The organism is Microbacterium sp. JZ31 (genome assembly GCF_016805985.1).
In the GTDB taxonomy this organism is placed as follows: Bacteria; Actinomycetota; Actinomycetes; order Actinomycetales; family Microbacteriaceae; genus Microbacterium.
This window is the reverse complement of record NZ_CP017661.1, coordinates 506,058-560,615: the sequence shown is the minus strand read 5'-3', so window position 1 is coordinate 560,615 and position 54,558 is coordinate 506,058. Positions and strand designations below refer to the sequence as shown.

General features: G+C 72.0%; 57 protein-coding genes (2 of these 57 running past the window's edge). 29 read left to right on the top strand and 28 right to left on the bottom strand.

Features of this window, described 5'->3' with window-relative positions; all coding sequences use genetic code 11:
* The 3 genes in view from BJP60_RS02730 to BJP60_RS02720 are tightly spaced (at most 20 nt apart) and all read left to right on the top strand, a layout consistent with a single transcriptional unit that may run on beyond the window.
* A protein-coding gene (locus BJP60_RS02730; protein WP_203137395.1) for a cation diffusion facilitator family transporter crosses the window boundary here: on the top strand, positions 1-34 show its 3' portion. The gene continues 938 nt to the left of window position 1, outside the view; the window shows 34 of its 972 coding nt (coding positions 939-972); its start codon lies beyond the left edge, outside the window; its stop codon occupies positions 32-34.
* A gap of 20 nt (positions 35-54) precedes the next feature.
* A complete protein-coding gene (locus BJP60_RS02725) occupies positions 55-984 on the top strand; it encodes an LLM class F420-dependent oxidoreductase (RefSeq protein WP_203138894.1) in 930 nt (309 codons plus the stop codon).
* A gap of 4 nt (positions 985-988) precedes the next feature.
* A complete protein-coding gene (locus tag BJP60_RS02720) occupies positions 989-1,282 on the top strand; it encodes a DUF503 domain-containing protein (protein WP_203137394.1) in 294 nt (97 codons plus the stop codon).
* Between the two features lie 26 nt (positions 1,283-1,308).
* Here the strand turns inward: BJP60_RS02720 and BJP60_RS02715 are convergent, their stop codons facing one another.
* Genes BJP60_RS02715 through BJP60_RS02695 form a run of 5 tightly spaced genes read right to left on the bottom strand, consistent with a single transcriptional unit; the run spans position 1,309 to position 4,833 of the window.
* Complete coding sequence (locus BJP60_RS02715; RefSeq protein WP_203137393.1) at positions 1,309-2,265, bottom strand: epimerase; 957 nt, start codon at positions 2,263-2,265, stop codon at positions 1,309-1,311.
* A complete protein-coding gene (locus tag BJP60_RS02710) occupies positions 2,262-2,897 on the bottom strand; it encodes a DUF4166 domain-containing protein (RefSeq protein WP_203137392.1) in 636 nt (211 codons plus the stop codon). The genes BJP60_RS02715 and BJP60_RS02710 overlap by 4 nt, the downstream gene beginning before the upstream one ends.
* The gene (locus BJP60_RS02705; RefSeq protein WP_203137391.1) at positions 2,894-3,280 is read right to left on the bottom strand and encodes a DUF1304 domain-containing protein; all 387 of its coding nucleotides are present in this window, start codon (positions 3,278-3,280) and stop codon (positions 2,894-2,896) included. The genes BJP60_RS02710 and BJP60_RS02705 overlap by 4 nt, the downstream gene beginning before the upstream one ends.
* Before the next feature lie 20 nt (positions 3,281-3,300).
* The gene (tadA, locus tag BJP60_RS02700; RefSeq protein ID WP_442923392.1) at positions 3,301-3,762 is read right to left on the bottom strand and encodes a tRNA adenosine(34) deaminase TadA; all 462 of its coding nucleotides are present in this window, start codon (positions 3,760-3,762) and stop codon (positions 3,301-3,303) included.
* 30 nt (positions 3,763-3,792) lie between these two features.
* Entirely contained in the window at positions 3,793-4,833 is a 1,041-nt protein-coding gene (locus tag BJP60_RS02695; protein WP_203137389.1) for an NAD(P)-dependent alcohol dehydrogenase, read from the bottom strand.
* A 177-nt stretch (positions 4,834-5,010) separates the two neighbouring features.
* On the opposite strand from BJP60_RS02695, the gene upp reads away from it, so the two are divergent.
* Positions 5,011-5,643 carry a uracil phosphoribosyltransferase gene (upp, locus tag BJP60_RS02690; RefSeq protein ID WP_203137387.1) on the top strand — a complete coding sequence of 211 codons (633 nt, stop codon included), beginning with the start codon at positions 5,011-5,013 and terminating at the stop codon, positions 5,641-5,643.
* A gap of 30 nt (positions 5,644-5,673) precedes the next feature.
* Here the strand turns inward: upp and BJP60_RS02685 are convergent, their stop codons facing one another.
* Entirely contained in the window at positions 5,674-6,069 is a 396-nt protein-coding gene (locus tag BJP60_RS02685; protein WP_238439530.1) for a VOC family protein, read from the bottom strand.
* Between the two features lie 97 nt (positions 6,070-6,166).
* Between BJP60_RS02685 and BJP60_RS02680 the strand changes: the two genes are divergently transcribed.
* Complete coding sequence (locus BJP60_RS02680) at positions 6,167-7,144, top strand: helix-turn-helix transcriptional regulator (protein ID WP_203137385.1); 978 nt, start codon at positions 6,167-6,169, stop codon at positions 7,142-7,144.
* Here the strand turns inward: BJP60_RS02680 and BJP60_RS02675 are convergent.
* Entirely contained in the window at positions 7,114-10,668 is a 3,555-nt protein-coding gene (locus BJP60_RS02675; protein ID WP_203137383.1) for a TM0106 family RecB-like putative nuclease, read from the bottom strand. The two genes, BJP60_RS02680 and BJP60_RS02675, sit on opposite strands and share 31 nt — an antisense overlap.
* A 42-nt stretch (positions 10,669-10,710) precedes the next feature.
* Here BJP60_RS02675 and BJP60_RS02670 point away from each other — a divergent pair, with 42 nt between their 5' ends.
* The gene (locus BJP60_RS02670) at positions 10,711-13,035 is read left to right on the top strand and encodes a glycosyl hydrolase family 95 catalytic domain-containing protein (protein WP_203137382.1); all 2,325 of its coding nucleotides are present in this window, start codon (positions 10,711-10,713) and stop codon (positions 13,033-13,035) included.
* Positions 13,036-13,104: 69 nt separating this feature from the next.
* On the opposite strand, the gene BJP60_RS02665 is transcribed toward BJP60_RS02670, so the two are convergent.
* Positions 13,105-13,449, bottom strand: coding sequence for a hypothetical protein (locus BJP60_RS02665; protein WP_203137380.1), 345 nt, complete (start codon positions 13,447-13,449; stop codon positions 13,105-13,107).
* Positions 13,449-14,912, bottom strand: a complete 1,464-nt coding sequence (locus tag BJP60_RS02660) for a PspC domain-containing protein (RefSeq protein WP_203137378.1) — start codon at positions 14,910-14,912, stop codon at positions 13,449-13,451. Before BJP60_RS02660 ends, BJP60_RS02665 begins: the two co-directional genes overlap by 1 nt.
* Positions 14,913-15,016: 104 nt before the next feature.
* Here BJP60_RS02660 and BJP60_RS02655 point away from each other — a divergent pair, with 104 nt between their 5' ends.
* Both BJP60_RS02655 and BJP60_RS02650 read left to right on the top strand, forming a co-directional pair.
* The gene (locus BJP60_RS02655; protein WP_203137376.1) at positions 15,017-16,219 is read left to right on the top strand and encodes an ATP-binding protein; all 1,203 of its coding nucleotides are present in this window, start codon (positions 15,017-15,019) and stop codon (positions 16,217-16,219) included.
* Positions 16,212-16,886, top strand: a complete 675-nt coding sequence (locus tag BJP60_RS02650; RefSeq protein WP_203137375.1) for a LuxR C-terminal-related transcriptional regulator — start codon at positions 16,212-16,214, stop codon at positions 16,884-16,886. Before BJP60_RS02655 ends, BJP60_RS02650 begins: the two co-directional genes overlap by 8 nt.
* Here the strand turns inward: BJP60_RS02650 and BJP60_RS02645 are convergent.
* On the bottom strand, positions 16,866-17,627 hold the full coding sequence (locus BJP60_RS02645; protein WP_203137374.1) for a glycosyltransferase family A protein: 762 nt from the start codon (positions 17,625-17,627) through the stop codon (positions 16,866-16,868). The genes BJP60_RS02650 and BJP60_RS02645 overlap by 21 nt on opposite strands.
* A gap of 88 nt (positions 17,628-17,715) precedes the next feature.
* On the opposite strand from BJP60_RS02645, the gene BJP60_RS02640 reads away from it, so the two are divergent.
* Positions 17,716-19,773, top strand: a complete 2,058-nt coding sequence (locus BJP60_RS02640) for an NAD(+) synthase (protein WP_203137373.1) — start codon at positions 17,716-17,718, stop codon at positions 19,771-19,773.
* A gap of 115 nt (positions 19,774-19,888) precedes the next feature.
* Positions 19,889-21,352, top strand: coding sequence for a lipase maturation factor family protein (locus tag BJP60_RS02635; RefSeq protein ID WP_203137372.1), 1,464 nt, complete (start codon positions 19,889-19,891; stop codon positions 21,350-21,352).
* A gap of 13 nt (positions 21,353-21,365) precedes the next feature.
* On the opposite strand, the gene BJP60_RS02630 is transcribed toward BJP60_RS02635, so the two are convergent.
* Genes BJP60_RS02630 through BJP60_RS02610 form a run of 5 tightly spaced genes read right to left on the bottom strand, consistent with a single transcriptional unit; the run spans position 21,366 to position 26,583 of the window.
* Entirely contained in the window at positions 21,366-21,992 is a 627-nt protein-coding gene (locus BJP60_RS02630; RefSeq protein ID WP_203137371.1) for a nucleoside deaminase, read from the bottom strand.
* 5 nt (positions 21,993-21,997) lie between these two features.
* The gene (locus tag BJP60_RS02625; RefSeq protein WP_203137370.1) at positions 21,998-22,180 is read right to left on the bottom strand and encodes a hypothetical protein; all 183 of its coding nucleotides are present in this window, start codon (positions 22,178-22,180) and stop codon (positions 21,998-22,000) included.
* A gap of 43 nt (positions 22,181-22,223) precedes the next feature.
* Positions 22,224-22,448, bottom strand: a complete 225-nt coding sequence (locus BJP60_RS02620; protein ID WP_203137369.1) for a YkvA family protein — start codon at positions 22,446-22,448, stop codon at positions 22,224-22,226.
* Positions 22,445-25,432 (bottom strand): AAA family ATPase, encoded by a 2,988-nt coding sequence (locus BJP60_RS02615; protein WP_203137368.1) that lies wholly within the window; start codon positions 25,430-25,432, stop codon positions 22,445-22,447. The genes BJP60_RS02620 and BJP60_RS02615 overlap by 4 nt, the downstream gene beginning before the upstream one ends.
* A complete protein-coding gene (locus BJP60_RS02610; protein ID WP_203137367.1) occupies positions 25,429-26,583 on the bottom strand; it encodes an exonuclease SbcCD subunit D in 1,155 nt (384 codons plus the stop codon). Before BJP60_RS02610 ends, BJP60_RS02615 begins: the two co-directional genes overlap by 4 nt.
* A gap of 120 nt (positions 26,584-26,703) precedes the next feature.
* Between BJP60_RS02610 and BJP60_RS02605 the strand changes: the two genes are divergently transcribed.
* Positions 26,704-27,504, top strand: coding sequence for a nuclease-related domain-containing protein (locus tag BJP60_RS02605; protein WP_203137365.1), 801 nt, complete (start codon positions 26,704-26,706; stop codon positions 27,502-27,504).
* 101 nt (positions 27,505-27,605) lie between these two features.
* Positions 27,606-28,358 (top strand): alpha/beta fold hydrolase, encoded by a 753-nt coding sequence (locus tag BJP60_RS02600; RefSeq protein WP_203137363.1) that lies wholly within the window; start codon positions 27,606-27,608, stop codon positions 28,356-28,358.
* Here BJP60_RS02600 and BJP60_RS02595 read toward each other — a convergent pair whose 3' ends face one another.
* Entirely contained in the window at positions 28,359-28,790 is a 432-nt protein-coding gene (locus BJP60_RS02595; protein ID WP_203137362.1) for a pyrimidine dimer DNA glycosylase/endonuclease V, read from the bottom strand.
* Positions 28,791-28,877: 87 nt separating this feature from the next.
* Between BJP60_RS02595 and BJP60_RS02590 the strand changes: the two genes are divergently transcribed.
* Both BJP60_RS02590 and BJP60_RS02585 read left to right on the top strand, forming a co-directional pair.
* On the top strand, positions 28,878-29,408 hold the full coding sequence (locus BJP60_RS02590) for a hypothetical protein (RefSeq protein WP_203137360.1): 531 nt from the start codon (positions 28,878-28,880) through the stop codon (positions 29,406-29,408).
* On the top strand, positions 29,402-30,298 hold the full coding sequence (locus tag BJP60_RS02585) for a hypothetical protein (protein ID WP_203137358.1): 897 nt from the start codon (positions 29,402-29,404) through the stop codon (positions 30,296-30,298). The genes BJP60_RS02590 and BJP60_RS02585 overlap by 7 nt, the downstream gene beginning before the upstream one ends.
* Before the next feature lie 18 nt (positions 30,299-30,316).
* Here the strand turns inward: BJP60_RS02585 and BJP60_RS02580 are convergent, their stop codons facing one another.
* On the bottom strand, positions 30,317-31,285 hold the full coding sequence (locus BJP60_RS02580) for an SDR family oxidoreductase (RefSeq protein ID WP_203137356.1): 969 nt from the start codon (positions 31,283-31,285) through the stop codon (positions 30,317-30,319).
* Positions 31,286-31,290: 5 nt separating this feature from the next.
* Positions 31,291-31,632 (bottom strand): GNAT family N-acetyltransferase, encoded by a 342-nt coding sequence (locus BJP60_RS02575; RefSeq protein WP_203137354.1) that lies wholly within the window; start codon positions 31,630-31,632, stop codon positions 31,291-31,293.
* A gap of 103 nt (positions 31,633-31,735) precedes the next feature.
* Here BJP60_RS02575 and BJP60_RS02570 point away from each other — a divergent pair, with 103 nt between their 5' ends.
* Entirely contained in the window at positions 31,736-32,233 is a 498-nt protein-coding gene (locus BJP60_RS02570; RefSeq protein WP_203137352.1) for a hypothetical protein, read from the top strand.
* Between the two features lie 7 nt (positions 32,234-32,240).
* Here the strand turns inward: BJP60_RS02570 and BJP60_RS02565 are convergent, their stop codons facing one another.
* Positions 32,241-34,421, bottom strand: a complete 2,181-nt coding sequence (locus tag BJP60_RS02565) for an MMPL family transporter (RefSeq protein ID WP_203137350.1) — start codon at positions 34,419-34,421, stop codon at positions 32,241-32,243.
* A gap of 97 nt (positions 34,422-34,518) precedes the next feature.
* Between BJP60_RS02565 and BJP60_RS02560 the strand changes: the two genes are divergently transcribed.
* The 3 genes from BJP60_RS02560 to BJP60_RS02550 all read left to right on the top strand — a co-directional run bounded on the left by BJP60_RS02560 (position 34,519) and on the right by BJP60_RS02550 (position 37,212).
* The gene (locus BJP60_RS02560; RefSeq protein ID WP_203137348.1) at positions 34,519-35,031 is read left to right on the top strand and encodes a MarR family winged helix-turn-helix transcriptional regulator; all 513 of its coding nucleotides are present in this window, start codon (positions 34,519-34,521) and stop codon (positions 35,029-35,031) included.
* 374 nt (positions 35,032-35,405) lie between these two features.
* A complete protein-coding gene (locus BJP60_RS02555; RefSeq protein WP_203137346.1) occupies positions 35,406-36,155 on the top strand; it encodes a winged helix-turn-helix domain-containing protein in 750 nt (249 codons plus the stop codon).
* A gap of 76 nt (positions 36,156-36,231) precedes the next feature.
* Positions 36,232-37,212, top strand: coding sequence for a DNA-3-methyladenine glycosylase family protein (locus tag BJP60_RS02550; protein ID WP_238439529.1), 981 nt, complete (start codon positions 36,232-36,234; stop codon positions 37,210-37,212).
* A 53-nt stretch (positions 37,213-37,265) separates the two neighbouring features.
* Here the strand turns inward: BJP60_RS02550 and BJP60_RS02545 are convergent, their stop codons facing one another.
* Both BJP60_RS02545 and BJP60_RS02540 read right to left on the bottom strand, forming a co-directional pair.
* Positions 37,266-38,234, bottom strand: coding sequence for an NAD(P)-dependent alcohol dehydrogenase (locus BJP60_RS02545; RefSeq protein ID WP_203137344.1), 969 nt, complete (start codon positions 38,232-38,234; stop codon positions 37,266-37,268).
* Positions 38,231-38,740, bottom strand: a complete 510-nt coding sequence (locus BJP60_RS02540) for a nitroreductase family deazaflavin-dependent oxidoreductase (RefSeq protein ID WP_238439528.1) — start codon at positions 38,738-38,740, stop codon at positions 38,231-38,233. The genes BJP60_RS02545 and BJP60_RS02540 overlap by 4 nt, the downstream gene beginning before the upstream one ends.
* An 88-nt stretch (positions 38,741-38,828) precedes the next feature.
* Between BJP60_RS02540 and BJP60_RS02535 the strand changes: the two genes are divergently transcribed.
* Positions 38,829-39,524 carry a TetR/AcrR family transcriptional regulator gene (locus BJP60_RS02535; RefSeq protein ID WP_203137343.1) on the top strand — a complete coding sequence of 232 codons (696 nt, stop codon included), beginning with the start codon at positions 38,829-38,831 and terminating at the stop codon, positions 39,522-39,524.
* A gap of 9 nt (positions 39,525-39,533) precedes the next feature.
* Positions 39,534-39,722: a hypothetical protein gene (locus BJP60_RS02530; RefSeq protein WP_203137341.1), complete on the top strand. Its 189-nt coding sequence runs from the start codon at positions 39,534-39,536 to the stop codon at positions 39,720-39,722.
* Positions 39,723-39,792: 70 nt separating this feature from the next.
* Here the strand turns inward: BJP60_RS02530 and BJP60_RS02525 are convergent, their stop codons facing one another.
* From BJP60_RS02525 to BJP60_RS02510, 4 genes are read right to left on the bottom strand one after another with little or no spacing between them, the layout of a single operon-like run.
* A complete protein-coding gene (locus BJP60_RS02525; protein WP_203137340.1) occupies positions 39,793-40,551 on the bottom strand; it encodes an iron ABC transporter ATP-binding protein in 759 nt (252 codons plus the stop codon).
* Entirely contained in the window at positions 40,548-41,549 is a 1,002-nt protein-coding gene (locus BJP60_RS02520) for an iron chelate uptake ABC transporter family permease subunit (protein WP_238439527.1), read from the bottom strand. Before BJP60_RS02520 ends, BJP60_RS02525 begins: the two co-directional genes overlap by 4 nt.
* Positions 41,539-42,555, bottom strand: a complete 1,017-nt coding sequence (locus BJP60_RS02515) for an ABC transporter permease (protein WP_203137339.1) — start codon at positions 42,553-42,555, stop codon at positions 41,539-41,541. Before BJP60_RS02515 ends, BJP60_RS02520 begins: the two co-directional genes overlap by 11 nt.
* A 37-nt stretch (positions 42,556-42,592) precedes the next feature.
* Positions 42,593-43,624 carry a siderophore ABC transporter substrate-binding protein gene (locus BJP60_RS02510; protein WP_203137338.1) on the bottom strand — a complete coding sequence of 344 codons (1,032 nt, stop codon included), beginning with the start codon at positions 43,622-43,624 and terminating at the stop codon, positions 42,593-42,595.
* Between the two features lie 136 nt (positions 43,625-43,760).
* Between BJP60_RS02510 and BJP60_RS02505 the strand changes: the two genes are divergently transcribed.
* The 5 genes from BJP60_RS02505 to BJP60_RS02485 all read left to right on the top strand — a co-directional run bounded on the left by BJP60_RS02505 (position 43,761) and on the right by BJP60_RS02485 (position 47,886).
* The gene (locus tag BJP60_RS02505; protein ID WP_203137337.1) at positions 43,761-44,570 is read left to right on the top strand and encodes a siderophore-interacting protein; all 810 of its coding nucleotides are present in this window, start codon (positions 43,761-43,763) and stop codon (positions 44,568-44,570) included.
* Between the two features lie 53 nt (positions 44,571-44,623).
* Complete coding sequence (locus tag BJP60_RS02500; protein ID WP_203137336.1) at positions 44,624-44,902, top strand: hypothetical protein; 279 nt, start codon at positions 44,624-44,626, stop codon at positions 44,900-44,902.
* Between the two features lie 45 nt (positions 44,903-44,947).
* Positions 44,948-45,805, top strand: a complete 858-nt coding sequence (locus BJP60_RS02495; RefSeq protein ID WP_203137335.1) for an NAD-dependent epimerase/dehydratase family protein — start codon at positions 44,948-44,950, stop codon at positions 45,803-45,805.
* 14 nt (positions 45,806-45,819) lie between these two features.
* Positions 45,820-47,322 carry an amino acid permease gene (locus tag BJP60_RS02490; RefSeq protein ID WP_203137334.1) on the top strand — a complete coding sequence of 501 codons (1,503 nt, stop codon included), beginning with the start codon at positions 45,820-45,822 and terminating at the stop codon, positions 47,320-47,322.
* Positions 47,323-47,415: 93 nt separating this feature from the next.
* Positions 47,416-47,886: a VOC family protein gene (locus BJP60_RS02485; RefSeq protein ID WP_203137333.1), complete on the top strand. Its 471-nt coding sequence runs from the start codon at positions 47,416-47,418 to the stop codon at positions 47,884-47,886.
* Positions 47,887-47,889: 3 nt separating this feature from the next.
* Here BJP60_RS02485 and BJP60_RS02480 read toward each other — a convergent pair whose 3' ends face one another.
* Both BJP60_RS02480 and BJP60_RS02475 read right to left on the bottom strand, forming a co-directional pair.
* Complete coding sequence (locus tag BJP60_RS02480) at positions 47,890-48,738, bottom strand: aldo/keto reductase (RefSeq protein WP_203137331.1); 849 nt, start codon at positions 48,736-48,738, stop codon at positions 47,890-47,892.
* Positions 48,739-48,812: 74 nt separating this feature from the next.
* Entirely contained in the window at positions 48,813-49,268 is a 456-nt protein-coding gene (locus BJP60_RS02475; protein WP_203137329.1) for a MarR family winged helix-turn-helix transcriptional regulator, read from the bottom strand.
* 78 nt (positions 49,269-49,346) lie between these two features.
* On the opposite strand from BJP60_RS02475, the gene BJP60_RS02470 reads away from it, so the two are divergent.
* On the top strand, positions 49,347-51,572 hold the full coding sequence (locus BJP60_RS02470) for an LLM class flavin-dependent oxidoreductase (protein ID WP_203137327.1): 2,226 nt from the start codon (positions 49,347-49,349) through the stop codon (positions 51,570-51,572).
* Here the strand turns inward: BJP60_RS02470 and coaBC are convergent.
* Positions 51,569-52,792, bottom strand: a complete 1,224-nt coding sequence (gene coaBC / locus BJP60_RS02465) for a bifunctional phosphopantothenoylcysteine decarboxylase/phosphopantothenate--cysteine ligase CoaBC (protein ID WP_238439526.1) — start codon at positions 52,790-52,792, stop codon at positions 51,569-51,571. The two genes, BJP60_RS02470 and coaBC, sit on opposite strands and share 4 nt — an antisense overlap.
* Before the next feature lie 136 nt (positions 52,793-52,928).
* On the opposite strand from coaBC, the gene BJP60_RS02460 reads away from it, so the two are divergent.
* The 3 genes from BJP60_RS02460 to BJP60_RS02450 form a co-directional block, all read left to right on the top strand.
* Positions 52,929-53,129, top strand: a complete 201-nt coding sequence (locus tag BJP60_RS02460) for a hypothetical protein (protein WP_203137324.1) — start codon at positions 52,929-52,931, stop codon at positions 53,127-53,129.
* Between the two features lie 88 nt (positions 53,130-53,217).
* Positions 53,218-53,928, top strand: coding sequence for an NRDE family protein (locus BJP60_RS02455; protein ID WP_203137323.1), 711 nt, complete (start codon positions 53,218-53,220; stop codon positions 53,926-53,928).
* A gap of 62 nt (positions 53,929-53,990) precedes the next feature.
* Positions 53,991-54,558, top strand: partial view of a J-domain-containing protein gene (locus BJP60_RS02450; protein WP_203137322.1) — the 5' portion only. 14 nt of this gene lie beyond the right edge of the window; 568 of the gene's 582 nt are visible here — the first part of the coding sequence; it begins with the start codon at positions 53,991-53,993; its stop codon lies beyond the right edge, outside the window.

Here is a 54,558-nt window from a genome sequence, read left to right as displayed (position 1 = left end):
GACCGAGGCCGTCATCCTGAAGTCGTCGGACTGAGCGGCGACACGACGATGACGATGGAGTACTGCGTCTTCACCGAGCCCCAGCAGGGCGCGAGCTACGACACCCAGCGAATCTTCGCGCAGACCGCGGAACGCCTCGGCTTCCACGCCTACTTCCGCTCCGACCACTACCTCGCGATGGGCGAGGGCGACGGCCTGCCAGGACCGACGGATGCCTGGACGACGCTCGCCGGACTCGCGCGTGAGACCGAGCGGATTCGGCTCGGCACGCTCGTGTCGTCCGCCACGTTCCGTCATCCGGGGGTCCTGGCGATCCAGGTCGCGCAGGTCGACGAGATGTCGGGCGGTCGCGCCGAGCTCGGGCTCGGTACCGGCTGGTTCGAGGCCGAGCACCGCGCGTACGGCATCCCGTTCCCGGCGCGTCGCTTCGATCTCCTCGAGGAGCAGCTGCAGGTCGTCACGGGGCTGTGGGCGACGCCCGCCGGGTCGACGTTCTCGTTCCACGGCGCGCACTATGACCTGACCGACGCCCCCGCCCTGCCGAAGCCGACGCAGCCGCGCATCCCGCTGATCGTGGGCGGCGGCGGTCCGCGCCGGACGCCCGCCCTCGCGGCGGCGCACGCGACCGAGTTCAACATCGGCTTCCAGCCCGAGGCCGTCATCGCCGACAAGTTCGCCGGCGTGCTCGCGGCGGCAGAGCGGATCGGGCGCGACCCGGAGACGCTCAAGCTGTCGGTCGCGCTACCGACGCTCGCCGCGCCGAACGACGTCGAGCTGGCCGGGCGCGCGGCCGCGATCGGCCAGGACCTGTCGTCGTTCCGGGGTGAGACGAACATCGCCGGATCGGCGCCCGAGATCATCGAGAAGGTCACGCGCCTCGTCGAACTGGGAGCCGAGCGTGTGTACTTCCAGCTCATGGACATGACGGACCTCGACCAGCTCGCCTACCTCGGCGAGGAAGTGCTCCCCCACCTCCCCGCCTGACGCCATGTGGATCGGCTGGATCGAGTTCGACCTGCTGCTGGGCGACGTGCACTCCCTCAAGGAGAAGCGCTCGGTGATCCGGCCGATCCTCGCCGACCTCAGCCGGCGGACGGAGGCGGCCGCCGCGGAGGTCGGCGATCACGACCTGCACCGGCGCGCCCGCATCGGGGTGTCGGTCGTCGCCGCGGAGGCCGCACACGTGCGCGACGTGCTCGACCGGGCGGATCGCCTGCTCGCGGAGCGTCCGGAGATCACGCTGCTGTCGGCCCACCGCGGTCTCGCCTCGAGCGACGACTGACCGGGGCCCGGTGCCCCGACCCGGAGTCAGGGCCGCGCGATGTCGCGCAGGGCGCCGTCGAGCTCGGGCCAGCGGAAGTCGAACCCGGCGTCCGCGAGCCGCTCGGGCAGCACCCAGCGGCTCTTGAGGATGAGCTCGGTCTCGGTGCGGATGAGCATCGCGCCGATCTCGAGCATCCAGCGCGGCGTCGGGAGGCCGAACCGCACGCCCAGCACCCTGCGCACCGCCGCCATGAACGCGACGTTGTCGACAGGATGCGGCGAGGCGGCGTTGACGGGCCCCTCCAGCTCGGGATGCTCCTCGAGGAAGTCGATGATGCGGGCCACATCCTCGATGTGCACCCAGCTGAACCGCTGGCGTCCGCGGCGCGCACCCGGGAAGTGGGCCGTGCCGGCATCGCGGCGGGCGCGGCTCACGGGCCACCAGCCGTCGTGCTGCGCGCCGGCGAGGCCGAAGCGCGCCAGCGTGCGCAGCGTGCCGAAGACGCCGCCGTCGCCCAGCACGATCGCGCTGCGCAGGGCGACGCGGCGCGTGGCCGGCAGGTCCTCGGCGAACAGCGTCCGCTCCCACGCCTTGGCCACCTCGACCGAGAACCCGGTGCCGAGCTCGCCGCCGCTCTCGGTCATGGGTCGGTCCTCGGCGTGGCGGTAGATCGTGGCGGTCGACGAGTTCACCCACAGCGCCGGCGGGCGCTTCGCCGCCGCGATCGCCCGGCCGAGGGCCGCCGTCGTGTCCTCCCGCGAGCGGAAGATCTCCGCCCGGTTCTCGGGGGTGTAGCGGCAGTTGACGCTCTTCCCCGCAAGGCCGATCACGAGGGCCGCCCCGTCGACTGCCGCGGCGATCCCCTCCTCGTCCCCCCAGGTCAGATCCGCCCCCGAGCGCGAGATCGTGACGACCTCTCGCCCCGCCGCACGGTAGCGCCGCGCGAGGTAGGTGCCCATGAACCCCGAGGAACCCCCGAGCACGATACGACCGTCCGTCATCCGACCTCCTCGATCCGGTACCGGAAGACGCCCCGGTACTCGTAGACGCGCCCGATCACGGGCGCGTCGATGGTGACGCGGACGGACTGCCCGCCGCTCGCCTCGTCGAAGGCCTCGCGCAGGCGGACGACGGGCGCGACGGCGCGCGGCAGGCGGATCCGCACACGGCCGACCCGGATGCCCACCGCCCGGCTCGTGAGGAGCAGCGCGCCGCCCTGCACATCGAGGTCGAAGCTCGCCACGACCACCGCCGGGTCGCCGACCTCGTCCACGAGCCGACCGTGTGCGTTCAGCCCCACGCTGTCGCGCATGATCCACGCGCCGCGGGTGAAGCCGAAGCAGCGCTCCCCCGTCACCCTCGCCCGGACGAGACGGTTCGCGATCCGGAACGGGACCTGCGTCTCCCATCCGCCGTAGACGGCGCCCGACGGCTGCAGCAGTCGCAGGAGAGGGCGCGTCCAGCGCTGCGGCGAGCCCGCGCGTTCGAAGACGCCCTCGCCGCGGCCGACGTGTCCGTCCGGCAGGGAGGTGAAGTAGCGCCGCAGGGTCGGGTGGAGCTCGTCGATGCGCCCGCCAAGCGCCCGCTCGTACGGGGATGCGCCCTGGGCGTTCCTCGTGCCGGCGGGGCTCACCCCAGCACCAGCGCCAGCGCGGTGAAGAGCACGGCGAGCAGCGGGAACGTGCCCTGCATGGTGGCGGCGCGCCGCTTCGCGGGGTCCGTGGCGGCGAGGAAGAGGGCCGCGCCGAGCATCGAGCCCGTGCCGGCGAGCATCAGGGCGGTGCCCGCGGCGGGCACGGCGAACGTCAGCACGATGCCCACGAGCGTGACGATCGCGAGCATCAGGTTGTAGACGCCCTGGTTGGCCGCGAGCTGCTTCGTGACGCGCGCCTCCTGCTCGCTCGTGCCGAAGATCCGGCGCGTCGCGGGCGCCTCCCAGCGCACGCTCTCGAGCACGAAGATGTACACGTGCACGAGAGCCGCGAGGCCCGCGAACACCACCGCGGCGATCAGCATGCGCTCACGCTATCGCCGGGTCAGCGCCGGGCCTCGAAGAACGCGCGCAGCTGATCCTGCGCTTCCGTCGCGCGCACGCCGCCGACGACCTCGGCGCGGTACGGCAGGCGACGATCGCGCACGACGTCGTACAGGGATCCGGCCGCGCCGGCCTTCTCGTCCCACGCACCGAACACGACGCGCGAGATGTGCGCCTGCAGCAGCGCGCCGGCGCACATCACGCACGGCTCGAGGCTGACCACGAGCGTGCAGCCCGCGAGATTCCACGATCCGACGGCGCGCGCCGCCTGGCGCATCGCGAGGATCTCGGCGTGGGCGGAGGGATCGTGATCGGCCTCGCGGCGGTTGCGTCCCTCGCCGATCACGGCCCCTCGCGCATCGAGCACGAGCGCACCGACCGGGACCTCGCCCGCGGCGGCCGCCTCGGCGGCCAGCTCGAGGGCGCGGCCCACGGCCTCGGCATCGCGCGCATCCGGGTTCACGCGTCGAGCCTACGGCGCGGACGCGGCGACCTATGGAACGATCACGGCCCGTCCGCGCAGCGTGCCCTCGTGCAGGCGGTGGTACGCCTCGGGCGCCTCGTCGAGCGAGAACCGCTCGGTCTCCACGTTCACGAGACCGGCCCGCGCGAGCTGGAGCACCTCGATCAGCTCACCGCGCGATCCCCAGTACGGCGAGCGGATCGTCGCGTCGTAGGGGCGGGCGAGCATGCCGACCTGCGTCGTGCCGGCCCCGACGCCGACGATCACATAGTCGCTCTCCACCCCGAGCAGGGAGGTCGCGAGGTCGATCGTGGGCTGGATCGTGACGAAGTCGAACACGGCCGTGACCGTCGGCTTCCCCAGCGCGCGGGTGATCTCGTCCTTGGCGGACGCGTCGGAGAGGAACGCGTGGTGCGCACCCACCTCCTTCGCGAGATCGAGCTTCTCCTGGGCGACGTCCAGCGCGATGACCGTCGCGGGCGTGAGCGCGCGCAGCACCTGGATGGCGACGTGCCCGAGACCGCCCGTGCCGATCACGACCGCGCTGCTGCCCGGACCGAGCTTGCCCAGCGAGCCCTTGATGGCGTGGTACGGGGTGAGGCCGGCGTCCGTGAGCGCGACGTTGTCGACGGGGTCGAGCCCGTCGAGCTGGACGAGGTGTCGCGGGCTGTCGACGATCATGTACTCGGCCATCGATCCGTCGATGCCGAGGCCGGGCGGGCGGATGCCGAGCTCGGCGGCCCGCTCGCAGTAGTTCTCCTTGCCCTGCGCGCACGCGTAGCAGGTGCCGCAGCCCCACGGCCCGTAGACCGCGACGGCGTCGCCGACCGAGACGCCCTCGGCGCCGTCGCCCAGCTTGTCGACGATCCCGACGCCCTCGTGGCCGAGCGTCATCGGCAGCGGGTAGCTGGCGAGGTACTCGTCCTCGGGCAGTCCCATGACGAACGAGTCGGAGTGACAGGCTCCGGCCGCCGTGACCTTGAGGCGCACCTGGCCCGGACCCGGTTCCGGCGTGGGAACCTCGCGGATCTGCGGCGGCGCTCCGACCTCGACGTACTGCAGTGCCTTCATGATTCCCCTCACTCTCGTCTTGTGGACCTCTTCTTCCACCCTTTCACCGATCGAGAGGATCGGCACCGGGTCGCCGGCCGAACACCGCCCGTCCGCACCGCCGCTCCCGCGCAGCGGGAGGCCGGTATCCCGGGTCTCGTCACGATCGGCGCAGGAGGCGCCGGGTAGCCTGGAGACATGCGCCTGCACGTCGCCGACCACCCGCTCATCACGCACAAGATCACGGTGCTGCGCGACAAGAACACCTCGTCGCCCGTGTTCCGTCAGCTGACCGAGGAGCTCGTGACGCTGCTCGCGTACGAGGCGACGCGCAACGTGCGGGTGGAGCCCGTGCAGATCTCCACGCCCGTGACCGAGACCACCGGCGTGAAGATCAGCGACCCCCGGCCCCTCGTCGTGCCGATCCTGCGCGCCGGCCTCGGCATGCTGGAGGGGATGGTCAAGCTGCTGCCGACCGCGGAGGTCGGCTTCCTCGGCATGGCGCGCAACGAGGAGACGTTCGAGCCGGTGACCTACGCCGAGCGCCTCCCCGATGATCTCAGCGACCGCCAGTGCTTCGTGCTCGACCCGATGCTCGCGACGGGTGGCTCGCTCGGGGCCGCGATCGAGTTCCTCTTCAAGCGCGGTGCGCAGGACGTCACCGCCGTCTGCCTGCTGGGCTCGCCCGAGGGCGTGCAGGCGATCGAGAAGCAGGTCGACGGCCGCGACGTGACGCTCGTCCTCGGCGCGCTCGACGAGCGCCTCAACGAGAAGGGCTACATCGTGCCCGGCCTCGGCGACGCGGGCGACCGCCTGTACGGCACGGTGTGACTCACCGCTCGATCTGACCGCACACGCGCCTCAGGCGTGAGCGTCCCGCCAGTGGGGGCTCTGCATCAGGCCGATCAGGTTGCCGAACGGGTCGGCGAACGAAGCGGTCCAGAATCCGCCGCCGCGCTCCATGACGGGATCCACGGCGCGCGCCCCGAGCCCCGTCATCCAGTCGACGCCCGCACGGATGTCGTCCACGTGGAAGTACGCAAGCGCTCCCCCGGGCTCCGCCAGGCTCGGGCGGAACGCGCTGCTCAGCAGCGCGAACTCGTCCTCGTCGTCGCCGAAGCGCCATTCCGCGTACTGCGGCGGGCCCTCCTCGGGGCGCACGAAGTAGGGCGGCTCACCGAACACGCGGGTGTACCACTCGACCGCTCCGGTCATGTCGTCGGCGACGACGTTCAGGTTCGCAAGTCCGCGAAGCATGATCCTCTCCTCTTCCGGACGTGCCCTTCACGTCCTGCTTCGAGCCTCCCGCGTGAAGTGCTCTTCTTCTGAGCACTTTTTGTGAGATCGTCGCGGCATGCGGGCCGACCGACTTCTCCGCGTGCTGTTCGCGCTGCAGGCGCGCGACGCCGTGACCGCCGCCGAGCTCGCGGCGGAGCTCGAGGTGTCCGTCGCGACAGCGCGGCGCGACCTCGAGGCGCTGTCCGCCGCGGGCGTGCCGGTCTACCCGCAACGCGGACGCGGGGGCGGCTGGCGCCTGCTGGGCGGTGCGCGGACGAACCTCACGGGCCTGACCGAACCGGAGGCGACCGCGCTGTTCGCGCTGCTCGGGCAGACGCGCGGCGCTCCGGCCGAGGCCGGCGCCGCGATCCGGAAGCTGCTGCAGGCGCTTCCCGCGAGCTTCCGCGAGGGCGCCGAGCGTGCGATCGCGTCGACCGTGCGCGACGACGTGCCGTGGGGCGAGGCTCCCGTCGATGCGCCCGAGCTGCTGCCCGTGCTGCAGGCGGCGGTCGCGCACGGCCGGGTCGTCTCCCTGGCCTACGCGTCCGTGGACGGATCCCCGCACTGGGTCGACGTCGCGCCGCTCGGCGTCGCGGCGCGTGGGACCCGCTGGTATCTGCTCGCCCATCGGCGGGGCATGGGCCGCCATGACGAGCCGCGCCTGTACCGGGTCGACCGCATCCGATCCGCGACGCCGCGCGACGAGGTCGTGCCGCGCGACGCGGGCTTCGATCTCGCTGCCGCGTGGCGCCGGGCATCCGAGCGCATCGAGGGCCTGCGCGGCGCGGTCGCGGCGACCGTGGTGGTCGAGGCCGCCGCGACGGAGGCCCTGCTCAGGCTGTTCGGCGCGCAGGCGACGGTGCTCGGCGCGGCAGACGGCGGCCGGACGATCGTCGAGGCGCGGGCGCATACCGCGCAGGCGCTCGCGGAGCAGCTCGCGGGGTGGGCGGCGGTGACGGAGGTGATCGGGCCGCAGCAGGTGCGAGACGAGCTCGCGCGGCTGGGAGCGCGACTCGTCGCCCGCTATGCCACGGGTGCGGGGCTGACCGGCTGAGCCGCCGGCTTCTCCTCGAAGCCGACGAGGCGGGCGAACGCGCTCATCCGCGCGACGCCGTCGGCATGGCGTGGCAGGTCGTCGAGCAGGGCCGGCGAGTGGATCAGGTACGCCGCGACCATCGCACGCGAGATCGCGACGTTGAGGCGGTTCTGCAGCAGCAGGAAATCGGATCCGCGGGGCGCGTCGCGTCCGCTCGAGGCGGCGAGCGTGACGATCGAGACCGCGGCCTCCTGTCCCTGGAAGCGGTCGACGGTGCCGACGCGCACCTCGGCGAGGCCGTTCTCGGCCAGCGCCTGCTCGACGCACTGCACCTGGGCGTTGTACGGCGCGACCACGATCACATCCGCCTGCGTCAGGGGGCGCGGCGGGCATGCCGAGCCGGTGCCGCCGTCGCCGATCTCGATGTCGGTGAACGCGCGGCCGATCATCTCGCGCGCGATGCGCACGACCTCGGCGGCCTCCTCCGGCGAGGCGGTGGCGTTGCCGTGATGCCGCACGGGCAGCACGCGCAGCCCGGGCTCGATGCCGTCGATCGCGCGCAGCGCCGCGGGGCCGTGCGACGCGAGGCGACCGGCGTACGACAGCCGGGAGACGGCCGCCGAGACGGCCGGGTGCATGCGCCAGGAGCGTGCGAGGAAGTAGCCCTGCGTGGCGGGGATGACCTGCTCGCCGTCCATGACCCAGCCGAGCGCGGACGTGTCGACCGGCTCGGGATGGGTGCCCTGGCTCACCTGCGGCAGCTGCTGCGGGTCGCCGAGCAGCAGCAGCCGCGTGGCGGCGAGCGAGACCGCGATTGTCGAGGCGAGCGAGAACTGCCCCGCCTCGTCGATCACGAGCAGGTCGAGGCTGCCGCGCGGCACGCGGGCCTCGTGTGCGAAGTCCCATGCGGTGCCGCCGACCACGTAGCCGTCCGGCCGCTCGGCCGCGAACGCGGGTACGCCGTTCTTCTGGATCACGGTGAAGCTCGGCTCGGCGCCCGTCGCGCCCGACTTGAGCGCCTTGCCGACGAGCGATGCAGGCACCCCGGCCCCGACGATCCGGTCGAGCATGTTCTCGACGACCGCGTGCGACTGCGCCACGACGCCGACCTTGAAACCGTGCTCGCGCACGAGTGCCGCGATGACGTGCGAGCCGACGTAGGTCTTCCCCGTCCCGGGCGGGCCCTGCACGGCGAGGTAGCTGCGGTCGAGATCGCGCACGGCCGCGACGATCGCGCCGACGTCATCGCCGTCGGGCGTCGGGAGGGCGCCCGACCGGGTGCGAGGCGGGCGACGACGCAGGATGTCCGTCGCGGGGTCGGCCGGGAACGCGTCGCCCGATGCGAGCAGCGCCTCTGCCCAGGCGTCGATCGACTTCTGCTGGTTGCCCGCCTGCGGCGGCGCCGCGGGAGTCACGGCCAGCGGCAGCTCGCTCCACGTCTCGCCGCCGATCGACGTCTCGGACACCACGACGCCGTCGTCGAGTTCGGCGACCACCTCGACGGCGCGCGCGACGTGGATCCAGCGTGACGACGCGTCGGACGGGAACGGCGCGGGCCGGGCGTACAGCACGAACGGCTGCACCCCCTCCTTGAGGCGCGTGCCGGGGGCGACGTCGCCGCGCAGCTCGACGATCCGCCGCACGGCGCGGCCGCCGTCGGGCACGCCCCAGTCCTCGAGCACGCGCGTGCGGACGGCGTCGACCGCGATCACGTCGCGTGTGTCCGCCCACAGCGAGAGCGGCTCGCGCAGGCGCTGGAAGTGCCCTTGCCAGAAGCTCTTGCGCTCGCGCGGGTAGTAGTCGATCGCCGCGGCACCGAGACGCAGCGCGACGGTGTCGGGATGATCCGGGTCGCCGTCCGCCGCGCGTGCGGTGAGCGCCAGGGCGAGCGGCGAGGGCTCGTACGTGAAGGCCTCGAGCTCGTCGGGCCGCGCGGGCAGCATGCGGGTCTCCCGCGCGCGCTCGACGAGCCAGTCGCGCAGGCGCCGCGTCGAGACGCAGTCGTAGCGGTTGTAGTCGGCGAGGTCGTCCAAGATGACGCGCGCCGCGGCGTCGTCGCCCGCTGCGAGGAGCTCGCGCGCCTCGACGTAGCGCAGGATCGAGTCGCCGCCCTGCTGCACGTCCTGCGTGCGCACCTCGTCGCCCATGTACAGCGGCTCGAGCTTCTTGATCGAGTACGAGCGCGATCCGACGCGCAGCGCGCGCCGCACGATCGGGTACAGGTCGACGAACAGCTCGTCGCGCAGCATGCGGTCGACGTCGGCCTCGCGCACGCCGTGCCGCGCGGCCATCGCCGCCAGGTGCGTGGGCTCGTACGGCGCGTAGTGGTAGATGTGCATGCCGGGGTGGGCGGCACGACGAGCGGCGACGAAGTCGCAGAAGCGCTCGAGCGCTTCCTTCTCGTCCGCGAAGGTGTGCGCCCACAGCGGCGTGTACTGCTCCTGCAGGTCGACCCAGCCGAACAGGTAGTCGATGCCCCAGCGGTCGGCGGCGCCGGGCTCGGTGTAGAGCGGATCGCCCTCGAAGTCGAAGAAGATGTCGCCGAGGTCGGGACGCGGCATCGTCGCGAGCGCCTCCGGCAGCACCACCTCGTACAGCGGCGCGGTTTTCTCGGACTCCCCCGCGGGATCCGGCACGCCGGCGGGCGACGCCAGCTGCAGTCGCGCCTGGATGCGCAGCCCCGCGAAGGTCTCGGGGTTCATCCCCGCCGGCCCCGCCTCGGCGGCCGCGAGCTCGTCGATCGTTCGGATGCCCGCGGCGCGCAGGCGGTCGCGCTGCACGGGGCGCATCCCGGCGACGAGCAGCACGTCGCGCGTCGCGACGACCTCCTGCTCGCACGTCGCGCATCGCCCGCACGCGACGACGCCGAGGTCGCCGCGCGAGTCCGCCCAGGCGATCGGCTCGCCCGCCGCTCCCCGGTCGAGGCGCCGGTCGGCGATCAGCGCGCGCAGCCGCGCGCGGCGCACGAAGAACAGCGGCAGCAGGTCGTCGACCGCGTGCGTCGACGTCGTGCCGTCGCCGAGCAGCAGGTCGACCTCGTCCGAGCGCGGGATGCCGAGGCGGTCGAGCTGATCGACGTAGGCCGCGAGCTGCATGAGCGCCGTGACCTTCGCCCGGCGGGCGAGCTTGGAGTCCTGCACGCGCCACCGGCCATCCGGCTCGCGCAGCAGGAAGTCGGCGAAGCCGACGAACTCGTCGGTCGAGAACGCAGCCTGGAAGACGATGCGCGCGTCCGGATCCCGCAGCGCCGCCGCCGTCGCGTCCAGCACGGCCGCCATCGCCGCGGCGTCGGAGGACGCGGCCCGCTCGATCTCGATCACGGCGGACCCGAGCTCTTCCCGGTAGTGCGCGAGCACCTGCTCCTCGTGCTTGTCGCCCAGGCGCGCGGCACGCTCGAGCATCTCATCCTCGGGCTCCTCGACCGCGGCGATGCGCCCGGCCTTCGCGTCGAGCGCCCGCAGCCACGCGAACTCGCACTCGGCGGCGACCTTCAGGTCGCTCGCGCTCCACACGACGCGGGACTCGGACTCGATGTAACGCACGTTCCGAGGCTAGACGGGCCCACCGACACTAGCGTGAGCGTGATGACACACGAGCTGCGCGACGACCGGCCCGCCGAGCACTGGATCGAGGCGCTGCCCGTGGGCAACGGCATCCGAGCGGCGATGTGCCGCGGAGCCGCCCGGAACGGGGCACCGGGAGAGCACCTGCATCTGAACGACGTGCGCGCCTGGTCGGGCCCGCCGTCCGATCCGCTCGCGGCCGTGCCCGGCGGGGCGGACGACCTGCGGGCGGCGCGCGAGGCCCTCTCGCGCGGCGACGTGCGCGCCGCCGAGGACCACCTGAAGCGCCTGCAGACCCCGTGGGTGCAGGCCTATCTGCCGCTCGGCGATGTCGACATCCGCGTCGAGGCCGACGGCGACGAGCCCGCAGCCGCAGCGGTCGACGACCCGTACATGCGCCGGCTCGACCTCCGCGACGCGGTCGCGTCGCACGAGCGCGGCGGCGTGCGTCACGAGACGTGGGCCGACGCCGCGGGCGGTGCGATCGTGCACCGTGTGACGGCCGACCGGCCCGTGCGACTCGTCGTGGAGTTCACGTCGCCGCTGCGCGTGATCGGACGCTCGGCCGCCGAGGGCGCCCTCGCGACCACCCTGCTGCCGCCCGTGGACGTCGCGCCCGGCCACGAGGACGTGCCCGAGCCCGTGCGCTACGACGAGGCGTCGCCGGCCCGCCTCGTCGTCGCGATCCGCGCGGCGCACGACCCGGACGCCCGCGTCGACGGCGACCTCCTGCGCACCAGGTCCGCCACCGAACACGTCATCCTGATCGGCACGGGCGCGACGCACGAGCCGCAGGCGCGTCCGCCGGTCGCCGAGGCCGATGCGGTGGCGGCGGCACTCGCCCTCGTGCGGGAGGCGCCGGATCGCGCCGCGCACGTCGCGGCGCATCGCGAGCTCTACGACCGCGTCGAGCTGACGCTGCCGGATGCGCCCGGCGCCGCCGTCCTGCCGACCACCGAGCGCGTCGCCCGCGCGGTCGCGCAGGACGACCCGGGCCTTGCCGCGCTGTGCTTCCACTACGGCCGCTATCTCGTGATGGCGTCGTCGCGCCCCGGCGGGCTGCCGATGACGCTGCAGGGGATCTGGAACCCGTGGCTTCCCGGCCCGTGGTCGAGCGCCTACACGATCAACATCAACACCCAGATGGCCTACTGGCCCGCGGAGACGACGGGCCTCGCCGAGTGCCACGAGCCGCTGCTGCGATTCATCGAGCGGTTGGCGGCCGGGACCGGTCCGGATGCCGCCCGCCGCCTGTACGACGCGGACGGCTGGGTCGCACACCACAACTCGGACGCGTGGGCGCACGCCGGCCCGGTGGGAGCGGGCCGCGGCGATCCGTCGTGGGCGTCGTGGGCGATGGGCGGGCTGTGGCTCGCGCAGCACCTGTGGGAGCGCCACCTGTTCGCGCCCGATCCGGTGTTCCTGCGCGAGACCGTCTGGCCCGTCCTGATCGGCGCAACGCGATTCGCGGCCGACTGGGTGCAGGACGACGGCACGAGAGCCTGGACGGCGCCGTCCACGTCGCCCGAGAACACGCACGTCGCCGCGGACGGCCGCCCGACGGGCGTCGGCCTCTCGGCGACGATGGACGTCGAGCTCATCCGGTGGCTCGCCCGCGCGACGCGCGCCGCCGCGACCGAGCTCGGAGCGCGGGACGACGCACTCGACGCGCTCGAGCGATCCGCGGCCCTACTGCCGCAGCCGTCCGTCGGACCGCGCGGCGAGCTGCGCGAATGGGCCGACGATGTCGTGGAGGCCGAGCCCGAGCACCGGCACGTGTCGCACCTCGTGGGGCTGTTCCCGCTCGGTTCGGTGACTCCGCACGCCACGCCCGAGCTGGCAGCGGCGGCGGCCCGCACGCTCGAGCTGCGCGGCCCGGAGTCGACGGGATGGTCGCTCGCGTGGAAGGCCGCCCTGTGGGCCCGCCTCGAGCGCGCGGACGAGGCGCACGCCGCGCTGCGCACGGGCATGCGGCCCGCACAGGGCGGCGGCGGTCACCGCGGCGGTCTGTACCCGAACCTGTTCTCGGCGCACCCGCCGTTCCAGGTCGACGGCAACTGCGGCATGACGGCCGCCATGGCGGAGATGCTGCTGCAGAGCCACGACGGCGTGCTGCGCATCCTGCCGGCGCTTCCCACCGCCTGGCAGGCCGGCTCGGTGCGCGGTCTCCGGGCCCGCGGCGGCTGGCGCGTCGACATCTCATGGGCAGACGGAGCGGCGACCGAGGTCATCCTGCACAACGACGGCCCGGACGACGGGGAGGCCACGGTGGTCGTGGGCCGCGGCGAGCGCCGCGCCGTGCGCGTAGCGGCGGGGGCAGAGATGGCGGTGCCGCTGCGCGGCTGATCTCGGCGGAAGGATCCGCCCAGGGAAGGCAGGACCGGATGGTTCCGTGCTCTCAGCGCCCGGACGGCCTCATCCCGCCTTCGTTATGACGTCGACGTGCGTGCCACCAGCTTTCGGGCCGTCCACCTGCGGTGCTTCCCTCCGCGCATCCGGCGCGGAGGGGCCGCGCTCTCCGCGCCGCACCGCGAAGAACACGCCGCCGGCGATGACCAGCGCGCCGATGGCGAGGGGCACGAGGGCACCGAACCACTCCGGGCGCAGGTCGAACAGCAGCGGGCGGATGCCCAGGAAGACCGCCTCGAGCATGTCCGGACGCGCCAGGAGCAGGATGCCTGCGCCCGCGGCGAGTGCGAACAGCGTGCCGAACAGGATGCCCGCCCACGGGACCGTGGGGCGCGTCGTCTGCGTGCTCATCACTGCTCTCCCCACACCTGGATGTAGACATCGACATCGTCCTGATCCAGCACGATCGTGCGGGTCTTCCGCACATCTGGATCGTCGTGCTGCCAGCTGAAGCGGCCGTCCTCCGCGGTGACCGCCTCCTGACGCGTCGGGAGGCCCGACGCGTCGAGGTATTCGACGAACACCTCGCCCGAGTCATGGACCGTGCGAAACTCGACGTCCGCGCCGGGGTACACCGACATCCACACCGAGCCCGTTCCCTTCTCTATGCGCGTCACGCCCGAAGCACCGAAGGACCCGCCGACCTCGAGGTTGAGCTGCCCGAAGGGCTGAGAAATCTGCTGCTCGCCGGCGGTCACCGGCACGTAGCGATCCGGTCCGACGAGGTCATCGACCGCATGCGTCGCGAGCCCCGACCCGCCGATGACCAGCAGCATTGCGGACACGGCGGCGAGCAGCCCGCTGCGCCGCCGCCGGATGCCCGCAACCACCATGGCCAGCGCGGTCACAGCGGCCGCGGAGAGCACCGCCGCCTGCCAGGCCCGCTCGTCGGCATAGGGCTGGAACGCGAGCCACACCGCGGTCGCCGCGACGACGGCCACTCCGACCGTGATCACCACGAACGCGATCGACGTGCGCGGCTTCGCCGCCCGCCGCTCGGCGCGCACGCGCGCGGCCTCGGCGCGGAAGGCAGCCCGCTCGGCGGCACGCCGCGCCCGCTCCTCGGCCTGCGCGGAGCCATCGGCCTGCGCCCGTCTCCAGGCATCGTGCTGCTCGCGCCATGCGGCATGCTGCGCACGCCATGCCTCGAGTTCCTCGACGGTCGCGAGCTCCGGCGCCAGCGGCTCGACCGGCTCCGGGATGGATGGGGGCGGGGCGGTACCCGAAACCGCCCCGCCGGAGACGGCGGCTGTGCCCGACACCGCGCCGTCGACCCCCGCAAGGGGGAGTGTGCTTCCTGCCCATCGACGGCGCAGGAGAAGGATCAGGACGAAGACGACGGCACCGAGACCCGCGAACCAGAAGCCGGCTTCCAGGACCGGGCGCGCCCAGCCCTCGACGGCGGACATCGCCACTGCTTCCAGGAGCGAGTTGCCCGCCCAGGTCACCAGCAGCCCCGCGGCCGCGGTCGCCGCCGCACCGAGCAGCGCCGGCGCGGAGCCGGTGCGCATCTGCAGCGGGATCCGCCCCGCCCAATCCGGCAGCAGGGCCCACGCCAGCGCATAGAACCACAGCGCGGGGAAGCCGAGCACCGTGATCGCGACCACGATGCCCCGCACGACGAGAGGATCGATGCCCGTACGATGCGCGATCGCGGCGCACACACCGCCGAGCCAGCCGTCCTCGCGTACGACGCCGACCTCACGCAGCCAGAGGAAGAGCCGTCCCTCAGCGTCGGCGGACCGCGGCGCGGACGCCGCCGCCGCCGCGGGGGCGCTCGGCGGCGCGTTGACAGGGGCCGTGTGCGGGGTCATGGCTCCATCGTCACCGCGGCCGCGTGCCCGCGGCTATGAGGGACATCCCTGATCCGACCCTCAAACCACCGCGCCGGCGCGTTCCGCGGTGCTTACATGAAGCCATGACGGTCCTCTCGCCCGCGCGACGCACGCGCCCCGCTCCCCCGCTGCTGCGGCCGCGCGACACCGTCCTCTCGGGCGTCGGCGAAGGTCTCGCGCGGCACCTCGATTGGCCCGTCGGCATCGTGCGGACGCTGTTCGTCGCGGCGACCGCCTTCTGGGGCGTCGGCGCCGTCCTCTATCTCTGGCTATGGGTGCTGACCCCCGCGGAGCCCGTTCCCGTGCGCGGCACGCGACGCACCCCCGTCGCGGTCCTGCTGCTCGGCACCGCCGCCGTCCTGCTCCTGCTCTCGATCGGCCGCTATCACAACGGCACGGGGCGCGCCTGGCTTCCGCCCGCCACGCTGATCCCGATCTACCTGGCCATCGGGCTCGCCCTCCTCGCCGGGGTGTGGTCCGCGCTGGTGGACCGCCGGGATCCCAGTCGCGGGGAGCGCCACGACGTGGCGGCACGCATCGCCGCGACCGTTCTCGCCCTCGCCGCCGTCCCGCTGTTCCTCGATGCTGCGGACAACGGCCGCGAGAACTTCTGGTTCCTGATGCTCGTCAGCGCGCTCGGCGCCATGGTCTGCGCCGCGCTCGTCTGGACGCCGACCCTCGTGTCCCGATATCGCGAGCTGCAGACCGCGCGGGTCACGGCGATCCGCGACGAGCATCGCGCCGAGATGGCCGCCCACCTGCACGACTCCGTGCTGCAGACGCTCGCTCTCATCCAGAACCGCGCCGGCGCGTCGAGCGAGGCCGGGCGACTGGCGCGCGCCCAGGAGCGGGAGCTGCGCGCGTGGCTCTACGACGGCGACACCCCGGCCGACAGCGACCTCGCGACCGACCTGCGGGACTACGGATCGGCGCTCGAGCTCGACTACGAGGTCGTGATGACGGTCGTGTCGGCCGGCACATCCACCGAGCGCGCCAGCGGCGAGGTCGCCGCGGCAGCCCGCGAGGCGATGCTCAACGCCGCGCGGCACGCGGGCGGGGAGGTGTCCGTCTACATCGAGGGCTCCCCCGGATCCGTCGACGTCTACGTGCGCGATCGCGGTCCCGGCTTCGATCCCCAGGCGGTGCCGGCGGATCGCCTCGGCGTGCGCGAGTCGATCATCGGGCGGCTGCGCCGGATCGGCGGATCGGCGACGGTCGCGCCCGGCGCGGGAGGCGTCGGCACGCAGGTGCACATCCGCTTCCCCGGGGGAGGCGCGCGTGGCTGACCTGACCGTCGTCATCGTCGACGACCACTCCATCTTCCGCTCGGGCCTCCGGCACGACCTGGACCGCGAGATCGACGTGATCGGCGAGGCGGCGAGCGTCGCGGAGGCCGTGGCGGTGATCGCCGACCGGCAGCCGGACGTCGTGCTGCTCGACGTGCACCTTCCCTTCGGCGAGGGGAGTCGCGCGGAGGCGGAGGCGACGGGTGGCGAGGCCGTGCTGCGACGGGCGGCGCCGCTCTCCCCCGGCACGCGCTTCCTCGCGCTGAGCGTCTCGGACGCCGCCGAGGACGTCGTGCGCGTGATCCGCGCCGGCGCTCGCGGCTACATCACGAAGGGCGCATCCGGATCCGAGGTCTCGCGCGCCGTGCACACGGTCGCGGACGGGGACGCGGTGTTCTCGCCGCGGCTGGCGGGGTTCGTGATCGACGCGTTCGGCGCCGCGGCGGGAGAGACCGCTGCCACCGACGACGAGCTCGACAGGCTCTCGGCGCGCGAGCAGGAGGTCATGCGCCTGATCGCGCGCGGCTACGCGTACAAGGAGGTCGCCGCCGACCTGTTCATCTCGATCAAGACCGTCGAGTCCCACGTCTCGGCCGTGCTCCGCAAGCTGCAGCTGTCGTCGCGGCACGAGCTCACGGCGTGGGCGTCAGCCCGCCGGCTGCTCTAGCGTCGGCGCGCCGCTCGCTGCGGCCGCCCGCCGCCGAGCCCGGCGCCGCCACGGCGCGTCCGCCCAGCCATGCTGCGTGAGGGTCGTCACCACCCACCACATGTGACGCAGCAGCGAGCCCGGACGCGTGAGCGGCCGCGCCGACACGTCGACGATCAGCGTCCGGTCGCGGCGCACCGTCATCCCGGGCCGGACGTGCAGCGCGAGGTCGAGGTCGTCATGGATGTCCCGCCGGTCGCGGTGGACCTCGGCGCTCAGCTGCCGCCACGCGTCGGCGCGCATCGCGAAGTTCGAGCCGAACAGCGGCGGATGGCCGAGCAGGGGCGTCATCACCCCGTAGAGGGAGCCGATGTAGATATGCCGGCCGAGCCAGTCGATCCACGGCGCGGCCTCGGGGAAGCGGGCGTCGCCGGTCAGGAAGCCGAGCGACGGATCGGTCGCGAAGTGCTCCTCGACCGCGGCCACCCAGCCCGGCGGGCACACCGTGTCGGCGTCGATGCGCGCGATCAGGTCTCCCGTCGCGGCGTCGTACCCCGCGGATGCGGCCCGCGGAATACCGGGGACGGGCTCCACCACGACGCGGGCGCCCGCCGCATGCGCGACCGCCGCGCTATCGTCGCTGCTGCCGTTGTCGACGACCACGATCTCATCCGCCGGCCGGCTCTGACGCGCGAGGGCGGCGAGGCACCGCTCCAGCAGTCGGGCATCGTCCCGCACGGGGATCACCACGGAGATGCGCATCGACCCGCTTCCTCTCGACCGTTGCACCCATCCTGCCGCGGCGCGCAAGCCCCGGGAACGGGATTGACGCGCGTGCCAGACTGAACGCGTGAGCGACTTCGACTTCACGAACGCGTATGCCCACGGCTTCGCCCGCGTCGCGGCATGCACCATCCCGCTGGCGATCGCGGACCCCGCGACGAATGCGCAGCACGTGCTCGACAGCGCGCGCGAGTGCCACGACGCGTCGGTCGCGGTCGCGCTGTTCCCCGAGTTGTGCCTGTCGGGGTATGCGATCGACGACCTCGTGATGCAGGACGCACTGCTCGACGCGGTGGACGCCGCCATCGCCCGCATCGCGGACGAGTCGCGCGATCTGCTGCCGATGATCGTGGTCGGCGCCCCCCTCGCGCATCGCAACCGCATCTACAACTGCGCGGTGATCATCCATCGCGGACGGGTGCTCGGTGTGGCGCCGAAGTCGTATCTGCCGACGTATCGCGAGTTCTACGAGCGCCGCTGGTACGCGCCGGGAGACGACCAGCGCGGCACCATCACCGTCGCGGGCGTCGAGGCGCCGTTCGGCCCCGATCTGCTGTTCGATGCGACGGATGTGCCGGGCCTCGTGGTGCACGTCGAGGTGTGCGAGGACCTGTGGGTGCCGATCCCGCCGTCGGCGACCGCGGCGCTGGCCGGTGCGACCGTGCTGCTGAACCTGTCGGGCAGTCCGATCACGATCGCGCGCGCTGAGGACCGCAAGGACCTGTGCAAGTCGCAGTCGTTGCGATGCCTGGCCGCCTATGTCTATGCCGCCGCCGGCATGGGAGAGTCGACGAACGACCTCTCGTGGGACGGCCAGACGATGATCTACGAGGGCGGCAACCTGCTGGCCGAGACCGAGCGCTTTCCCGACGGGCCGCGCCGCTCCATCGCGGATGTCGACCTCGACCACCTCCGGCAGGACCGGATCCGGCAGGGCACGTTCGACGACAACCGCCGCACCGTGGATCCGCAGTTCCGCACGATCCGGTTCGAGCTGCAGCCGCCGACCGGCGACGTCGGGCTCGAGCGCCACCTCGACCGGTTCCCGTTCGTCCCGGACGACCCGGCCCGCCTCGCGCAGGACTGCTACGAGGCCTTCAACATCCAGGTCGCGGGCCTCATGCAGCGCATGCGCGCCATCGGCGACCCCAAGCCGATCATCGGCGTGAGCGGCGGCCTGGACTCGACGCATGCGCTGCTCGTGATCGCCCGCGCGATGGATCGGATGGGCCGGCCGCGCAGCGACATCCTGGCGTACACGATGCCGGGCTTCGCGACGAGCGACCACACGAAGTCGAACGCGATCCGGCTGGCCGAGTCGGTGGGCGCCTCGATCGAGACGATCGACATCCGCCCCGCCGCCACGGAGATGCTCAAGCAGCTCGGCCACCCGTTCGGCCGGGGCGAGCCCGTGTACGACGTCACGTTCGAGAACGTGCAGGCGGGCATGCGCACCGACTACCTGTTCCGGCTCGCGAACCACCACGGCGGCATCGTGGTGGGCACGTCCGACCTGTCGGAGCTCTCGCTCGGCTGGGCGACCTACGGCGTCGGCGACCACATGAGCCACTACGCCGTGAACTCGGGCGTGCCGAAGACGCTCATGCAGCACCTGATCCGCTGGGTCGTGGCCGAGGGCGAGGCGCAGGGCGTCTCTCCCGAGGAGGCGGAGGTGCTGCAGTCGGTGCTCGACACCGAGATCAGCCCCGAGCTCGTCCCCGCGGGTCAGGACGGCGAGGTGCAGTCGACCGAGTCGACGATCGGACCGTACGCGCTGCACGACTTCTCGCTGCACCACATCCTGCGCTTCGGCTACCGGCCGTCGAAGATCGCCTTCCTCGCGATGCATGCCTGGTCGGACCCGGAGAAGGGCGAGTGGCCGGTCGGGTTCCCCGAGGACGCGCACTACGGCTACGACCTCGAGACGATCGTGAAGTGGGAGAAGGTCTTCCTGAAGCGCTTCTTCGGCTTCGCGCAGTTCAAGCGCTCGGCGATCCCGAACGGCCCGAAGGTGGCGCCGTCGGGTTCGCTCTCGCCGCGCGGCGACTGGCGCGCCCCGTCCGACGGCAACGCGCGCGCCTGGCTCGACGAGCTGGAGGAGGCGCTGCCGCAGTTCGCCGGGTGACCCGCAGCACGCGGCTCGTTGCGGGTTGAGCGAGCGCTGCGGGTCGATAGCCCGCAGCCTCCCGGGATCGTCAACCCCCGCGCGTCAGCATGCCGGTGAGATCTAACCTGCCCCCATGGACGGCTTCGCCGCGGTCGACTTCGCCCTCGCGCGGGAGGTGCTGCAACGGGGCATCGCCGCGCTCTACCTCGTCGCGTTTTTCTCGACGCTGAACCAGTTCCGCGTGCTGCTGGGCGAGCGCGGGCTCCTGCCGGCACCCGAGCTGCTCGAGTGGGCCGCGTCCTCGAAGCGGGCGAAGAAGATCCTGCGCCCGACGGTGTTCCGCTGGATCCGGTACACCGATCGGCGCCTCGTCGCGCTCAGCGTCGCGGGGATCATCCTGTCGCTGCTGCTCGTGGCGGGGCTGCCGCAGCTCGCGCCGCCGTGGGTGCCGATGCTGTGCTTCCTCGCGCTCTGGGGCGGCTACATGTCGATCGTGTCGATCGGGCAGACGTTCTACGGCTTCGGCTGGGAGATGCTGCTGCTCGAGGCGGGGTTCCTCGCGGCGTTCCTCGGCTCGGCGAACGAGCCGCCGGCCGTGCACATCATCGTGCTGTTCTGGTGGCTCGTGTTCCGGCTCGAGTTCGGCGCCGGGATGATCAAGATGCGCGGCGGACGCGAGTGGCGCGACCTCACGGCGCTGATGTACCACCACGAGACGCAGCCCATGCCGGGGCCGCTGAGCCGGTGGGCGCACCTGCTGCCGCGCTGGGTGCACAAGGGCGAGGCGCTCGGCAACCACGTCTCGCAGCTCGTCGTCCCGTGGCTGCTGTTCGCGCCGATCCTCGGTCTGTGGCTCCCGGATCTCGTCCCGCAGCTGATCGGCGCGATCGCGGGGGCGATCCTCATCCTGTCGCAGCTCTGGCTCGTCGTGACGGGCAACTTCGCGTGGCTGAACTGGTCGACGATCGTGCTCGCCGCCTCGGCGATCGCGGTGCCCGGGGTGCTGCCCGCGCCCGGCGAGATCCCGCTGTACTGGCTGGTGATCACGCTCGCCGTGACGCTGCTCTATGTCGTGCTGAGCTGGCCGGCCGCCCGCAACCTGTTCTCGCAGGATCAGCTGATGAACGCCGCATTCAACCGCTGGAACCTCGCGAACGCGTACGGCGCGTTCGGCACCGTCACGAAGCAGCGGATCGAATGGATCGTCCAGGGCACGTCGAGCGAGGATCCCACGCGCGCCGACTGGCGGGAGTACGAGTTCAAGGGGAAACCGGGCGACGTGCGGCGCATCCCGCGCCAGTACGCGCCGTATCACCTGCGGCTCGACTGGCTGATGTGGTTCCTGCCGCTCGGCCGGCACCTGGACGACTGGTTCCGCGCGCTGATCGTGAAGCTGCTGCAGGCCGATCGTCCGACGCTGCGCATGCTGCGGACCGATCCGTTCGACGGCGAGCGACCCCAGTGGATCCGGGTCGTGTCGTTCCGCTACCGCTTCGCCACGCGCGCCGAGCGCCGCGAGCACGGCGTCGTCTGGGTGCGCGATCGCCGGCGGGTGATCCTGGATCCCGTCACGCTTCCGGACCGCTACGACGGTTGAGTGAGCGCGGGCGTCACTCGCCCGAGCGGGCGTTGTAGACCGTGACCAGGTCGCCGTCGACCGCGCGTCGATACGCACGGAAGACGTCGACGGCCTCTTCCCGGCGGATGCCCTCGGTGACCCGGATGCCGCGTGCCTCGAACGCGGCGGCCCAGTCCTCGATCATGGGGCCCTCGTCGAAGGTCGTGAGCTCCTCGCACTCCGGACCGGATCCGGCGAGGACCAGCGACCGAATGCCCGACCACATCGCCGCGCCGTAGCACTGCACGCACGGACGCCAGTTCACGAGCAGCTCGTGCGCGGGCTGCGGGCTGCCGTCGGCCCGGGTGCCGCCGAGATCCCACGTGCCGAGTCTGGCCTGCGCCGTGCCGATCGCGGTGACCTCGGCGTGGCCGAGGGAGATGTTGTTCCCGAGCACGACGTTCACGCCGACCGACACGATGCGCCCGGTGTCCGATTCGGCGATCAGCGCGGCGAACGGACCGCCGTTGCCCTCGCGCCAGTTGCGGTCGGCGAGCCGGTTGACGAGCGCCATCCGCTCATCGAGATCCGGGATCACGTCGCGCACGTCCGCGAGCTCGTCGCGGATCCAGTCGGGCAGCGTGAGCGCGAAGCTCGCGGAGAGAGGCGGGAACTCCATGGCTGTCAGTCTCCCGTCCGGTTGCGGAACAGCGATCGCAGCACGAAGAACACGATCACGGCGACCACGGCGACCGCCACGAGCTTCGCGACGAACCACATGAGCGAGAAGACCGCGTCGATCACGAACCAGGCGATGATCACCGCCGCGACGACGCCGATGACGGTCCAGATCGAGGGCGACTTCATGTTCTCCAGCCTATCGGCGGCGTGTTGCGGGCTTGTTGCGGACTCAGCCCGCCGCGTCGCCGGGACCCGCCGCGTCGCCGGGATGCTTCTTCTTGCGCGCGCTCGCGAGCAACCGCCACACGCCGAGGGCCGCGCCGCTGAGGATCACGGCGTCGTCCGCAATCCCGAGGGGCCCGAGCAGCTCGGGGATCAGGTCGACCGGCGACACCCCGTAGACGAGCGCGGCCGCGCCGAGCAGCACCGCGCCCACGACCTTCCGCTTGTTCACGACACCAACGCTACGGCGTGATCCTGCTTCACGACGCTCCACCCCTGCGGGGTCTGCTCGACGCGCAGCTGCGCGGGGATCTGCTCCTTCATCGCCTCCACGTGGCTGATGACGCCGACCGTGCGGCCGCCCTGGCGCAGCTCGTCGAGCGTGCGCATGGCGGTGTCGAGGGTCTCGGCATCGAGCGATCCGAAGCCCTCGTCGATGAAGAGCGTGTCGAGGCGGATGCCACCTGCCCGGCCGGTGACGACCTCGGCGAGTCCGAGAGCGAGCGCGAGCGAGGCGAGGAAGGTCTCTCCGCCCGAGAGCGACTGCGCCGAGCGGGCGCGACCGGTGAACTGGTCCATGACCTCGAGCCCGAGGCCCGAGGCCGCGCCACGGGCGGCGAGTGCGTCCGAGTGCTGTAGGCGGTAGCGGTCGGCGGACATCTCGGCGAGGCGGATGTTCGCGGCCGCGACGATCTCCTCGAGCTCCGCGGCGAGCACGAAGGTCTCGAGCTTCATGCGCTTGCTGTTGTTGGCGCGTCCCGCCACGGTGTCGGCGAGGCGCTTGATCTCGGCGGCCTCCCTCGCGAGGTCGGCGATCTCTGCGTGCGCGGCCTCGATGCGCATCGTCGCCCCCTCGAGAGTGAGGGCCCGCTCGGCCGCCGTGGTGTGGTGCTTGACGGCGTCGACCCATGCGGCTCTCGCCGCGTCGACGGCCGCGCCGCTCTCGGCGGTGTCGACGAGCTCCTCGGGAAGCATCTCGAGCTCGAGCTCGAGCAGGGTCGAGCGCGTCGCGCCGAGCGCGGTTTCGTGCTCGCGGATGCGCGCCTCGAGCGACGCGCGTTGCGAGGCGTCGCGCAGCGCGGCGATCGCGTCTGCGGGGTCGGCGAAGCCGGCCTCCTGTGCTGCTGCCTGCAGCGCGTCGCCCGCCTCGACGGCGGTCTTCTCCGCGCGGGCGGCCTCTCGCTGCGCCTCGGCGTATCCGGTCGCGAGGGTCACGAGGCGCTGTTCGGCGTCGATGCGGGCGGCGACCGAGACGGCCTCGCCTCGCGCGTCGGCGACCGCGGCGCGGTCCTTCTTCAGCGTCGCCGCGGCGGCCGTCGCACGCGCCTCAAGGTCGCTGCGCTCGGCGATCGCGGCGGCGCGCTCGGCGTCGTGGCGCTGCGCCTCGGCGTCGAGCGCCGCGCGCTCGGCCCCGAGCCGCTCCTTCTCGGCGGCCGCCTTTCTGGCGGCGGCGAGCTCTGCGCGCGCGGCGTCGAGTTCGGTGGCGAGCACCTCGGCGGAGCGCCCGCCGGAATCCTTGAGAGCGTCGGCGTGCGCGCGATCGGCGGCGACGTACGCCGTGTTTGCAGACTCATACGCGGCGACGGCCGCGCGGCGTGCGCGATCCGCCTGCTCCACGTCGTCGGCGGAGACCGGGTCGTCGCCGCGCTCGGCCGGGGCCGGATGGCTCGTCGAGCCGCACACCGCGCAGGCCTCGCCGTCGATCAGCTCGGCGGCGAGCTCGCCCGCCATGCCCGCGAAGCGGCGCGCCTGCAGGTCGGCGTGGTGCGTCTCGGCCTCGTCCTTGCGGTTCTTCGCGCGCTGCAGGTCCGCGAACGCGTCCTTCTGCGCCGCGAGAAGCGCGTCGATGGACCGCGCGACGGCGAGCTGCGCCTCCAGCGCGGCGACCTGTGCGGCGAGCGCGTCGCGCGTCGCCATCGCGACGTCCGCGCGGCTGATCGCATCCTGGATCCGCGCACGCTCATCCGGCAGGGCCCTCGCGCGCGCGTCGAGCGTCTCGAGCCGGCGGGTGGCTTCCGCGGCCTGCGATCGCAGCGCCTCGATCGCGCGTGCGTCCGCCTCGAGGCGCACCTCGGTGTCCCGAAGGGGACGCCACGCACCGATCCGCTGCTGCGCCTCGGCGACCAACGCGTCGAGTGCGGTGGCGTCGAGGTCGTCTTCGCCCGCGCCGACCCACGCCCTGCCCGCCGCCTCGAGCGTGTCGTTCGCCGTGTGAAGGGTCGCGAGGGCGCGACGGGCGGCGTCCTGTGCGGCACGCACGGGCTCGGCACGGTGCGCCGCATCCCGCTCGGTGCGGAGCTCCGCGATTCCCGCGGCGTCCGCTTCGAGCGACGCGAGCGTCGACCGCGCGGCATCGCGGCGCTGCTGCTTCTCGCGCTGCGACGTCCGCTCGGCGTGCACCGCCTCGGCCTCGGCCAGTGCCCTGGCGGCCTGCTGCTGGGCGGCGTCGGCTTCCTCCGCGAGGTGTCGGGCGCGGAGGGCGGCGCGGCCGATCCATCCGATCCGATCCGGCAGCGACGGGTCCCCGTCGAGCGGGGCGAGGATGTCGCCCGCGATGCCCGCCGCGTGGTCGAGGCGGGCGATCAGCGCCTGGCTCTCGTGCTCGACGCGCGCGAGGGCCTCCTTGCGTCGCTCATCGAGCGCCTTCTCGTATTCCTCGAAGCGCTTGGTGCCGAACAGGGTGCGCAGCAGCTTCTGCCGGTCGGTGACATCGGCGAGCAGGAACCGCGCGAAGCGGCCCTGGGCGAGCAGGATCACCTGCAGGAACTGCTGCTGCGTGAGCCCGATCTCCTCCTCGACGAGGTTTGCGACGTCGACGGGCCGCGCGGCGCGTCCGACCCACTCGCCGTCGATCCGCTCGAACATGCGGGCTTCGGCCTTCTGCGGGGTGACGCCCTCGCCGCGCTTCTTGGGGCGGAAGAACTCGGGGCTGCGCTCGATGCGCCAAGTGCGGTCGCCGTTCGTGAACTCGAGGGCGACCTGGGTGCGGTCCTCCGGCTCGGCGTGGTCGCTGCGCAGCCGCTTGTCGCCGCCGTCCTCGTAGCGCGGGGCCGTGCCGTAGAGCGCGAAGCAGATGGCGTCGAGGATGCTGGACTTGCCCGCACCGGTGCGCCCAGCGATAAGGAAGATGCCGTCGCCGGAGTAGGTGTCGAGGTCGACGACCTGGCGGGTGCGGAACGGCCCGAACCCCTCGATCTCGACCCGGTGGATCCTCATGCCGACACCTCGGCGACCGTGCGGGTGTCGACGATCTCGCGGATCAGCGCGGTCTCGCCTTCTGTGGGGCCGTCACCCTCACGCACGTGCGAGAGGAACGTGTCGATCAGCTCGACGTCGCTGACCGCCTTCTGCACGCGGGCGCGATAGCTGAGCCCGTCGTCCTCGGCGCGGCCCTGGGGGTCGGGCTGGATCGTGGCGCAGAACGGGAAACGCTGCTGCAGGCGACGCATGGGCTCCGCCTGAGGGGTCGCGTCGGTGAGCACGGCGCAGACCCACGCGTCGACGTGGGCGTCGTGCTCCGCGAGGGTGAGCAGCTCGTCGAGCGTGCCACGCAGGGTGACCAGCGGGCGCGGCACCGAGAGCTCGAGCCACTCGACCCGCGAGAGACCGTCGGCGTCGAGATCGACGAGCCAGGACCCGCGCGGCTTGTCGGCCTCGCTGAAGCTGTAGTGCAGGGGCGCGCCGCTGTATCGGATGTGCTCGGCGAGGCGGCTGCGCCCGTGAATGTGGCCGAGGGCGACGTAGTCGGGCCCGTCGAAGCTCGCCAGAGGCACGACGTCGAGCGATCCCTGCCGGATCTCCCGCTCGACGCCGGCGCTCGGCTCGACTCCGGCTGCGAAGCAGTGCGACACGACGATCGAGCGTCCGCCACGCTCGACGCGATCCGCCCCGATCAGTCCCATGGCGTGCGCGATGGCCTGCTCCTGCGTGCGCGGGTCGCTCCCCTGCCACACGGCGCGGGCGAGGATCGGCTCGAGGTACGGGATGCCGTAGAAGTGCACGGGTCCGTGCTCGTCCGCGAGCGTCACCGGCGTGCCGACGCTGGCCGCGTCGGTGATGACGTGGACGCCGTCGCGCAGCAGCGGCGCCATGAATCCGAGGCGCGCGGCGTTGTCGTGGTTGCCGCTGGTCAGCACGATCTGCGCGCCCGTGGCGCTCAGCTCGCGCAACACGTCGGTCAGCAGCGTGTAGCAGGCGGCTGCCGGCGTCGCCGAGTCGAACACGTCGCCCGCGATCACCACGACGTCGACCCCGCGCTCGCGCACCTGCACGGTCAGCTCGGCCAGCACACCGCGCAGCGCATCGAGCGTGGAGTGTCCGTGGAAGGACCGCCCGATGTGCCAGTCAGAGGTGTGCAGGATCCGCATGCCTCCACGGTAAGGACGGGCCCCGACATTGCCGCGGAGCACCGCCGCGGAGCGGGCGGATGCTCAGCTCGCCCTAGGCTTGCCGCGAACGGAGGGGTGGCGGTGGAGGAGGAGATTCGTATGGAGGCTGCAGCGTCACCATCAGCACCCGCCTCGATCGAACGAGCGCCGGGCTCCGCAGTCATCGCCGAATTGCTGAGGGTGCAGGAGCTCGCCGCTCCTCGAACCGGGCTGGGACGCATCCTCGGCGTCAGTCCCTTGAATGACGAATCGCGCCCCTGGTACCTCGGCGCTCTCGGCGAGCGAGAAGTGGCTAGACGCCTCGAAGAGCTTGGACCGGAGTGGTTGGTCCTCCACGCGGTGCCGGTCGGCGAGCGTGGCAGCGATATCGATCACTTGGTGGTGAGCGCCGCGGGCGTCTTCACCATCAACAGTAAGTTCCACGAGGACGCCCGAGTCTGGGTCGGCAGTCGGCGATTGCTGGTCAACGGCCAGAAGCAGGATCACCTGCGAAACTCGCGGTTCGAGGCGAGGCGGGTCGCCCGCATCCTCGCGGATCTTGGCAGTGTCCCGGTCTCGTCTGTCCTGGCGATCGTCGGTGCGCGGGAGATCACGATTCGTGAGCAGCCAGCCGACGTCGCGGTGATCAAGGCCACGAGACTCACGAAGTGGCTGCGCCGCCGACCTCCTGTCCTGGACGCGCTCACTCTCGAATCCGTGCGGGCAGCCGTCACCGATCCCGCTCGGTGGGGAACGCCGCCGCCCTTCGATCCGACGGCTTCCGAGCGATTCGCTGCGCTGCAACGGGAGGTGAAGGGCGCGAAACTCGTGAGGATGGCGTGGGGCACGGCATTGCTCGTGGGGCTCGTCGGTTTCGGTGTTGCTCAGGGGATCCCGTTGTTCGCGTCCTACTTCGGTTAGGCATCTTCGTACTGAAAGCATGCCCGCCGCGGCTCGCACCAAGAAGCCGAGCTTCGAGATCGCTCACGAGCGCGGTTCGACCTGCCCGATAGCGTCGATCCATGCCTTCCGACGTGACCCACCATCCGGCGACCTCGTTCTCCTACCAGGACGCGACGCTGATCTGGGAGGCCCGCGGAACCGGTGACACGACGTTCGTGCTCGTGCACGGCATCGGCATGGGGCGCACCGTCTTCACCGGCCTGGCCGAGCTGCTCGCCGAGCACGGCCGCGTCATCGCGATGGATCTGCCGGGCTACGGCGAGGCGCCCGAACCGGGTCGCACTCCCACGGTCGAGCGGCTCGCGGACATCGTGGCCGCCTTTCTGCGCGCGGAGGGCATCCCGAATCCGGTGCTGATCGGACACTCCATGGGAACGCAGGTGATCGTCGAGGTCGCGGCGCGGCATCCGGACATCTCGACCCGCCTGGTGCTGCTCGGTCCCACGGTGGAGATCGGGCAGCGGCGCTTCGGGACACAGCTGCGCAAGCTCGCGCGCGACCTGATCGATGAGAGCCCGAAGGTCCTGCTCACCGGCGCACGCGAGTACCTGCGGGCCGGGCCTCACCTGCGCCGAAAGCTGCGCGCGATGCTCGTCCACAGGCCTGAACTCGCCTACCCGCACGTGCCAGGCGACGTCCTCGTGCTGCGCGGGGAAGCCGACACCGTGGCGCCCCGCGAGTGGTGCGAGTACGTCGTGTCCGCCCTTCCCAGCGCTCGGCTGGAGGAGGTGCCGGGCAGCGGTCACGAGACCATGATCAAGAACCCGGATCCGGCCGCCGAGCTGATCCTGAAGTGGCTTGCGAACGACTGACTACGGGCGCTCCCAGGGCTCGACATCGCCCGGGACGACGACGAACATCGGGTGCAGCAGGGGCGTGCCGCCCACGACCTGCTCGTGGACCGCGGGCGAGCGCTCGGAGAGCTTGCGGAGCAGGTGTTCCCACTCGTAGGCGACCTGCCCCTCCGTCACCGGGATGAGCGTGGTGCCGGGAGCCGGAAGCTCGGCGATGCGTGCGAGGTCGAAGCGGTAGCCGCGGCGCGCGGCATCCTCGGCGATGGCGGACAGATACGACGCGATCGCTCCCGACGGCTGCTCGTGCGCGCGGAACCGCTCGAGCTGAGGGTGCTTCGTGTACCCGCGCGTGCGCCCCAGCAGCACCGCTTGGGCGAGCAGCGCCTCGCGCCACGCCGCGGTCAGCCCCTGCCGATCGAGCAGCGCAGGATGCAAAGACCACAGCCTCATCCGGACCCCCGTTTCCCCACCAGGTTACGTGCGCGCGCCTGGGGATAACTCCTTCGCGGCGACCACCTCCGGCTCTACCTTGGGGGCATGCGGTCTCGTCGTTCGCCGGTTGCGTTCATCGCGCTGCTCGCCCTCGGGCTGAGCGGATGTGCGGCGACGCCTGCCCCGGAGCCTTCACCCAGTGCGACGGGCTTCGCGAGCGAGGAGGAGGCGTTTGCGGCGGCGGAGGAGACATATCGGGCGTACGTCGCGGAGATCAATGCTTACAACGCTGGCGATGACGATGCAGACCCGCTGAGATACCTGCAAGGTGAGTTGCGCGACACGGACGAGCAGATTTACGAGCAGACGAGGGCTGCTGGAGTAACAACAGAGGGCGACTTGAAGATCACGGATCTTCGACGGGACTCCGTCGAGTTAGTCGCGGGGGCGGCAAGTGTTCAACTTGACGTGTGCATGGATGCCTCGGAATGGCGATTTATCAACGCTGACGGCGAGGATGTGACGCCCACCGACGCGCCGAAGAAGTACTTCCTTGACGTCGAACTTGCGACGGTCGATCGCTCACGGCTGGTCATCATCGGCAATGTCCCCGACTTCGAGTCAGACCGATGCTGACCCACCTCGTACTTGCCGTTGGGCTTGCATTGTCGCCGCACACTACAACGACGACGTCGATCGTCGCCGTTGCCGCGAACTGCACGATCACTCAAATCGCGGCGAACCAGTGCCCGCCCGCGCTTCATGTCGACAACCAGGGCGGGAGTATCGACGTCGGCACGACGATCGACTTCGGTTCGGCCGGCGGGGCTCCGGAAAACAGCGGCGGTGGCCCTGGCCCCATCGGCCACTACCCGTCCCCGCCCGATCCCGGCACGCCTCCCCCGCCCCCGGACGAATCCGACGGTCCCATCGTCTGCCTCGACGACACCAACACCGTCATCGGCCCGGAGTGCACGATCGGCATCCCCGAGCCCACGGAAGAAGAGCCCGAACCGGATGAGCCCGCGGCGCCGCCGGCGGTCGTCACGCTCACCGACCTCGCGTCCTTCGTCCCGGCTCCCCCGGCTGTCACGACCGAGCCCGACGGGATCGGCGCGAAGAACATGCCGCTGAACACCATCGCCACCTCAAGCGCACAGACGATCGGCGGCGAACTGTTCGGGTTCCCGGTCTCGGTGACGTTCACCCCGGCAGGGTTCCGCCAGGACTGGGGCGACGGCACCGTCACCGAATCGCGCACGGGCGGCGCGGCCTGGGAAGCGCTCGGTCAACCCGAGTTCAGCCCCACCGACACCAGTCACGCGTATGCCGAGAAGGGCACCTACACGCTCACCGTCACCGCGCTCTACACGGCCGCCGTCGACTTCGGCGAGTGGGGAACGCGCACCGTCGACGGCGTGATCTCCGCACCCTCCGCCGCTCGCGACATCCGGATCGTCGAGGTGCACACCGCACTCGTGCAGCAGGACTGCATCGACAACCCCGACGGCGCCGGCTGTTCCTGACGCCGGGCGCGAGGAGCCTCAGCCGTGCGCGGCGATCAGCCGGTCGAACGCGGCGTCGAGCTCCGGATCGACCGTCTGCCGCGACGGGTCGGCGCGGTACCAGTCGGCGATCTCGCGCGCCCCGTCCGAGAACGGCGTCGTGGCAACCCAGTCGGGCACGAGCTGCTTGATCCGCGTGTTGTCGAACAGCACGGAGTGCGCCTTGTCGCCCACGAGGCCGGGGCCCATCGACGGGATCTCCCGCGCGATCGCCTCGGAGGTGACATGCACGATCTCCGGCTCCACGCCGAGCGCCCGTCCCAGCAGCCGCGCGATCTCGTCCCATGTCAGGCTCTCGTCGCTCGTGATGTGCACGGCCTGTCCGATCGCGTGCGGGTTGCCGAACAGCCCCACGAATGCGCGCGCGAAGTCGCGGGAGTGCGTCAACGTCCACCAGCTCGTGCCGTCGCCGTGCACGACGATCGGGCGTCCCTCGATCATCCGCTGCAGCGTCGTCCACGCCCCCTCGAGCGGGATCAGCGACGGCCCGTAGGTGTGGCTCGGCCGGACGATCGTCATCGGGAAGCCGCTGTCGCGGTAGGCCGCGACCAGCAGGTCCTCGCTCGCGATCTTGTCGCGCGAGTACTGCCAGAACGGGTTGCGCAGCGGCGTCGACTCGACGATCGGCAGCTGCGCGATGGGCTTCTGGTAGGCCGACGCGCTCGAGATATAGAGGTACTGCGCGGTGCGCCCGCCGAAGATCCGGATGTCGTCGGTCACCTGCTGCGGCGAGAAGCTGCGGAAGTTCGCCACGACGTCGAAGGTCTCGTCGCCGATCGCGCTCGCGATGGAGTCCGCATCACCGGCGTCGCCGACGAGTCCGCGGACACCGTCGGGCAGGTCGCTGTTGCCGCGGTTCAGCAGCGTCACGTCATGCCCGCGCTCCACCGCCAGCGTCGTGACGTAGGAGCTGATGTTGCCGGTGCCGCCGATGATCAGGATGCGCATGCGCGTCAGGCTATCGGGGGCACGCGCTCGCCACGAGGAGTGCGGCGGTCAGCGGACGCCCGCGCCCTCCAGCACCCCGGCACGCTCGGGTGGTGCTCGAACCAGTCGGCGACGTACCAGCAGACGGGCAGCACGGTGCGGTCGCCGGCGGCCTCAATCTCGGCGACCGCGCGCTCGGTCACGATGGCGGCGTAGCCGTGGCCACGGTGCGCCGGGTTCGTGAACGCGCGGGTGAGCGCCACCGTCCGGCCGTTGTCGCGGTAGTCGAGAACGCTCACCAGATCGTCACCGCGGCGCAGCTCGTAGCGCGACGCGGTCTTGTCGTGGGTGAAGGTCAACTCAGTCACGCACCGAGGTTACGTCCGTCCACAACCCTCGGGATCGATCGCCGCTGGCGATTCGCTGTGCACAACCGCAACGCGCGCCGAGCGCGACTCTAGCGTCGGCGACATGCCGATGCGCACCGTCACCTCGATCCTGGTCCTCGTCGCCGCGCTGAGTCTGGCGGCGTGCGCACCGGCCCGCTCGGAGGCCGAGCAGACGTACCGCGACTGGATGCGCGCCGTCGACGACTTCCGCCGGCAGACTCCCACGGAGGACACCGTCCCGACGATCCGCCGCCTGAGCAGCGCGGACATGATGCACGCGCTCCAGTGGAACCTCTCCGGCTACGTCGGCACCGGCCACCGCCAGACCGGCTACCGCCACGTCGTCGTCTTCCGCTTCGTGGACCCGCCGCCGACGCCCGGCACCGCCCGCTCCGGCGCCCGCATCACGGCGGACGTGTGCGTCGACGCCTCGCTGACCGGGGAGGTCGACGCGGAGGGGGAACCCGTCGCGCTGACCAGGCCGCCGCGCCACGAGCGGCTCGTCACGTTCACGACCGACGCGGACGGCCGGCCCCGAGTCCACGAGGACGTCGAATCGCAGTCGGATGTCTGCGGCTGAGTCCCTCTCACCGCTCCGCGCGGGAGAGCTTCGACGGCCACCAGATCGCGCGGCCGACGTCGGTCGCGAGCGCGGGCACGAGCAGCGAGCGCACGATGAACGTGTCCAGCAGCACGCCGAACGCCACGATGAACGCGATCTGCACCAGGAACAGCACCGGGATGACCGACAGCGCCGTGAACGTCGCGGCGAGCACCAGGCCTGCCGACGTGATGATGCCGCCGGTCACGCGCAGCCCGCGCAGGATGCCCTCCCGCGTGCCGTGCGCGAGCGACTCCTCGCGCACCCGCGACATCAGGAAGATGTTGTAGTCGATGCCCAGGGCGACGAGGAACACGAAGCCGTACAGCGGCACGGCGGGGTCCGCCCCCGGAAACCCGAGCACGTTGTTGAACACGAGCGCTGCCACGCCCATCGCCGTCCCGAACGACAGCACGGTCGTCAGCGTCAGCAGGATCGGCGCGAGCACCGACCTCAGCAGGAGCATCAGGATCACGAGGATCACGCCGAGCACGATCGGCACGATCACGTTCCGATCCCGGATCGACGCCTCGTTCGTGTCCAGGTCGGTCGCGGTCGAGCCGCCGACGAGCACGCCGGGCACCTCCTCGGCCAAGGAGGTCCGCAGCTCGCGCACGGTCTCCTCGGCCTCGAGCGAGTCGGCCGCATCCGACAGGGTGGCCTGCAGCAGCACGTCGCCGTCCGACACCACCGGGTCGGGCGCGGGCGTCCCGGGAGGGCCGAACGCCCCGATCCCGTCCTCGGTGACCGGCGCGGTCAGGCCGCTGCGGTCGACGATCACCGCGACCTCCGCGACGCCGTCCTGCGCGAGCAGCACATCCGCGGCATCCTGCAGCCGGTCCTCGGGCGCGACGACCGAGGCGGGGCTGCCCGACCCGGCCGGGAAGTGCTCGCCGAGCACCTCCTGCCCGTCCCTCGCCTCGGACGATCCGAGCACGAGCTCGGACTGCGGGACGCCCGAGGCCTGCAGCTGCGTGACGCCGACGCAGCCGAGCGCGAGCACGGCGGCGGTGGCGATCCAGATCGTCCGCGGCCGACGGGACACGAGGCGCGCGAGCTTCGCCCACACGCCGCCGCCCTCGCCCGCATCCGGAGCCTCGGGGTCGAATCGCGGTCGCCGCGGCCAGAAGGCAGCCCGCCCGAGGGCGTACAGGATCGCCGGCAGCAGCGTCAGCGCCGACAGGATCGAGAACACGATGCCGATCGCCGCGACCGGGCCGAGCGAGCTGTTCGAGCGCAGGTCGCTCAGCAGCAGACAGAGCAGACCGGCGATCACCGTGCCTCCCGAGGCGACGATGGGCTCAACGGATCCCCGCAGCGCGCGCATCGTCGCGGTCCACCGGTGAGGCGTCCGCACGAGCTCGTCGCGATACCGCGCCACGTAGAGCAGCGCGTAGTCGGTCGCGGCGCCGATCACGAGGATGAACAGGATGCCCTGCGTCTGGCCGCTGAGCAGCAGGATGTCCGCCTTCGCGAGCCACCACACGGTCAGCAGCGCGACGCACAGGGCGAACAGGCTCGTCGCGAGCACCGCGATCGGCAGCAGCAGCGAGCGGTAGACGAGCACCAGGATCACGAGCACCGCCGCGAGTGCGACGGCCAGCAGCAGCCCGTCGATGCCGGCGAAGGCGCCGACGAGGTCGCTCGTGAATCCCGCCGGACCGGTGATGTGCACGTCGACGCCGCTCGGCAGGTCCTGCGCGACGATCGCACGGAGCTCGTCTGTCGCCTCCCCGAGATCCGCGTCGCTGTCGAGCGGGATGAACGCCTGCACCGCCCGGCCGTCCTCGGACGGGATGGCCGGCGACGCCTCCCCGACCACGACGTCCTGCTCCGCCGCCTCCGCGAGGCGATCCGCGATCGTGTCCAGCTCGTCCTGCGTCAGCTCGTCGCCCGAGGAGAAGACCACGACGGCGGGAATGGCGTCGCCCTCCGTGAACCCCGGAAGCCGCTCCTGCACCTCCGTCGCCTCGGCCGTGGCCGGAAGGTAGGCGGTCCGGTCGTTGGAGGACACCTCGTCGACCCGGCCGAAGTAGGGCCCGCCCACCGCGGCGGCGGCGAACCACACGAGGATCAGGACCGCCGGCAGCAGGATGCGCAACCAGACGGGAACGCGCGGACCCCGCAGATCGTGGCGCGTGAGGTTCGAGGCAGGGCGACGGCTCATATCGCTAGCTTAGCTAGATACATCCCAGACGAGTTACTGCCCGCCGGAGTATCATGCCGGTGTGAGCCCGGAGGAGACGAAACACGACGATCCGTCGATGTTCGATCCGCGTGTCCTCGACCCGGGTCAGGAGATCGTCTCGCTCGCGGGGATACCGCCCCACGAGATCGACCAGATCGTCGAGCTGCTGCGGGCGATGCGCGCCTGGCGAGAGGCGGACGAGCGGATGAGCGAGGCCTCGCGCCGCTACATGAAGCTCGGCGACACCGACATGCGCGCCCTGCGGTTCATCATCGCGGGGCAGCAGAACGGCATGCGCGTCACGCCCGGCGCCATCGCGGCGCACCTCGGCATCTCGACCGCGTCGACGACCAAGCTGCTCGACAGGCTCGCCGCCGCCGGTCACGTGCGGCGCCTGCCGCACCCCTCCGACCGCCGCAGCGTGATCGTCGAGGTCGAGGACCAGACGCGGCGCGCCGCGCGCGACAGCATCGGCCGCACGCATGGCCGACGGTTCGACCTCGCGGCGCAGCTCACGCCCGAGCAGCGTGACGTGATCATCCGCTTCCTGCACGACATCGCCGCCACGGCCGACGACCTCGCAACCTGACGCCCTTCGTGCACAATGGCGCGCCGTGCCGGCCGCCGCGCGTCACATTGCGTCATGACCCGCGGGGATGGCTGAAACGGTTTGACATGCCGCGACACGCCCGGTCACAATTGCCGCATGTCTGACAACGCCACGCTTCTGTCCGCCCAGGAGGCGAACGGGACTACCGGGATGATGATGCCCGGTCGCGTTGCCATGTGCTGTCGAATGTGTCGCTGAACGAATCCCAGCGCCCTTCCGGCTCGCCCGCTCCCCGCGGGCTCGCAGCCGAGGATCCTGGATCCTCACCCGCTGACCCTCGCCATCTGAGCGCGAACGGTCACCCCGACGCACACTCGCACCCCGCCGGTGCACCTCCGCAAGGACACATCATCATGACGAACGCCCCCGCCCTCCTCGACCGCACGGCCCCCTCGCCCCGCACGGCCGCCGCGAGCCCCGCGCCCGTCCGCCACCTGCACCCGCTGCCGCAGGTCGCCGAGCAGCGCACCGAGACCGTCGCGGCTTCCGCCGCCCCCAAGCCGCAGGCCGCCCCGCGCGGCTTCGCCCTGTACGTGGGCCTCGACGAGCTGAAGGCAGCGGCCGACGGCGTCAGCCTGCCGATCCTCGTCGACGCGCTGCGTCGCACGCTCGCCGAGCTCGCGCCGAGCGCCGAGACGTACGCCGCCGTCGCGCTCGCGCCGCAGCAGACCGGCGGCCGCGACGTCGACGTCGTGCGCCTCGCCCTGCACGAGCCCGGCGCGGTCGCCCGCACCAAGAACCAGTCGGAGGAGCAGGCCGAGGCCGCGCGCGGCGTCGTGGTCGACATCTCCCGCAAGCGCGTGATCATCGACGGCGAGTCGGCGAACCTCACCTTCAAGGAGTTCGAACTGCTGCAGTACCTCGTGCTGCGTGAGGGCCGCACGATCGAGCGCGGCGAGCTGGTGTCGTCGCTGTGGGACGCGGGTGACGCGGACGCCCCCGGCGAGCGGACGATCGACGTCCACGTCCGCCGCCTGCGCTCGAAGCTCGGCGCGTTCCAGGACATCGTGCGCACCGTGCGCGGCGTCGGCTACCGCTTCGACCGCCACGCGGATGTCGCGGTGCGCTACGGCGCCGGCGCCCCGTCGCCCGACCGGTTCTGACACCCGCCCCACCCGGGGGATCGCCCCGCCGCAGATGACCCGCCGGATTGTCAGATGCGGCGCGTAGCGTGAACCCGTGATCCCGTCCGCCGCCCTCGAATCGCGCATCGCCGTTCGTGCACGCGATCCGCGGCCGGACCCGGGCCCGCGCCTCGAGAGCGTGTACCGCCCGGCGCGACCGCTCGACCTGTACGCGACCGTCGCGGTGTTCCAGCGCGGTCCCGGTGACCCCGCGCAGGCCTGGAGCGCCGGCGTCATCTGGCGGGCGATCCGCACGCCGCAGGGCGTCGCGAGCATCGCGCTCAGGCAGATGCGCGACGGATCCGTCCGGGCCGCATCCTGGGGTCCGGGACGCGAGTGGGCGATCGCGCAGGTGCCCGCGCTGTGCGGCGCGCTCGACGACGACGACGGCTTCGACCCGTCGCTGCATCCGCTGATCGCCGACGCCCACCACCGCCACCCCGGCCTGCGGCTCGGCCGAGGCGACATGCTCTTCGACGCGCTCGTGCAGTCGGTCACCGAGCAGAAGGTCACGGCGATCCAGGCATTCTCGGCCTGGCGACGCCTTGTGACCTGGTTCGGCGAGCGCGTTCCGGGGCCGACTCCGAAGCCGATGTTCGCGCCGCCGACGATCGACGGCTGGCGCCGCATCCCTTCCTGGGTTTGGCATCGAGCGGGGCTCGAGCCGCCGCAGAGCCGCGCCATCGTGCTCGCCGCCCGGCGCGGCGACGCGCTCGTGCGCGCGATCGCGGCGTGCGCACCCGACGCGCGGGATGCGATCCTGACCTCGCTGCCGGGCATCGGACCCTGGACCGCCGCCGAGACCCGGATCCGCGCGCTGGGCGATCCCGACGCCGTCAGCGTCGGCGACTTCCACCTCGCGCACCAGGTCGGCTACGCCCTGACCGGCACCCGCGTGGAGGACGACGGCATGCTCGAGCTGCTCGCCCCGTGGGCCGGGCAGCGGCAGCGCGTGATCCGCTACATCCTGGCGTCGGGGGTGCGCGAGCCGCGCCGCGCCCCGCGCCTGCATCCCGAGGACCACCGGGCGCGCTAGGGCACGGGCGCGCTAGGACACCGGCGGCAGGTCACCGGCGGCAGTGTGCCGCCTCAGGGCACGACGACGACCTTGCCGCGCGCGCGGCCGGATGCGAGGTGCTCGAACGCCGTGACCGCGTCGTCGAGCGCCCACGTGCTGTCGATCAGCGGCCGCACCTCGCCCGCCGCCAGCAGCGCCACGAACTCGTCGAGGTAGGCGCGGCGGTTCGGCTTCCACAGGATCGTGCCCATCCGCGTGCCGGTCAGCCTGCCCACGAGCGGGCCGGCCAGCACGTACCGCGCGAACGAGCCGAGGCGCCGTGCGATCAGCGAGTACCGCCCGCCGCGCTTGAGGCAGCGCCGCATCGCGAGGATGCCTCGGGTGTCGGCGATGTCGAGCACGACGTCGTACCGCTTCCCGGACCGCGTGACGTCCTCGGTGACGTAGTCGATCACCTCGTGCGCGCCGGCCGCGCGCATCAGGTCGGCCTTGTCGGCCGAGTCCACACCCGTCACGTGCGCGCCGCGCGAAACGGCGAGCTGGATGGCGAACGGCCCCACGCATCCGCCTGCGCCGTTGATCAGCACGCGCGTGCCGGCGCGAAAGGGTGCCGCGGCGCGCAGCCCCTGCAACGCGAGGAGCCCGGAGTGCGGCACAGTGGCGGCGTCGACGAACGAGACGCCGTCGGGGATGCGCGAGGACGCGTCGGCCGGCACGCGGACGTAGTCGGCGAGCGCCGCATGGCCGTGCGAGAACAGGTCGGCCCACACCCTGTCGCCTCGCTCGAGGTCGCGCACCCCGGACCCGACCTCCTCGACCTCCCCCGCCACGTCGAGGCCCATGTGGGGCGAGCGCGGCCGACGCACCCCCTCGACACGGGCGATGCGCGGCAGACCGCGCAGCTGGTCGAGATCGGCGGTGTTGAGCGAGCTCGCCCGCACCCGCACGAGCACTTCGCCGGGCCCGGGCCGGGGCGTCGCGACCTCGCCGACGCGCAGCACCTCGGGGCCGCCGTAGGCGTCGCGCAGCACTGCCCTCATCGCGCCACCCGCTCGGCGTCGGCGGCAACCGCCGCCCGCCGCAGCTGCAGCAGCTGGTCGACCCCGAACAGCCGCGCCACCAGCCGATCGAAGCGCGGCAGTCGATGCCCCACTTCGGCGCGGGACACGACGCGCGGGTCGGTCACGGCGTGCACGCCTCCGTCGATCTCCACCTCGGCCTCACCCGCCGCGAGCACGTTCTTCAGCCAGTCGGGCGTCGTGCCGTAGGGCAGCATGACGATCCAGCCGTCGTCGGTCGCGGTCAGGGCGATGGGCGTGCGGTACGTGCGGCCGGAGCGGCGTCCGCGGTTGCGGATGACGTGCGTCCCCGAGCCGGGAGCGCCCGCCGTGCGCAGCGCCGCCTTGTTGAAGTGGTCGCGGCCGAGGTGCCGCACGAAGCGCAGCCCCGGCTCCCACTTGGCGCGCATCGACAGGATCAGCGCGACCAGCAGCAGCACGGCGAGCGCGATCACCGCGCCCGCCGTGGCGAGGATCCAGATCCACATGATGTCTCCCTTACATTGTAAGCCTTACTTCGTAAGGTAGCCGTACACCGTAAGGGGCACAAGATCTCGCGCCTAGAATCTGAGCACGATGACCGACACGACGACTCCGCGGACCGCCCTCACCCGCGCGCGCGTGCTCGACACCGCCGTCGCCCTCGCCGACCGCAAAGGCATCGGCGGACTCACGATGCGCAGCCTCGCCGCCGAGCTCGGCGTCGAGGCGATGTCGCTCTACCACCACGTCGCGAACAAGGACGATCTGCTCGACGGCGTCGCGGACGCGATCGCGGGCGAGATCCAGGCAGCCGTCGCGGAGCTGCCCGCGCCCGAAGCCGCCGAGTGGAAGGCGGCGCTGCGCCGACGCATCCTCACCGCGCGGCAGGTCATGCTGCGCCACCCCTGGGCGCCGGGGGTGTTCGAGAGCCGCACCGCCTTCGGGCCGCAGATCGTGCGCTACACCGACGGGTTCGTCGGCCTGCTGCGCCTCGGCGGGCTGTCGCACGACCTCGTCCACCACGCGATGCACGCGCTCGGGAGCCGCGCCTACGGCTTCACGCAGGAGCTGTTCGACCCCGCCGGCTCCGCGGACCAGGACGCGTCGCCCGAGCTGCTCGCGCAGATGGCGTCGGAGGCGCCGAACCTCATCGAGATGCTCGCCCACATCGCCCACGACGATCCGGGATCCACACTCGGCTGGTGCGACGACCAGAGCGAGTTCGAGTTCGGCCTCGACCTGCTGCTCGACGGCCTCGAACGCCGCGCGGCCCGCGAGGCGGGCGCGTAGCCTGAAGCCATGTGGCTCATCCTGCGCAGCGCCGCGGTGCTCGCGATCGGTGCGATCGTGGGCGCTGCCTCTCTCGGCAACGTGTGGCTCGGGCTGCTGATCGGGCTGCTGGTGTCCCTCGGGCTCTTCCTCGCCTTCGAGGGACGCAAGGGCGACCATCCCGGTCGCGACGAATACGACGACGGCGCTCGCCTCTAGCCCCGGCGGCGGCGCGCCTCGGGATACGGCGGGCGCGCGGCAGGATCCGCCCGCTCTCGTCCGGGAGCGGTCAGCTGTAGTACAGCGCGACGCGACGGCCGTCGATCTCGCGCACGTCCACCGCGGTGTCGTAGACGGCCTCCAGCACATCGGGACGCATGATCTCGGCGCTCGGCGCGTCCGCGACGATGCGGCCGTCGCGCATCGCGACGATCCGGTCGGCGTACGTCGCGGCGAAGTTGATGTCGTGCAGAACGACGATCACGCGCAGGCCGAGCTCATCGGCCATGCGGCGCACGAGCTTCATGATCGCGGTCTGGTGCCGCAGGTCGAGGTTGTTGAGCGGCTCATCCAGCAGCACGTACTTCGTGTCCTGGGCGAGCACCATCGCGATGAAGGCGCGCTGGCGCTGCCCGCCCGACAGCTCGTCGAGGAACCGGCCGCGGTACGGCTCGAGGTCGAGATAGGCGATCGCCCGCTCGATGTGGGCGCGGTCGTCGACCGTGAGACGCCCCTTCGAGTGCGGGAAGCGTCCGAACTCGACCAGGTCCTGCACCGTGAGCCGCGCGGCGATGTGGTTGTCCTGCCGCAGCACGGCGAGCACCTTCGCGAGCTCCGACGACGACGCGGTGGCGACATCCTGCCCGTCGACCGTGATCCGGCCCGCGTCGGGCTTGGTGAGCCGGCCGATCAGCCCGAACAGCGTGGACTTGCCGGCGCCGTTCGGGCCGATCAGGGCCGTGATGCCCTCCCCGCCGAACGACACGGTCACCTCATCGAGCACGGTGACTCCGCCGTAGCGCTTGGACGCGTTCTCGAGCGCGATCATCGCGCCCCCTTTCGCAGCACGAGGTACAGGAAGAACAGGCCGCCGGCGAACTCGATGACCGTCGACAGCGTCGCGCTGAACGCGAAGAGCCGCTCGATCACGAGCTGGCCGCCCACGAGGCACACCATGCCGAGCAGCACGGCGGTGGGCAGCGTCCACGCGTGCCGGAACGATCCGGCGTAGGCGTACGCGAGGTTCGCGACGATGAGGCCGAAGAACAGCACCGGCCCGACGAGCGCGGTGGAGGCCGCGATCATGACCGACACGATCCCGAAGAGGATCATCACCGTGCGACGGTGATCCACGCCGAGCCCGACCGCGGCCGGCTCGCCCAGGGTCAGCACGTCAAGCGTCGCGCTCAGCGGGATCGCGGCGGCGCAGCCGAGCGCGACCAGGATCGCCGTCAGCAGCAGGAGGGTCTCATCCGGTCGCGTGAGCGAGGCGAATCCCGCGTCGCTCAGCACCTGGAACGCGACCGGATCGAGCATCCGTTGCATCCACTCCGTGAAGGACCGGAAGAACGTGCCGAGCACGATGCCGACGAGCAGCATCAGGTGGATCGAGCGGCGCTTCCCGCCGAACAGCCACGTGAACAGCAGCACGCTGAACGCCACCATGACGACCACCTGCACGCCCCACAGGATCAGCGGGTCCAGCGTCAGGAACGACGTCGCGCCGAAGAAGAAGACCACGATGGTCGAGATCAGCATGTAGAACGCGTCGAAGCCCATGATCGACGGCGTCAGGATCCGGTTCTGCGTGATCGTGTGGAACACGACCGTCGAGACGCCGACCGCGGTCGCGACGACGAGCATGGCGGTGACGCTCAGTCCGCGCACCTTCAGCGCGAACAGCAGCGATCCGGGCACGTCCGTGAACAGGAACAGCGCAACGAGCGCGAGCACGACCGCGGCGAGCGCCGCCATCCGCACGCCGGGGCGGGACCACAGGGTGCGCGGCGGGGTCGCGACGGCGAGGGGCGCCTGTTCAGTGAGCACGGCTCCCCTTTCGCAGCAGCAGCCACAGGAACAGGGCCGCCCCGACGATGCCGACGATGACCGACAGCGGGATCTCGTACGGGAAGCGGAGCACGCGCGCGAGGATGTCGCACGCGACCACGAACACGGCGCCGAGCCCCGCGACCCACGGGATCGAGCGACGCACGTTGTCGCCGATGATGAGGCTCACGATGTTGGGCACGACGAGCCCCAGGAACGGGATCATGCCGGCCGTGACCAGCACGGCGGCGGTCGTGACCGCGATGATCACCATGCCGATCGCGACGACGCGGCGGTAGTCGAGGCCGAGGTTCGTGGCGAACTCCTCGCCGAGGCCGATCACGCTGAACCGGTCGGCCGCGATCCACGCGATCACGCCCATCAGCCCCGCGACCCACAGGAACTCGTAGCGCCCCTGCATCACGCCCGCGAAGCTGCCCTGCGCCCACTGCCCGAGCGACTGCAGCAGGTCGAGCCGGTAGGCGAAGAACGTCGTGACCGCGGCCACGACGCCGCCCAGCATGATGCCGACGAGCGGGACGAGCACGAGCTGCCGCACGGGCACGGCGCGGATGATCCGCAGGAACACCCACGTGCCGAGGAGGGCGAACCCCGCCGCGACGCCCATCTTCCCGAGCAGCGCCATGCCGGGCCACAGCACCATCGTGACGAGCATGCCGAGCGTGGCGAACTCGCTCACGCCGGTCGTGCCCGGCTCGACGAACCGGTTGCGCACGAGCATCTGCATGATGAGCCCCGCGATCGCGAGCGTCGCCCCGACCAGCAGCAGCGCGAGCGTGCGCGGGATGCGGCTCACGATCAGCAGGAACGCGGCGCGCCCGTCCGGTCCGCCCGTCACGAGCGCGAGCGGGGAGACATCCGAGACCCCGATGAAGAGGCTCGCGACCGACAGGACGAGCAGGGCCACGCCGATCAGCGCCCCCGCCCAGGCGCGCCGGGGGCGGGCCTGGACGGGGACGCCTGTCGACGTCGCGATCGCTGTCACGAGGACGGCAGGATCCCGATCAGCACGGGGGCGGAACTCACCGACCGGCGATCTGCAGGACGTCGTCGATCATGCGCTGGGTCGTGTCGATCCCGCCGAACACGATGTACCAGGCGGTCGGGTCGAGGTAGAGGATGTGGTCCTCCTCGGCCGCGGTGGTCTGGTTCACGATCTCGTTGTCCAGGACGACCTCGGCGGCCTGCGCGCCCTCGGTCGCGACCGCGGCGTCACGGTCGACGACCCACAGCCACTCGGGGTCGTGCTCGAGGAGGAACTCGAACGAGATGGGCTCCCCGTGCGTGGCGGCCTCGACGTCCTCGACGACCGGGTCGACGCCGAACACGTCGTAGATCAGACCGCCTCGGGCGCCGCGCGTGTCGCCGTCGCCCTTCGACGGGGCCAGCGCACTGAGCTCGCCGCCCGACACCATGATGCCGAGGCCGGAACCGCCCGCCTCGGTGACGGCGGCCTTCGCCTCGTCGATCCCGGCCGTGAGCTCCTCGAGGGCCGCGGCGGCCTCGTCCTCCGCGCCGAGCACCTCGCCCAGGAACGCGGTGTTCGCCTCGAGCGTGGCGAGGAAGCCGTCGCGCATGGACAGGTCGATCGTGGGCGCGATCTCGTTCAGGTCCTCCCAGAGGGCGGCCGAGCGCCCGCCGACGACGATCAGGTCGGGCTGCTGCGCTTCGATCTCGATCAGGTCGGCCTCGAACAGCGTGCCCGCGTTGAACGCGTCGTCCGCGAGGTGGTCCTCCAGGTAGTCGGGCACCGACTCGAGCGGCGCCCCGGCGACCTCGCCACCGAGCGCGCCGATCGTGTCGAGCACGGCCATGTCGAACACGACGATCTTCTGCGGGTCGACGGGCACCTCGACGGTCGTCTCCTCGTAGACCGGATCGGCGCCCTCCTCGGTCACCGTGTTGCGGTCCCACGTGTAGCTGATCGTCTCGGACTCGGCGGCGGGCGCCTCGGCCGCGGCATCGCCCTCGGCGGACGTCGACGCGCACGCCGAGAGCGCGAGCGCCGAGGCGGCGACGAGCCCGAGGGCGGCGATCGATCGGGTTGCAGACATGAACATGCTCCTATCCAGAGCGCGGTATCAGCCGCGGTCTTTCGGTGAAGGGGATCGGCGGGAACGCCCGCAACAAGCGGTCGCGTCGAGGTTAGGACACCCTAATCCCACCGCTGGGTAGGTTAACCTAACTTCCATGACCCATGCGACCGCGATCCCGGCATTCACCCTCGAGCGGGAGCCCCTCGAACTGAAGTTCCGCTTCGCGACGCTCACGTCCCGCGAGTGGATCACCCCGGCGTATGTGCGTGTCCGCGTCGAGGGCGCCGACCTCGTCGGATTCGGCTCGCGCGGCCACGACGACCACATCCGGATCTTCCTCCCCGAGCCCGGCGCGCCCGCCCCGACGACGGTCGAGGAGATGCGCGCGGCGCCCAGCCGGGAGTTCACGCCCCTGTACTGGGGCGACGACGGCGAGACCGGATGGCTCGACCTCGAGTTCGCGATCCACGGCGACGAGGGCGTGGCGGGAGTGTGGGCGGCGACCGCACCTCTGGGCTCTGCGATCGGCGTGGGCGGCCCGCGCGGCTCGCTGCGGATCGAGGGCGCCCCGGCCGCGTGGCTGCTCGCGGGCGACGAGACCGCGATCCCGCAGATCCGCCGCTATGCCGCCGCGATCGCGGACGGCGCGCCCGCCACGATCCTCATCGAGGTCGCCGACGCCGCGCACGAGGTGCCGATCGACGCCCCCGCGGTCGAGTACGTCCACCGCGGCGACGCTCCGGCGGGCTCGGCGCTCGCGGCGCGCCTCGACGCGCTGACCGCGCAGGATCGGCCGGCGGACGACGTCTTCGGCTACATCGCCGCCGAGCAGGGCATCGTCAAGACCGGCCGCGCGCTGCTCGTCGACCGCTGGGGCATCGAGGCCGAGCGCGTCGTCGTGAAGGGCTACTGGAAGCGCGGTGAGTCGGAGTACCACGCGCCCCACGGCCCCGGCGCGCGCTGACGCCTCGCCGTCAAGGCCCTGACAGCGCGCTCCGGCCGAAGCACAATGGCCGCATGACCACGAAGAACTCCGTCAAGAACTACGCCACCGTCAAGGCCGCGGCGGCCACGGCCGCGACCGCCAAGGCCACCGGGAAGACCGTCGGCCTCGCCGGGAAGGCCGCACTCTCGCTCGTCGGCCTCGTGCAGATCGGGCTCGCGCTCGCGGCCTTCTCGGACTTGTGGGCGCGGCCCGCGAAGCAGGTCCGGCTGACCAAGCCCGTGTGGGTGCCGATCATCCTGGTCAACTGGATCGGACCGCTCGCGTACTTCGTCGGCGGCGTCAAGCGCTGACCGCCCCGACTCGGCTGCCCGACCGGTCCGTGTAAGGCTAGAGGGATGCGCATCGCTGTCACCGGATCGTCCGGCAAGCTCGGATCGGTCGTCGCGCGCGAGCTGCGCGCGGCCGGTCACCACGTCATCGGCATGGACCGCGTCGGCGAGCGCGCTCCGGACTTCGTCCGCGTGGACCTGACCGACTACGGGCAGGTCGTCGACGCCCTCACCGCAGTGGGCGACACGCACGACGGCCTCGATGCCCTCGTGCACCTCGCCGCGATCCCTGCTCCCGGTCTCGCGCCGGATGTCGCCACGTTCCACAACAACATGGCGACCACCTTCAACGTGTTCTGGGCCGCCACGCGGCTCGGAATCGACCGGATCGTCTACGCGTCGAGCGAGACCGTGCTGGGACTCCCCTTCGACGTCCCGCCGCCGTACGTGCCCGTCGACGAGGAGTACCCGGCCCGCCCCGAGTCGGTCTACTCGCTCGTGAAGCACCTCGAGGAGCAGCTGGCGATCGAGCTCGTGCGCTGGAACCCGACGCTGTCGATCACGGCCCTGCGCTTCTCGAACGTGATGTGGCCCGAGGACTACGCCGCGTTCCCGTACGACGCCGATGCGCGCGAGCGCAAGTGGAACCTCTGGGGATACATCGACGCGCGGGACGGCGCCCACGCGGTCGAGCGCGCGCTCGAGGTCGCGCCCGTCGGCTTCGACCGGTTCATCATCGCCGCGGCCGACACGGTGACCACCCGCCCCAACGCCGAGCTGCTCGCCGAGGTCTTCCCCGACGTCCCGATCCGGGCCGAGGGCGGGCGGGACGGGATCGGCGAGCACACCACGCTGCTGTCGATCGACAAGGCCCGGCGCCTGCTCGGCTACAACCCGACCCACAGCTGGCGCGACGGACGCTGAGAGAAGGACGACCCATGAGCCTGTTCCGCACGAAGTCGATCGAGCAGAGCATCGCCGACACGAAGGAACCCGAGCACGAGCTCAAGAAGAACCTCGGCGTCTTCGACCTGATCCTGTTCGGCATCGGCGTGTGCGTCGGCGCGGGGATCTTCGTGCTGACCGGTCACGCGGCCGCGACGAACGCCGGCCCCGCCATCGCGCTGTCGTTCCTGATCGCGGGCGCCGCCTGCGCGCTCGCCGCGCTCTGCTACGCCGAGTTCGCCTCCACCGTGCCGGTCGCGGGCAGCGCGTACACCTTCACGTACGCGACGCTCGGCGAGCTGCTCGCATGGATCATCGGCTGGGACCTGATCCTCGAGTTCACGGTCGGCGCGGCCGCGCTCGCGACGTCCTTCAGCCAGTACCTCGCCGTCGTGCTGGAGGGCACGTGGTTCGAGATCCCGGCCGCCATCGCGACGGTCGAGAACGGCTTCATCAACCTCCCGGCGGGCCTGCTCATCCTGGGCCTGACGGCGGTGACCATCGGCGGGATCAAGCTGTCGAGCCGCCTGAACCAGATCATCACGGGCCTCAAGGTGCTCGTCGTGCTCGCGGTCGTCGTGGTCGGCGCGTTCTTCGTGAAGGTCGCGAACTGGGTGCCGTTCGTGCCGCCGGCCGAGGCGCCGTCGGGTGACGGCGGGGCCGACGTGTTCCATCTGCCGATCGTGCAGGGCATCTTCGGCCTCGAGCCGAGCGTGTTCGGCATCGGCGGCGTGTTCGCCGCCGCCGCGATGGTGTTCTTCGCGTTCATCGGCTTCGACGTCGTCGCCACCACGGCCGAGGAGACCCGCAACCCGCAGCGCGACCTGCCGCGCGGCATCATCGGCGCGCTCGCGATCGTGACCGTGCTGTACATGGCGGTCTCGCTCGTCATCACCGGCATGCAGAACTACCGCGACATCGACCCCGAGGACGGCGCGCCGCTCGCCACCGCGTTCGACGCGGTCGGTCTGCCGGTCATGGGCAACCTGATCGCGATCGGCGCGTGCATCGGACTGATCGTCGTGTCGATGATCCTGCTGATGGGTCAGACGCGCGTCGCGTTCGCGATGTCGCGCGACGGCCTGCTGCCCGTGGGGCTCTCCAAGACGCACCCGCGGTTCCGCACGCCGTACCGGATCACGATCATCACCGGCGTCGTCGTGGCGATCCTCGCCGCGTTCGTGCCGCTGTCGACGCTCGCCGAGCTGGTGAACATCGGAACGCTCGCGGCGTTCGTCCTCGTCTCGATCGGCGTGATCGTGCTGCGCCGCACGCGGCCCGACCTGCCGCGCGCCTTCCGCGTGCCGTGGGTGCCCGTGCTGCCGATCCTTTCGGCCGTGATCTGCTTCTACCTGATGCTGAACCTCACGCTCGACACGTGGATCCGGTTCCTGGTCTGGCTCGCGATCGGCGTCGTCGTCTACTTCCTGTACTCGCGGCGGCACAGCCGGCTGGGGAAGTCCGAGAGCGAGTCCGTCGGCGCCGCACGCCGCTGAGGTCGACGTGGTGGCGTGAGGGCCTTGCCCTGCGCACGGCGCGACGGGAAGACTGAGGCCGTCACCCGCCGACCGTGCAGTCAGGAGTCCGCAGTGCCCGTGCTCAACCCCTACCTGACCTTCCGCGACACCGCCCGCGAGGCGATGGAGTTCTATCACTCCGTGTTCGGTGGCGAGCTCGAGATCGAGACGTTCGGCGAGAGCGACGTCGACCACGATCCCGGCGACGCCGACCTCGTGCTGCATGCCGTGCTCGAGACGCCGGACGGCATGGTGCTGATGGCAAGCGACACGCCGTCGGGCGTTCCCTACGACGGCGCCGGCGGGCACGCTGTGTCGATCAGCGGCGACGAGGAGGAGGACCTCAGCGAGTGGTGGGAGGCCCTCTCGGAGGGCGGCACCATCACCCTGCCGCTGTCGGAGCCGGACTGGGGCGGCCTGTTCGGGATGTGCGTCGACCGCTTCGGCGTGAAGTGGATGATCTCGATCCTCGACGAGGACGACGACTTCGATGAGGACGAGGACGACGAGGACCTCGACGAGGAAGACCTCGACGAGGTCTGACGCCTAGAACTCCTCGTGCGTGTCAGGGTCGGCGTCGAACAGCCGGCCCCGCTCGAGCGCCGAGATGGCCTCGACGTGGTCGTCGTCCAGCATGAACCCGAACACGTCGGCGTTCTCGCGCTGGCGATCCGGATCCGCGGACTTCGGGATCGCCGTCGCGCCGAGCTGAACGTGCCAGCGCAGCACGACCTGCGTCGGGCTCACCTGATACGCCGCCGCGAGGTCGCGGATCAGCGGCTCGGTCAGCAGCTCACTGCGCCGCGCGAGCGGGCTCCAGCTCTCGGTGCGGATGCCGTGCTCGGCGTGGAACGCCCGCATCTCGGCCTGGGGGAAGTAGGGGTGCAGCTCGATCTGGTTTACCGACGGCACGACGCCGGTCTCGTCGATCAGGCGCTCGAGCATCGGCCGGGTGAAGTTCGACACGCCCACGGATCGCACGAGCCCCTCGTCGCGCAGGGCGATCATGCCGCGGAAGGTGTCGACGTACTTGTCCACGCTCGGGTTCGGCCAGTGGATCAGGAGCAGGTCGATGCGCCCGAGCCCGAGCGTCGCGCTCGATTCGCGGCCGCTCGCGATGGCCTCGTCGTAGCCGTGGTGACGGCCCGGGATCTTCGTCGTGACGATGATCTCCTCGCGGTCGACGCCGCCCTCGGTCGCGCGGCGCACGGCCTCGCCGACCTCGCGCTCGTTGCCGTAGTTCACGGCCGTGTCGAGCACGCGGTATCCGGTGCGGATGCCCGCCTCGATCGCGGCGATGCCCTCTTCGCCGGTGAGCTTGTAGGTGCCGAGACCCAGCTCGGCGAACGGCGTGCCGTCGTTGAGGGTGATCGCGGGGATGTCGATGTCGGCCATGTGTCCGAGCCTAGCGAGGGCCGGGCGCGTGGGCGGGGGGCTTGCGGATCGACCCGTCGTCAGCCGCGCGCCGGTCAGCCGCGCGCCGTGACCGCGCAGCGGTCGTCGCCCGGCGCCGCGTCGGACGCGGCATGCTCGAGCAGCCCGCACAGCAGATCGCGCTGCTCGGGTTCAAGGCCGCCGAGCAGCTCGGCCTCGGCCTCGCGCACGCGCGCGTCGAGGTCTGCCGCGACCCGCCGGCCGGCCTCGGTCACGACGATGCGGCGCGCGCGCCGGTCGGCGGCATCCTGCCGGCGCTCGATGAGCCCCGCCACCTCGAGGTCGTCGAGCACGTAGGTCATGACGGTGCGGTCGATGCCGAGCCGGGCGGCGAGCGCCGCCTGCGTCGGCGGCTCGTGCTCGAGGCTCATCGCGAGCACCTGGTAGCCGCGCCCGCCGTGCGGCACGTCCGCCGCGACGGCGCTGACGCGGTGCGTCCACTCGCGCAGCAGCGCGGTGAGCGCCCATCCGAGCATCGATCGTTCCGGCATGCCCCCATCGTAACGGGAATAGGTTGTGAAGCAGATGAGTTGTCAAGCAGATGAATTGACGACGAGGAGTCACGAGATATGCCCGACTACGGTCAGGATCTGAGCTTCGGCTCGTTCATCACCCCCACCAACGCCGACCCGCACCTTCCGGTGCGTCTGGCGCAGGCGTCGGAGCAGGCGGGACTGGATCTGGTCACGTTCCAGGACCACCCCTACCAGCCCGCATTCCACGACACGTGGACCCTGCTGAGCTGGGTCGCGGCGTCGACGTCGACCATCACGGTCTCGGGCAACGTGCTGAACCTGCCGCTGCGTCAGCCCGCGGTGCTCGCGCGCTCGGCGGCGTCGCTCGACCTGCTGTCGAGCGGGAGGTTCGCCCTCGGCCTGGGCGCGGGCGGGTTCACGGACGCGATCGCCGGAATGGGCGGACCGAAGCGCACGCCGGGCGAGAACGTCACGGCGCTTGCCGAGGCGATCGAGATCATCCGTGGCATCTGGGACGCCGGGAACCGCCGGCCGCTCCGCGTCGACGGGCGGTTCCACCGCGTCGCGGGTGCGAAGCGCGGCCCGAAGCCCGCGCACGACATCCCGATCTGGCTGGGCGCGTACAAGCCGCGCATGCTGCGCCTCACCGGCAGAGCGGCGGACGGCTGGCTGCCGTCCCAGGGCTACATGCAGCCGGGCGACCTGCCGCGCGCGAGCGCGCTGATCGACGAGTCGGCCGAGGAGGCGGGCCGCAGTCCGTCGGAGATCCGGCGCCTGCTCAACATCGTGCCGCAGTCGGACGCGGATCGCTGGGTCGAGGAGCTCGTGACGCTCGCGCTGGAGGACGGAATCTCGTCGTTCATCCTGGCGAGCGACGACCCGTCGACGCTGCACGTGTTCGGGCAGGAGATCGCACCGGCCGTGCGCGCGGCCGTGGCGAGCGAGCGCGCCGAGCGCGGCACCATGGCCGCCTCGGCCCGACGTGGTGAGGCGGCGCTCGCGCTGCGCCGGGACGGCATCGACTACGCCGCCGTGCCCGCTTCGCTCGCTGCGAGCGCGATCGAGCCCGGCGATCGCGCCTATGCCGACGTCCGGTCCAACTACCTGCGCGGCGGGCGACCGGGCATCGTGCTCCTGCCGTCCACCCGCGCCGAGGTCGCCGAGGCGCTCGGCTACGCCCGTGCTCAGGACGTGCCGCTCGGCATCCGTTCGGGCGGCCACGGCATCAGCGGCCGCTCGACGAACGACGGCGGCGTCGTGATCGACCTCCGGCGGTTCGACGGGGTCGAACCGCTCGAGGGCGACCGCGTCCGCATCGGTGCGGGCGCGACCTGGGGCGAGGTCGCGCAGGCGCTTGCCCCGCGCGGACTCGCCATCAGCTCGGGCGACTACGGCGGTGTCGGCGTGGGCGGGCTCGCGACGACGGGCGGCATCGGCTTCCTCGGCCGGAAGTTCGGGCTGACGATCGACCGCGTGCGCGCGTTCGACCTGGTGACGGCCGACGGTCGGATGGTGCGCGCGAGCGACGACGAGCACCCCGACCTCTTCTGGGGCCTGCGGGGTGCGGGCGGCAATCTCGGCGTCGTGACGAGCGTGGAGATCGACGCGATGCCGCTGGGCGACGTCGTGTTCTCGCAGATGGTGCTGGACGCCACCGACACGGCGGGCCTGCTCGAGCGCTGGGGCGCCGCGGTCGAGGCGGCCCCGCGCGAGCTGACGAGCTTCCTGATCCTGTCGCCCACGCAGCCCGGCCAGCAGGCCGTCGCACAGCTCATGACGATGTACGCCGGCGACGACACCGAAGCCGCGATCACCGAGCTCGAGCGGCTCGCGGATGCCGGGCCGCTGCTCGACCACAAGGCGTACGTGCTGCCCTACGCGGGCGTGGTCCAGCCGGTCGACCGCCACCATCAGGGCGCGGGCGAGCCCGTGTCGCGCGCGGCCCTCGTCGACCATCTGGATGCGCGGACCGCCGACGCCTTCGCCGCGGTCGCCGCTTCCGGCGCGGCGTACTTCCTGCAGGTGCGCGCGACGGGCGGTGCCGTGCACGAGGTGGCACCCGATGCGACGGCCTACCCGCACCGGCACCAGAACTTCCTGCTGGGGGCGCTGGGTCGCGCGCACGCCGAGCTCGACCCGGTGTGGGATGCACTCGTCGCGCCGCGCTCCTCGGGCCTGTACCTGTCGTTCGACACGGATCTGCGTCGCGAGCGGATCGCGGACGCCTTCGGAGCCAACCTGCCGCGCCTGCGGCAGCTCAAGCGCGCCTGGGACCCGGACAACGTCTTCCGCGCGAACTTCCCGATCGACCCGGCCTAGCCCCGAAGCCGGAGGACCGCGTCGAGCAGCGCGTCCGCCACCTCGCGCTTCGAGCCGCGCGCCTCGGCCACCACGCTGTCATCCGGGCCGATGATCGCCACGGCGTTGTCGGGCCGCTCGAAGCCCGCCTGCCAGCCGACCTCGTTGACCGCGAGCAGGTCGGCGCCCTTGCGTCGGCGCTTGCGGACGCCGCGCTCGATCACCGTCTCGGTCTCGGTCGGCATCTCAGCCGCGAAGCCCGCGATGAGCTGACCCGGGCGGCGCGCGGCGACGAGCCCCGCCAGGATGTCGGCGTTCTCCACAAGCTCGATCGTGGGGGCGCCGTCCTCCTTGGCGAGCTTGTGCTCGGCGGCGTTCGCCACGCGGTAGTCCGCGACCGCCGCCGTCATGATCACGACATCCGCTTCGGGCGCGAGCTCGGTCATCCGCGCCCCCAGCTCGGCCGCCGTGCCCGCGTGCGCCATGCGGATGTGCGCCGGCACCTCGGCGAGGACGCCCTCGTCGACGTGCGCCGCGACGAGCGTGACGTCCGCGCCTCGCTCGGCCGCCGCACGCGCGATCGCCACGCCCTGCCGCCCGCTCGACCGGTTGCCGATGAACCGCACGGGGTCGATGGGCTCGCGCGTGCCGCCCGCCGACACGACGATCCGGACGCCCGCGAGGTCCCGCCTCGCCGCGAGCAGCCGCCCGACCTCGGCGTGGATCGCCTCGGGTTCGCTCATCCGTCCCGGTCCGCTGTCCTGCCCGGTGAGCTGTCCGCTGTCGGGCCCGATCAGGTGCACGCCGCGGGCGCGCAGCGTCGCGATGTTCGCCTGCGTCGCGGCGTGCAGCCACATCTCGGTGTGCATGGCCGGGGCGACGAGCACCGGTGCGGCCGTCGCGAGCAGCGTCGTGCCGAGCAGATCGCCGGAGAGGCCCGCCGCCATCTTCGCGAGCGTGTTGGCGGTCGCGGGCGCGACGACCACGAGGTCCGCCTGCTGCCCGAGCGCGACATGGCGCACCTGAGCGACGTCGTCGTGCACCGACGTCGTGACCGGATGCCGGCTGATCGCCTCCCACGTCGGCGCCCCGACGAAGCGCAGCGCGTCCTCGGTCGGTACGACGTGCACCTCGTGCCCGTCCTTCACGAGCAGGCGCACGAGCTGCACCGCCTTGTACGCGGCGATCCCGCCGGTCACTCCCACGACGATGCGGTGCTTGGAGCCAGTCGAAGTGTTCACGGCGCCAGTCTTCCAGCCCGCTCCGCGATGGGGCGAAGAGATGCCGGAGCCCGGGCGCGACCAGGCGAGGTTGCACGAGCCCGCGGCGAGGGCAACCCCCTGTCCGAAGCCCGGCCCCGTGACCGAGCCTGTCCGCATGAACACACCCGACGACGCGAAGAAGCCGCAGGATCACCTTCCCCCGCAGGACGAGCGGGACGCGAGCGAGATCGAGGAGACCCAGTACCCCGGCACGGAGGGGCCGTCCGGCGGATCGCCGGTCTCCCCCGAGACCGCCGCGGAGCCCGACGAACCCGGCCGCCACGGCCTCGCGAGGCCACCGCAGCAGGGCGCCTGATCGGGGTGCCACTCTAGGCGCCCGCCTCTCACGACGGAGCGATCGCACCGCGCGCCTGGTGGGTGCGGACTCGGGAAGAATGAGTGCGATGTGCACCGTGATCGTCCGCGTCCCCGAGCCCGGCTCGTCCGCTCCCGTCCGCCTGCTCGCGGTCCGCGACGAGGATCCGGAGCGGCCGTGGAATCCCCTCGGCGAGTGGTGGCCGGATCGCGCGGGACTCGTGGGCGTGCAGGACCGGCTCGCCGGCGGCGCCTGGCTGGCCGCGCGAGGCCCCCGGCTCGCGGTGCTCCTCAACCGCGCGGGACACCCGGAGGGCGTGCGGCCTGAGGAGCTCGCGTCGCGCGGCGGCATCGTGCTCGCCTCCGTGGACGGCGTCTCGCCCGAGGGCACGCCGCGCACGCTGGGGTTCAACCTCGTCGAGGTGGACGGCACCGAGGTCGCGGTCACGTCGTGGGACGGCGCCGGTCTCCGGCGGCAGATCCTCAGGCCCGGCACGCACATGCTCGCGCACGACGATGTGGACGACGAGACCACCGCCCGCATCGCCGCCTGGCACGGGCAGTTCGCCGACGCGCGCGCGGAGGGCGACGAGTGGTGGGGGCCGTGGCTGCGCGTGCTCGCGGACAGCGCCGAGCTGGACCCGTCCGACGATCGCGCGATCATCCGCGACAACCACGCGCACGGCTACCCGACGATGTCGCTGCTCGCGTGTGTGGCCGAGGTCTCGGCCGCCGGCGCCGACGTGCACTACGCGCAGCTCGACCGCCCGGGCGCCTGGAACGCGCTGAGCTTCCGCTGAGCGGCGCCGCTCAGCGGAAGCGGGCATAGCCTGGAGGGACCGAAACTCCCCTGGGAGGTGCGATGACCGATCCACGCGAGGCCGCCCAGCGCTACAGGCTGGACCGAGACCTCGGCCAGGACGCCGCGGGTCGGGGCGCCAGCGATCACGAGGCCGAGGCGCCGGCGTGGTCGACGCCGGAGGAGCGCGCGGCGGTCGTCGAGCAGGCGGTCCAGCACGCGATCCGCCGGGGCGATTTCGACGACCTGCCCGGCGCCGGCAAGCCGCTCACGGGACTCGGCGCGAGCCACGACCCCGACTGGTGGCTGCGCCGCAAGATCGAGACCGAGAACCTGCGCGGCCTCGGCCCGCCCGCGCTCACCCTGCGCGTCGAGAGTGCGGAGCTGCACGACAGGCTCGACCGGATGACGCGTGAGCAGGATGTCCGCGAGACGCTCGAGGACTTCAACGCCCGCGTGCGGCATGCCCGGCTGCAGCTACTCGGCGGCCCGCCCGTCGTGACGCCGACGCGTGACGTCGACGCCGAGATCGCCTCCTGGCACGCGCGCCGCGAGGAGCGGGCCCGCGCCGCACGCGAGGCGGCGGAGGCCGACGCGCCTCCGGCGCCGAGGCGGCGCCTGTGGCGCCGGC

What these genes read in the sequence shown, in the direction of transcription:
- BJP60_RS02725 (WP_203138894.1), top strand. Translation starts at nt 55, where the DNA reads ATGGAGTACTGCGTCTTCACCGAGCCCCAGCAGGGCGCGAGCTACGAC.
- BJP60_RS02720 (WP_203137394.1), top strand. Translation starts at nt 989, where the DNA reads ATGTGGATCGGCTGGATCGAGTTCGACCTGCTGCTGGGCGACGTGCAC.
- BJP60_RS02715 (WP_203137393.1), bottom strand. Translation starts at nt 2,265, where the DNA reads ATGACGGACGGTCGTATCGTGCTCGGGGGTTCCTCGGGGTTCATGGGC.
- BJP60_RS02705 (WP_203137391.1), bottom strand. Translation starts at nt 3,280, where the DNA reads ATGCTGATCGCCGCGGTGGTGTTCGCGGGCCTCGCGGCTCTCGTGCAC.
- BJP60_RS02695 (WP_203137389.1), bottom strand. Translation starts at nt 4,833, where the DNA reads ATGAAGGCACTGCAGTACGTCGAGGTCGGAGCGCCGCCGCAGATCCGC.
- upp (WP_203137387.1), top strand. Translation starts at nt 5,011, where the DNA reads ATGCGCCTGCACGTCGCCGACCACCCGCTCATCACGCACAAGATCACG.
- BJP60_RS02685 (WP_238439530.1), bottom strand. Translation starts at nt 6,069, where the DNA reads ATGCTTCGCGGACTTGCGAACCTGAACGTCGTCGCCGACGACATGACC.
- BJP60_RS02680 (WP_203137385.1), top strand. Translation starts at nt 6,167, where the DNA reads ATGCGGGCCGACCGACTTCTCCGCGTGCTGTTCGCGCTGCAGGCGCGC.
- BJP60_RS02670 (WP_203137382.1), top strand. Translation starts at nt 10,711, where the DNA reads ATGACACACGAGCTGCGCGACGACCGGCCCGCCGAGCACTGGATCGAG.
- BJP60_RS02665 (WP_203137380.1), bottom strand. Translation starts at nt 13,449, where the DNA reads ATGAGCACGCAGACGACGCGCCCCACGGTCCCGTGGGCGGGCATCCTG.
- BJP60_RS02660 (WP_203137378.1), bottom strand. Translation starts at nt 14,912, where the DNA reads ATGACCCCGCACACGGCCCCTGTCAACGCGCCGCCGAGCGCCCCCGCG.
- BJP60_RS02655 (WP_203137376.1), top strand. Translation starts at nt 15,017, where the DNA reads ATGACGGTCCTCTCGCCCGCGCGACGCACGCGCCCCGCTCCCCCGCTG.
- BJP60_RS02645 (WP_203137374.1), bottom strand. Translation starts at nt 17,627, where the DNA reads ATGCGCATCTCCGTGGTGATCCCCGTGCGGGACGATGCCCGACTGCTG.
- BJP60_RS02635 (WP_203137372.1), top strand. Translation starts at nt 19,889, where the DNA reads ATGGACGGCTTCGCCGCGGTCGACTTCGCCCTCGCGCGGGAGGTGCTG.
- BJP60_RS02630 (WP_203137371.1), bottom strand. Translation starts at nt 21,992, where the DNA reads ATGGAGTTCCCGCCTCTCTCCGCGAGCTTCGCGCTCACGCTGCCCGAC.
- BJP60_RS02625 (WP_203137370.1), bottom strand. Translation starts at nt 22,180, where the DNA reads ATGAAGTCGCCCTCGATCTGGACCGTCATCGGCGTCGTCGCGGCGGTG.
- BJP60_RS02615 (WP_203137368.1), bottom strand. Translation starts at nt 25,432, where the DNA reads ATGAGGATCCACCGGGTCGAGATCGAGGGGTTCGGGCCGTTCCGCACC.
- BJP60_RS02610 (WP_203137367.1), bottom strand. Translation starts at nt 26,583, where the DNA reads ATGCGGATCCTGCACACCTCTGACTGGCACATCGGGCGGTCCTTCCAC.
- BJP60_RS02605 (WP_203137365.1), top strand. Translation starts at nt 26,704, where the DNA reads ATGGAGGCTGCAGCGTCACCATCAGCACCCGCCTCGATCGAACGAGCG.
- BJP60_RS02600 (WP_203137363.1), top strand. Translation starts at nt 27,606, where the DNA reads ATGCCTTCCGACGTGACCCACCATCCGGCGACCTCGTTCTCCTACCAG.
- BJP60_RS02595 (WP_203137362.1), bottom strand. Translation starts at nt 28,790, where the DNA reads ATGAGGCTGTGGTCTTTGCATCCTGCGCTGCTCGATCGGCAGGGGCTG.
- BJP60_RS02590 (WP_203137360.1), top strand. Translation starts at nt 28,878, where the DNA reads ATGCGGTCTCGTCGTTCGCCGGTTGCGTTCATCGCGCTGCTCGCCCTC.
- BJP60_RS02585 (WP_203137358.1), top strand. Translation starts at nt 29,402, where the DNA reads ATGCTGACCCACCTCGTACTTGCCGTTGGGCTTGCATTGTCGCCGCAC.
- BJP60_RS02580 (WP_203137356.1), bottom strand. Translation starts at nt 31,285, where the DNA reads ATGCGCATCCTGATCATCGGCGGCACCGGCAACATCAGCTCCTACGTC.
- BJP60_RS02570 (WP_203137352.1), top strand. Translation starts at nt 31,736, where the DNA reads ATGCCGATGCGCACCGTCACCTCGATCCTGGTCCTCGTCGCCGCGCTG.
- BJP60_RS02565 (WP_203137350.1), bottom strand. Translation starts at nt 34,421, where the DNA reads ATGAGCCGTCGCCCTGCCTCGAACCTCACGCGCCACGATCTGCGGGGT.
- BJP60_RS02560 (WP_203137348.1), top strand. Translation starts at nt 34,519, where the DNA reads ATGTTCGATCCGCGTGTCCTCGACCCGGGTCAGGAGATCGTCTCGCTC.
- BJP60_RS02555 (WP_203137346.1), top strand. Translation starts at nt 35,406, where the DNA reads ATGACGAACGCCCCCGCCCTCCTCGACCGCACGGCCCCCTCGCCCCGC.
- BJP60_RS02545 (WP_203137344.1), bottom strand. Translation starts at nt 38,234, where the DNA reads ATGAGGGCAGTGCTGCGCGACGCCTACGGCGGCCCCGAGGTGCTGCGC.
- BJP60_RS02540 (WP_238439528.1), bottom strand. Translation starts at nt 38,740, where the DNA reads ATGTGGATCTGGATCCTCGCCACGGCGGGCGCGGTGATCGCGCTCGCC.
- BJP60_RS02535 (WP_203137343.1), top strand. Translation starts at nt 38,829, where the DNA reads ATGACCGACACGACGACTCCGCGGACCGCCCTCACCCGCGCGCGCGTG.
- BJP60_RS02530 (WP_203137341.1), top strand. Translation starts at nt 39,534, where the DNA reads ATGTGGCTCATCCTGCGCAGCGCCGCGGTGCTCGCGATCGGTGCGATC.
- BJP60_RS02525 (WP_203137340.1), bottom strand. Translation starts at nt 40,551, where the DNA reads ATGATCGCGCTCGAGAACGCGTCCAAGCGCTACGGCGGAGTCACCGTG.
- BJP60_RS02510 (WP_203137338.1), bottom strand. Translation starts at nt 43,624, where the DNA reads ATGTCTGCAACCCGATCGATCGCCGCCCTCGGGCTCGTCGCCGCCTCG.
- BJP60_RS02505 (WP_203137337.1), top strand. Translation starts at nt 43,761, where the DNA reads ATGACCCATGCGACCGCGATCCCGGCATTCACCCTCGAGCGGGAGCCC.
- BJP60_RS02500 (WP_203137336.1), top strand. Translation starts at nt 44,624, where the DNA reads ATGACCACGAAGAACTCCGTCAAGAACTACGCCACCGTCAAGGCCGCG.
- BJP60_RS02495 (WP_203137335.1), top strand. Translation starts at nt 44,948, where the DNA reads ATGCGCATCGCTGTCACCGGATCGTCCGGCAAGCTCGGATCGGTCGTC.
- BJP60_RS02490 (WP_203137334.1), top strand. Translation starts at nt 45,820, where the DNA reads ATGAGCCTGTTCCGCACGAAGTCGATCGAGCAGAGCATCGCCGACACG.
- BJP60_RS02480 (WP_203137331.1), bottom strand. Translation starts at nt 48,738, where the DNA reads ATGGCCGACATCGACATCCCCGCGATCACCCTCAACGACGGCACGCCG.
- BJP60_RS02475 (WP_203137329.1), bottom strand. Translation starts at nt 49,268, where the DNA reads ATGCCGGAACGATCGATGCTCGGATGGGCGCTCACCGCGCTGCTGCGC.
- BJP60_RS02470 (WP_203137327.1), top strand. Translation starts at nt 49,347, where the DNA reads ATGCCCGACTACGGTCAGGATCTGAGCTTCGGCTCGTTCATCACCCCC.
- BJP60_RS02460 (WP_203137324.1), top strand. Translation starts at nt 52,929, where the DNA reads ATGAACACACCCGACGACGCGAAGAAGCCGCAGGATCACCTTCCCCCG.
- BJP60_RS02455 (WP_203137323.1), top strand. Translation starts at nt 53,218, where the DNA reads ATGTGCACCGTGATCGTCCGCGTCCCCGAGCCCGGCTCGTCCGCTCCC.